This window comes from Deltaproteobacteria bacterium, from assembly GCA_026129095.1.
Lineage (GTDB): Bacteria > JAGRBM01 > JAGRBM01 > JAGRBM01 > JAHCIT01 > JAHCIT01.
Window position 1 is genome coordinate 461374 of record JAHCIT010000001.1, and the last position, 57671, is coordinate 519044.

At 58.6% G+C, this 57671-nt stretch carries 51 protein-coding genes and 1 pseudogene (2 of these 52 only partly in view); 22 read left to right on the plus strand and 30 right to left on the minus strand.

Features of this window, described 5'->3' with window-relative positions:
- On the minus strand, nucleotides 1–487 hold the 5' portion of the coding sequence (locus KIT79_02030) for a hypothetical protein (GenBank protein ID MCW5828071.1). It extends 335 nt beyond the left edge of the window; only the first 487 of its 822 coding nucleotides appear in the window; the start codon lies at nucleotides 485–487; the stop codon falls past the left edge of the window.
- 426 nt (nucleotides 488–913) lie between these two features.
- Between KIT79_02030 and KIT79_02035 the strand changes: the two genes are divergently transcribed.
- The 6 genes from KIT79_02035 (at nucleotide 914) to KIT79_02060 (ending at nucleotide 3945) form a co-directional block, all read left to right on the plus strand.
- Nucleotides 914–1339, plus strand: a complete 426-nt coding sequence (locus tag KIT79_02035; protein ID MCW5828072.1) for a CBS domain-containing protein — start codon at nucleotides 914–916, stop codon at nucleotides 1337–1339.
- A 127-nt stretch (nucleotides 1340–1466) separates the two neighbouring features.
- Nucleotides 1467–1991, plus strand: coding sequence for a DUF4149 domain-containing protein (locus KIT79_02040; GenBank protein MCW5828073.1), 525 nt, complete (start codon nucleotides 1467–1469; stop codon nucleotides 1989–1991).
- A 142-nt stretch (nucleotides 1992–2133) separates the two neighbouring features.
- Nucleotides 2134–2328 carry a 30S ribosomal protein S21 gene (rpsU, locus tag KIT79_02045; protein MCW5828074.1) on the plus strand — a complete coding sequence of 65 codons (195 nt, stop codon included), beginning with the start codon at nucleotides 2134–2136 and terminating at the stop codon, nucleotides 2326–2328.
- 85 nt (nucleotides 2329–2413) lie between these two features.
- Complete coding sequence (locus tag KIT79_02050) at nucleotides 2414–2950, plus strand: methylated-DNA--[protein]-cysteine S-methyltransferase (GenBank protein ID MCW5828075.1); 537 nt, start codon at nucleotides 2414–2416, stop codon at nucleotides 2948–2950.
- A 58-nt stretch (nucleotides 2951–3008) separates the two neighbouring features.
- Nucleotides 3009–3458: a GatB/YqeY domain-containing protein gene (locus KIT79_02055; protein ID MCW5828076.1), complete on the plus strand. Its 450-nt coding sequence runs from the start codon at nucleotides 3009–3011 to the stop codon at nucleotides 3456–3458.
- A 1-nt stretch (nucleotide 3459) separates the two neighbouring features.
- A complete protein-coding gene (locus KIT79_02060; GenBank protein ID MCW5828077.1) occupies nucleotides 3460–3945 on the plus strand; it encodes a PaaI family thioesterase in 486 nt (161 codons plus the stop codon).
- 2 nt (nucleotides 3946–3947) lie between these two features.
- Here KIT79_02060 and KIT79_02065 read toward each other — a convergent pair whose 3' ends face one another.
- The gene (locus tag KIT79_02065) at nucleotides 3948–4583 is read right to left on the minus strand and encodes a hypothetical protein (GenBank protein ID MCW5828078.1); all 636 of its coding nucleotides are present in this window, start codon (nucleotides 4581–4583) and stop codon (nucleotides 3948–3950) included.
- 18 nt (nucleotides 4584–4601) lie between these two features.
- Nucleotides 4602–5003 carry a helix-turn-helix transcriptional regulator gene (locus KIT79_02070; protein ID MCW5828079.1) on the minus strand — a complete coding sequence of 134 codons (402 nt, stop codon included), beginning with the start codon at nucleotides 5001–5003 and terminating at the stop codon, nucleotides 4602–4604.
- A 177-nt stretch (nucleotides 5004–5180) separates the two neighbouring features.
- Between KIT79_02070 and KIT79_02075 the strand changes: the two genes are divergently transcribed.
- Nucleotides 5181–11954 carry a tetratricopeptide repeat protein gene (locus KIT79_02075; GenBank protein ID MCW5828080.1) on the plus strand — a complete coding sequence of 2258 codons (6774 nt, stop codon included), beginning with the start codon at nucleotides 5181–5183 and terminating at the stop codon, nucleotides 11952–11954.
- Nucleotides 11955–11958: 4 nt separating this feature from the next.
- Here the strand turns inward: KIT79_02075 and KIT79_02080 are convergent, their stop codons facing one another.
- Nucleotides 11959–12963 carry a magnesium transporter gene (locus tag KIT79_02080; GenBank protein MCW5828081.1) on the minus strand — a complete coding sequence of 335 codons (1005 nt, stop codon included), beginning with the start codon at nucleotides 12961–12963 and terminating at the stop codon, nucleotides 11959–11961.
- Between the two features lie 152 nt (nucleotides 12964–13115).
- Between KIT79_02080 and KIT79_02085 the strand changes: the two genes are divergently transcribed.
- Entirely contained in the window at nucleotides 13116–15968 is a 2853-nt protein-coding gene (locus tag KIT79_02085) for an insulinase family protein (protein ID MCW5828082.1), read from the plus strand.
- 5 nt (nucleotides 15969–15973) lie between these two features.
- On the opposite strand, the gene KIT79_02090 is transcribed toward KIT79_02085, so the two are convergent.
- Nucleotides 15974–17434 carry a HAMP domain-containing histidine kinase gene (locus KIT79_02090; protein ID MCW5828083.1) on the minus strand — a complete coding sequence of 487 codons (1461 nt, stop codon included), beginning with the start codon at nucleotides 17432–17434 and terminating at the stop codon, nucleotides 15974–15976.
- Entirely contained in the window at nucleotides 17431–18102 is a 672-nt protein-coding gene (locus KIT79_02095) for a response regulator transcription factor (protein MCW5828084.1), read from the minus strand. The genes KIT79_02090 and KIT79_02095 overlap by 4 nt, the downstream gene beginning before the upstream one ends.
- A 215-nt stretch (nucleotides 18103–18317) precedes the next feature.
- Between KIT79_02095 and KIT79_02100 the strand changes: the two genes are divergently transcribed.
- The 4 genes from KIT79_02100 (at nucleotide 18318) to KIT79_02115 (ending at nucleotide 23405) form a co-directional block, all read left to right on the plus strand.
- A complete protein-coding gene (locus tag KIT79_02100) occupies nucleotides 18318–19229 on the plus strand; it encodes a triacylglycerol lipase (protein MCW5828085.1) in 912 nt (303 codons plus the stop codon).
- A 151-nt stretch (nucleotides 19230–19380) separates the two neighbouring features.
- Nucleotides 19381–20991, plus strand: a complete 1611-nt coding sequence (locus tag KIT79_02105; GenBank protein MCW5828086.1) for an MmgE/PrpD family protein — start codon at nucleotides 19381–19383, stop codon at nucleotides 20989–20991.
- A 72-nt stretch (nucleotides 20992–21063) separates the two neighbouring features.
- Nucleotides 21064–22107 carry a PstS family phosphate ABC transporter substrate-binding protein gene (locus KIT79_02110; GenBank protein MCW5828087.1) on the plus strand — a complete coding sequence of 348 codons (1044 nt, stop codon included), beginning with the start codon at nucleotides 21064–21066 and terminating at the stop codon, nucleotides 22105–22107.
- A gap of 128 nt (nucleotides 22108–22235) precedes the next feature.
- A complete protein-coding gene (locus tag KIT79_02115; protein ID MCW5828088.1) occupies nucleotides 22236–23405 on the plus strand; it encodes an MFS transporter in 1170 nt (389 codons plus the stop codon).
- Here KIT79_02115 and KIT79_02120 read toward each other — a convergent pair.
- Nucleotides 23388–24566, minus strand: a complete 1179-nt coding sequence (locus KIT79_02120) for an acyl-CoA dehydrogenase family protein (protein ID MCW5828089.1) — start codon at nucleotides 24564–24566, stop codon at nucleotides 23388–23390. The two genes, KIT79_02115 and KIT79_02120, sit on opposite strands and share 18 nt — an antisense overlap.
- 161 nt (nucleotides 24567–24727) lie before the next feature.
- Nucleotides 24728–25336 carry an ABC transporter substrate-binding protein gene (locus tag KIT79_02125; GenBank protein MCW5828090.1) on the minus strand — a complete coding sequence of 203 codons (609 nt, stop codon included), beginning with the start codon at nucleotides 25334–25336 and terminating at the stop codon, nucleotides 24728–24730.
- A 303-nt stretch (nucleotides 25337–25639) separates the two neighbouring features.
- Between KIT79_02125 and KIT79_02130 the strand changes: the two genes are divergently transcribed.
- Nucleotides 25640–26257, plus strand: coding sequence for a hypothetical protein (locus KIT79_02130; GenBank protein MCW5828091.1), 618 nt, complete (start codon nucleotides 25640–25642; stop codon nucleotides 26255–26257).
- Nucleotides 26258–26260: 3 nt separating this feature from the next.
- Here KIT79_02130 and KIT79_02135 read toward each other — a convergent pair whose 3' ends face one another.
- The 19 genes and pseudogenes from KIT79_02135 to KIT79_02225 all read right to left on the minus strand — a co-directional run bounded on the left by KIT79_02135 (nucleotide 26261) and on the right by KIT79_02225 (nucleotide 41344).
- A complete protein-coding gene (locus KIT79_02135) occupies nucleotides 26261–26656 on the minus strand; it encodes a DUF192 domain-containing protein (protein ID MCW5828092.1) in 396 nt (131 codons plus the stop codon).
- 85 nt (nucleotides 26657–26741) lie between these two features.
- Nucleotides 26742–27731: a dipeptide ABC transporter ATP-binding protein gene (locus tag KIT79_02140; protein ID MCW5828093.1), complete on the minus strand. Its 990-nt coding sequence runs from the start codon at nucleotides 27729–27731 to the stop codon at nucleotides 26742–26744.
- A gap of 74 nt (nucleotides 27732–27805) precedes the next feature.
- On the minus strand, nucleotides 27806–28879 hold the full coding sequence (locus KIT79_02145) for a transcriptional regulator (GenBank protein MCW5828094.1): 1074 nt from the start codon (nucleotides 28877–28879) through the stop codon (nucleotides 27806–27808).
- 5 nt (nucleotides 28880–28884) lie between these two features.
- The gene (gene ispF, locus KIT79_02150; GenBank protein ID MCW5828095.1) at nucleotides 28885–29394 is read right to left on the minus strand and encodes a 2-C-methyl-D-erythritol 2,4-cyclodiphosphate synthase; all 510 of its coding nucleotides are present in this window, start codon (nucleotides 29392–29394) and stop codon (nucleotides 28885–28887) included.
- An 8-nt stretch (nucleotides 29395–29402) separates the two neighbouring features.
- Entirely contained in the window at nucleotides 29403–30122 is a 720-nt protein-coding gene (gene ispD, locus KIT79_02155) for a 2-C-methyl-D-erythritol 4-phosphate cytidylyltransferase (protein MCW5828096.1), read from the minus strand.
- A 126-nt stretch (nucleotides 30123–30248) separates the two neighbouring features.
- Nucleotides 30249–30842 carry a CarD family transcriptional regulator gene (locus KIT79_02160; protein ID MCW5828097.1) on the minus strand — a complete coding sequence of 198 codons (594 nt, stop codon included), beginning with the start codon at nucleotides 30840–30842 and terminating at the stop codon, nucleotides 30249–30251.
- Between the two features lie 523 nt (nucleotides 30843–31365).
- Entirely contained in the window at nucleotides 31366–31974 is a 609-nt protein-coding gene (locus tag KIT79_02165) for a hypothetical protein (GenBank protein ID MCW5828098.1), read from the minus strand.
- A gap of 30 nt (nucleotides 31975–32004) precedes the next feature.
- A pseudogene (locus tag KIT79_02170) lies at nucleotides 32005–32768 on the minus strand (DNA adenine methylase).
- Between the two features lie 261 nt (nucleotides 32769–33029).
- Nucleotides 33030–33230: a hypothetical protein gene (locus KIT79_02175; protein ID MCW5828099.1), complete on the minus strand. Its 201-nt coding sequence runs from the start codon at nucleotides 33228–33230 to the stop codon at nucleotides 33030–33032.
- Nucleotides 33227–34531, minus strand: coding sequence for a hypothetical protein (locus tag KIT79_02180; protein MCW5828100.1), 1305 nt, complete (start codon nucleotides 34529–34531; stop codon nucleotides 33227–33229). Before KIT79_02180 ends, KIT79_02175 begins: the two co-directional genes overlap by 4 nt.
- A 36-nt stretch (nucleotides 34532–34567) precedes the next feature.
- Entirely contained in the window at nucleotides 34568–34981 is a 414-nt protein-coding gene (locus KIT79_02185) for a hypothetical protein (GenBank protein MCW5828101.1), read from the minus strand.
- Nucleotides 34978–35259, minus strand: a complete 282-nt coding sequence (locus tag KIT79_02190) for a hypothetical protein (protein MCW5828102.1) — start codon at nucleotides 35257–35259, stop codon at nucleotides 34978–34980. Before KIT79_02190 ends, KIT79_02185 begins: the two co-directional genes overlap by 4 nt.
- Before the next feature lie 13 nt (nucleotides 35260–35272).
- Nucleotides 35273–36454: a hypothetical protein gene (locus KIT79_02195; GenBank protein MCW5828103.1), complete on the minus strand. Its 1182-nt coding sequence runs from the start codon at nucleotides 36452–36454 to the stop codon at nucleotides 35273–35275.
- Between the two features lie 2 nt (nucleotides 36455–36456).
- Entirely contained in the window at nucleotides 36457–37056 is a 600-nt protein-coding gene (locus KIT79_02200; GenBank protein ID MCW5828104.1) for a DUF2313 domain-containing protein, read from the minus strand.
- Entirely contained in the window at nucleotides 37047–38114 is a 1068-nt protein-coding gene (locus KIT79_02205) for a baseplate J/gp47 family protein (GenBank protein ID MCW5828105.1), read from the minus strand. Before KIT79_02205 ends, KIT79_02200 begins: the two co-directional genes overlap by 10 nt.
- Nucleotides 38104–38559, minus strand: coding sequence for a phage GP46 family protein (locus KIT79_02210; GenBank protein ID MCW5828106.1), 456 nt, complete (start codon nucleotides 38557–38559; stop codon nucleotides 38104–38106). The genes KIT79_02205 and KIT79_02210 overlap by 11 nt, the downstream gene beginning before the upstream one ends.
- 1 nt (nucleotide 38560) lies before the next feature.
- Entirely contained in the window at nucleotides 38561–39121 is a 561-nt protein-coding gene (locus tag KIT79_02215) for a phage baseplate assembly protein V (protein MCW5828107.1), read from the minus strand.
- The gene (locus KIT79_02220; protein MCW5828108.1) at nucleotides 39118–40173 is read right to left on the minus strand and encodes a hypothetical protein; all 1056 of its coding nucleotides are present in this window, start codon (nucleotides 40171–40173) and stop codon (nucleotides 39118–39120) included. The genes KIT79_02215 and KIT79_02220 overlap by 4 nt, the downstream gene beginning before the upstream one ends.
- Nucleotides 40166–41344: a DNA circularization N-terminal domain-containing protein gene (locus tag KIT79_02225; GenBank protein MCW5828109.1), complete on the minus strand. Its 1179-nt coding sequence runs from the start codon at nucleotides 41342–41344 to the stop codon at nucleotides 40166–40168. Before KIT79_02225 ends, KIT79_02220 begins: the two co-directional genes overlap by 8 nt.
- On the opposite strand from KIT79_02225, the gene KIT79_02230 reads away from it, so the two are divergent.
- Both KIT79_02230 and KIT79_02235 read left to right on the plus strand, forming a co-directional pair.
- Nucleotides 41324–42676, plus strand: a complete 1353-nt coding sequence (locus KIT79_02230; protein MCW5828110.1) for a DUF935 domain-containing protein — start codon at nucleotides 41324–41326, stop codon at nucleotides 42674–42676. The two genes, KIT79_02225 and KIT79_02230, sit on opposite strands and share 21 nt — an antisense overlap.
- 27 nt (nucleotides 42677–42703) lie before the next feature.
- Nucleotides 42704–44005 carry a head morphogenesis protein gene (locus KIT79_02235; GenBank protein MCW5828111.1) on the plus strand — a complete coding sequence of 434 codons (1302 nt, stop codon included), beginning with the start codon at nucleotides 42704–42706 and terminating at the stop codon, nucleotides 44003–44005.
- A gap of 518 nt (nucleotides 44006–44523) precedes the next feature.
- Here KIT79_02235 and KIT79_02240 read toward each other — a convergent pair.
- Entirely contained in the window at nucleotides 44524–45375 is an 852-nt protein-coding gene (locus tag KIT79_02240; protein MCW5828112.1) for an SDR family oxidoreductase, read from the minus strand.
- 169 nt (nucleotides 45376–45544) lie between these two features.
- Between KIT79_02240 and KIT79_02245 the strand changes: the two genes are divergently transcribed.
- Nucleotides 45545–46975: an amidase gene (locus tag KIT79_02245; protein MCW5828113.1), complete on the plus strand. Its 1431-nt coding sequence runs from the start codon at nucleotides 45545–45547 to the stop codon at nucleotides 46973–46975.
- Nucleotides 46976–46981: 6 nt separating this feature from the next.
- On the opposite strand, the gene mobB is transcribed toward KIT79_02245, so the two are convergent.
- Together mobB and KIT79_02255 are read right to left on the minus strand one after the other, a co-directional pair.
- Nucleotides 46982–47620 (minus strand): molybdopterin-guanine dinucleotide biosynthesis protein B, encoded by a 639-nt coding sequence (gene mobB, locus KIT79_02250; GenBank protein MCW5828114.1) that lies wholly within the window; start codon nucleotides 47618–47620, stop codon nucleotides 46982–46984.
- A gap of 41 nt (nucleotides 47621–47661) precedes the next feature.
- Nucleotides 47662–50106, minus strand: a complete 2445-nt coding sequence (locus tag KIT79_02255) for a LysM peptidoglycan-binding domain-containing protein (GenBank protein ID MCW5828115.1) — start codon at nucleotides 50104–50106, stop codon at nucleotides 47662–47664.
- Between the two features lie 291 nt (nucleotides 50107–50397).
- Here KIT79_02255 and KIT79_02260 point away from each other — a divergent pair, with 291 nt between their 5' ends.
- The 6 genes from KIT79_02260 to KIT79_02285 all read left to right on the plus strand — a co-directional run.
- Entirely contained in the window at nucleotides 50398–52797 is a 2400-nt protein-coding gene (locus KIT79_02260; protein MCW5828116.1) for an endonuclease MutS2, read from the plus strand.
- 203 nt (nucleotides 52798–53000) lie between these two features.
- On the plus strand, nucleotides 53001–54188 hold the full coding sequence (locus KIT79_02265; GenBank protein ID MCW5828117.1) for a site-specific DNA-methyltransferase: 1188 nt from the start codon (nucleotides 53001–53003) through the stop codon (nucleotides 54186–54188).
- Complete coding sequence (gene dcd, locus KIT79_02270) at nucleotides 54185–54760, plus strand: dCTP deaminase (protein ID MCW5828118.1); 576 nt, start codon at nucleotides 54185–54187, stop codon at nucleotides 54758–54760. Before KIT79_02265 ends, dcd begins: the two co-directional genes overlap by 4 nt.
- A 130-nt stretch (nucleotides 54761–54890) precedes the next feature.
- On the plus strand, nucleotides 54891–55814 hold the full coding sequence (locus KIT79_02275) for an NAD-dependent epimerase/dehydratase family protein (protein ID MCW5828119.1): 924 nt from the start codon (nucleotides 54891–54893) through the stop codon (nucleotides 55812–55814).
- A gap of 405 nt (nucleotides 55815–56219) precedes the next feature.
- The gene (locus KIT79_02280) at nucleotides 56220–57152 is read left to right on the plus strand and encodes an alpha/beta hydrolase (GenBank protein MCW5828120.1); all 933 of its coding nucleotides are present in this window, start codon (nucleotides 56220–56222) and stop codon (nucleotides 57150–57152) included.
- A 5-nt stretch (nucleotides 57153–57157) separates the two neighbouring features.
- Nucleotides 57158–57671: the start of an alpha/beta fold hydrolase gene (locus KIT79_02285; protein MCW5828121.1), read on the plus strand. 602 nt of this gene lie beyond the right edge of the window; only the first 514 of its 1116 coding nucleotides appear in the window; it begins with the start codon at nucleotides 57158–57160; its stop codon lies beyond the right edge, outside the window.

A 57671-nucleotide genomic window follows, 5' to 3' on the forward strand; every position in this document is an offset into this window, starting at 1 on the left:
CGGCACGGCCGCCTATAATTTCTCCAAGCCTTGTGCGATCAGATTCCCGCGTAAGTCCATACACGCGAACAAATCCACCCAGACGTTCGATCTTTACGCCTTTCATTCGTGAAACAGCTTTTTTCAGATCGGAATGCACCTGATCGAGCAAAACCGAACCATGTGTCAGTTCGATATGCATGGGAAGCCCGACCGGCGGAGCGTACTCCAGCCCGAGACTCCCGCAGAGATGCACATTCACCCCGGCAAACAGCTTTGCCAGTTCGGTAAGCGGGCGCTCGCTGACAATCCCGGCATAGGTCTGCTTGAGCGCAACCAGATCGGCAAAGTTCTGCCGCGTGGATGACTTCAGCTTTGCCGCTGGTCCATCAAATTTTGCGGGGACCAGTGTTCCATCCAGGTCAACCAGAAGAAAAAACTTCTGTGCCCAGCGAGCACGGTTAAAGATTACTTTCTTGGCTAGGCGGAGCTGCTCCATCTGGTTCATTTGCTGGCGAACCGTGACCAAGTGCCTGCCAGCTTCGACGTCCCCCGCTTCGTCCGGATTCACCCTGAGGAAAAAGGTATGCCGGGTTCCGGAAAATTTAAGACCTGCAAAACCGTTTGTTAAAAATACCGCTTTCTCCGACCCCGGTCAACTATTTGAAATTACAGGTATTTAGCCGCGCATGAAAGCTTCTTTGAGGGCTCTAGCTGCTTTGGAAGCTCCTTAGTTACCACTTTTCGGTGCCATATTCGTATTTTTTTGCGGACTTCTGACCTCTGTCAGTGGATTTGGTCCACTTTCGACTGATGCTCACGTCACGAAAGGGGGCCGCCGCCAAATCGAAAAGAAAAGCCCGGCAACGCAAAGCCCACGCGGAGCGGTAACGGTCTTAACCAAAACAAGGACGCGGTCCCAGGGAGAAGACAAATGAAACTGGAAAAGCTCGCATTCGGTCTGGTGGTCAAGGCGGAACCGCATCACTCAATCCGCAAGGTGGCAGGGCTTATGTCAGCCCGGAACGTGGGATCGGTCGTCATCACCGCCCGCAACAAGGTGCTGGGTATCGTTACCGACCGTGATATCGCTGGCTGGGTTGCAGGCGGCGGCAAGAGCGCCGACAGCACTCATATCGGGGAGATCATGACGAAGTTCCCGCTGGTCGCCTCTGTCGATGATGAACTGGAGCCGACTCTCGACAAGATGGCCAAGAAGGGCGTTCACCGTATCCCGATCATCACCCGCAAGGGCGATGTGGCAGGTGTGCTTTCCACCGATGATGCCCTCGTGCTGGTATCGAGGTATCTCGCCGACATAGCCGCGATCGTTGAGAAGCCTCGCGGCAAGAAGAAATAGAGAAAAGCCCTTTTCCTTCCGGTACGCCCGGAGAAGGTGCCTTCTTCCGCTAACGGAGAAGGTGCCTTCCTTTGGTGTGTCTGTCTCCAATCCATGATAGAAATGCCCGGAGCCATGGAGGTGAATAATGCCCGCATGGTGGCACATGCTTGTTATCCTGTCGGTCGCACTATGGATTGGCCCGCTCGTCTTTTTCAGTTTTCTGGTTGCTCCGACCGTGTTCCAGTCCCTGGATATGGAACAGGCTGCCAAATTCATGCGTATGATGTTTCCGCGCTACTATGCTTTCCAAGTAGTGGTTGCAGTAGCCCTGACGGGTTTTGTGGCGGTGGCCGCGGGAACGGGTAAAGCCGAGACTGTTTTTCACACGGGCCGGGGAGCCGTCGTTCCTGTCTTTATCGGTTTCCTTTGTGCCATGCTGGGAAAGCGCTGGCTAACCCCACGGGTGAACGAAGCCCGGGACCTCCGGGCAGCAGCAAAGCCGGATACTCCCGAGTTCGCTGAGGCTAAAAAGCAATTCAGTAGATATCACCGTATCTCAGTGCAAGTTAACCTGCTCGCCATATTATCGGCGATCACGTTTACCGTCTTCTATGCACTGGCCAGTGCGCCCCGGATGTTCGGACCGGCAGGACTGGGGCCATCTCCCTGACCCTGCCCCTTTTGACTTCCCAGTCCGGAGAAGCCAAGAACGGCCCGCCGCAAGGCTCTGTAGGAGCCAGATGGCCCAATCCAGCGCCGCCATGGGGCGGCGGAGCCTCTCGCAAGGGCTTTTAACGGAAGGCGGGTGATTTATCTTGATCGAAGTACGCGACGACGAGCCATTCGAAACCGCACTCCGCCGCTTCAAAAAGCAGTTTGAAAAGGCAGGACTGTTCGCCGAAATCAAGAAACGTGAGTACTACGAGAAGCCTTCCGTAAAGCACAAGAAGAAGGCCGCTTCCGCCAGAAAACGTGCGTTAAAGAAAGCCGCCAAGGCAAACCGCTAGTATTCCATATTGCCATAAAGGCGCGGCACCTTTTCCAGGGCCGCGCCTTTGTTTTTCTATCCCAAGGACAGTCAGACTCCCTGTCATGGAACTGATTTACATTACCACCATTACCCATGATCTCCGCGAACTTTCAGCGGCAACCCGTTGGGGGAGAGTGACGGTCCATTACAGCGATGACGCCATCCACGCCTGCAGCTTCGATTCAAAGGCCGACACCTGGCGTCCACCTGCCAATGGCAGTCTTACTGGCACACCGCTCCATGTGCGGCGTTTTCTTGACGAATGGGACCGGTTCGACAAACTTCGCACGTTCAGCGGGCGGTTCGTAGCTGCTGGGACACGTTTCCAGCACAAGGTCTGGAAAACCTTGAGGGAAATCCCCTTCGGTGAAACGAACACTTACGGTGGGGTGGCGCGCCGAATCGGCCGACCGGATGCGGCCCGTGCGGTGGGCATGGGCTGCAATCGTAATCCCCTGCCCCTTCTCATTCCATGTCACCGTGTCATCGGAAGCAACGGATCCCTCACTGGCTTTGCTGGTGGACTCGATGTGAAAGAACGGTTACTCGCGATGGAGAGTTCCCTTCTGCCGTTGGCCACGAATGTTGTAAATGGATAAAACTTCTTTATTCTCCAATAGGGAAAATCAAAACTGAGACAGAGAAAGGGCAACTCGCATGCCGACACTTCTGGAACGGCTGAACGAGGATATGAAAACGGCTATGAAGGCCGGCGAGAAGGACCGGCTGGAAACGATCCGGCTGATCCTTTCGGATACCAAATACAGGAAAGTGGAAAAGGGCGCGGACCTGGACGACGCCGATGTGATTGCCATCTGCCAATCGATGGTTAAAAAGCGGCGCGAAAGCATCGACCAGTTCACCAAAGGCGGTCGTGCCGATCTGGCGGCCCGGGAAGAAGCTCAAACCAAAGTGATCCAGTCCTATCTGCCCGAGCAGATGGGCGTCGATGAACTCCAGAAGATTATCGACGGTGAAAAAACGTCCACTGGCGCTGCGTCCATGAAAGACATGGGCAAACTGATGAAGGCTGTGCAGGCCAAGACATCTGGCCGCGCCGACGGCAAGCTGCTTGCCGACCTGGTGAAAAAGGCATTGGGCGGCTGAGATGCCTACCCACAGAAAGCGCACTTTCAGTCCTGATGCCAAGACCACGCTAAAACCTCTCCCGGCCACCGTCGTCAGGCAGGTTGCACGTGCCGTGGAAACGCTACCGCTGCACCGGTTTTTGGGTGTCAAACTGATCAGATCAAAGCCCGGCTCCGGCGAAATTCGGCTCAAGGCGGGAAAGAGTGCCGTGAACATTGCCGGTGTTCTGCATGGTGGAGTGCTTTATGCACTTCTCGACGCCGCTGCTTACTCCAGTGTAGTGCCACTCCTGAATGAGGGAGAAAATGCCGTTACCCATGACATCCATGTTTCAGTCCTAAGGCCTGTAATGCTGGGCGAGACGATCGTGTTGAAAGGCCGCGTGCTAAAGCGAGGCAGAACCACCATCTTTGCCGAAAGTGAGGCCGTGGTAGGCGGGAAACTGGTTGCCACGTCCTGTGTAACCAAGTCTGTTATCCGTCAGGAACTGAAGCCGGCCCGGTAGCCCTATACTTCGCCGGCGCTCGAAATCCCTTTCTCGTAATAAAGCTCAACTGTAAGGCCGGTCGCGACAGAAGCCTTGCATGCCTCCCGGATCCCGGAGAGAAAGTCGGCTGCCTCCAACCACGGCGATGAGGGTTCCTCATTTGCCAATATTCCGGCCAGCTTTTCGGTTTCGAGCAGCAGGCCCGGTGCGGATCCTACCGAGAGACCCGGCTCTTCCATCCAGAATGCACGTGGGAACATGAGCGGTACATAGATTCCGGAACTTTCGGCGTGTCGTATCAGATGCGACAGTTTTCCCGGCCCAGCTTCCCGGAAAGCATCACGAAGGAGTGGATCTCCGGTAGGGTCGATCACACCAGGCGGAGGAACAGGAAGCCTGCCAAAGTCTTCCAGATGCAGGGCCGCACGTCTGAGTTCGTGCATCAATTCAGGATCGCCAAGCTTCCAGTTTCGGGTATCCGACCTGCCCTGCGCTAATTCCGGCCGCCGGCGTGTTTGCCGCTCAACCTCTGCCAGCATGGCGATCACCAATCCGTCGGCTGCATCGCGAATTTTCTTGTATATCTGACGATCAGGATAAATCCCTGCTTCAACGCCCTGATATCCCAGTTGAACCAGCCGCGCATATACCGACATCGCACCAGTCTCCGGCAGTCACCTGCGGCGCCTGGGTTCCAGCCGTCCGGAACGGTGTTGCGTCTCGGCACCCCGCAGGAACCATTCCATCCGCTCCAACAGGGCGCGTTCAGACTCCGGACCAAGATTCACTGCACGCTGTTTCATTGCTTCCCATTCTGTGTCCAGTTCATCACGGCTGCTGTGCATTCCTACGGCCCGGGCTTCGAGGGCTGTCCGTACAAGCCTATTGGCGTCCAGCTCAAGCTGCTTGGCCAGCTTCCGGACAATCGCTGGCGTTGGCACAATGGCACCGGATACAGCCTTCTGAAGTGTGTCGTAAGGGACTCCGGCTGCCCGTGCGGCTTCGGCAATCGACTGGAAACCGGCATCGGCAAGAGCTCGCGTCAAGGTCTGCTGAAACCGGTTTCGGAGTGCCATACCTTCTTGAATCCCCATACACCAGGCCGACCCATTGGGAAAGACGGGCAACCCGGCAGGCTTACTTATGTATAACCTGCTCCTGTTGCCCGCCGGAAACTGGTTGCGTATAGTGGTTTGAGCCTCAATTCCCACAAGGCAGATCGCCGTTTCCACTGCGGCAGGTGCGGGTTTTCCATGTCAGACGAGGACAACAAGCGGCAAAGTGGAACCAGTGGCGGGGATTCGTTTTCTGCACCCCCTTCTGAGGATTCCTGGGACCTGGACGAGTTTGCCTCCGACCGGTCAGCACCACCCAATCCCGGCGATATCACCCTGAGTCCGGTGACGCTCGAGCCCACATACAACATCGGGGCAACATCCAAGATACCGGACAACGACCCCGACGTTTGGGATCGAAACCTGGTTACACGGCATCCATTGATGCAGGCCACCGGGAAAAGCGTGCCCCCGCCAAAAGCGGCGGAGACTAAGACTATGGGTGGAGACGATTCTGGCGGCTGGGATCTGGATGAATTCAGCTCCAGCAAGCCGGTCGCTTCACAACCGGTGGCAACAGACGACGAGCCGATAGCAATGACCGCCGAGAATCCGCCGGAAGAAACCGGCTGGGATCTGAATGAGTTCAGTTCCAGGCCAGCAGATCCCGCTCAATCATCTCCGATATCCCTATCCGGGCCATTGCCAACGCATAATGACGACGAACCTATTGCACTTGAGGCTGAGCCCCCACCCGATACAGTCACTGATGATAGCTGGAGTCTGGACGAATTCAGTTCGCCGGCTCCTGTTGCACCGTTCCGTGAAATCTCCACCGTTTCGACTGGGCCAAGCGATGAACCCGTAGCGATGGCTGCCAGTATTCTCCCTGGGCTTTCGGTGGAATCGCAGCCTGTGAGCATGCCAGCAGATAACAAAGGCGAGACTGACTGGGGCATGGAAGAATTCGAGGCGCCGGAAAATTCATCTAGTGAAGTTCAATCTGTTTCGTCCGGTGACACTCTGGACCGAATTCTTGAGGTGGAAGAAAAAGACGCCTGGCTGGACACCAGCGCTGCAGCCGAAAGCTGGAGCGTCCAGCCAATGCGGAACGTGGGGCAAAGCCTTTCCACGGGACAAGACCCCGAAATTGTCACTTCCACTTCCGCGCAATTGCATCCCACAACCGGCAATGACCATATCGATGTGGTGCTGGAACATCTGGCCAGCGAGCCGCCTTCAGCAAACCGCGATCTCAGGATCGCTTCCGTATATATTGCCGCCTGCGGCCGTTCCGATAACTTCGATTCCCGCTGGCTTACTGAAGCACGGCGGCTTATAGGTGACCGAAACGATCCGGCGGCGGCGGCACTTCGTGCGCGAATCGCCGTGATCGAAGAGTCCTCATCAGATGAGCTGGAGCGGCTTGGATCTGGTGTAGGCGGCGGACCAGCAAGCCGGGCACCATGGATCGCCGAATCCCTGAGACGCGCCATTGCCGAAAATGCCGATGAGCGTGCCATCCGGCTTGCCTGGGCACTGGCTGAAATCGACCCGGGGCACCCCCTCGCACGGTGGGTTCAGGCCCGGCACCTGCCGAAGGACCGGCTAGCGGAAACCCGAGACGAAGCTCTTCAGACTGTTGGATCTCCTGCAGCTGCAATCGAACGTGCCCGTCTCCTTGCGGTCGATCTTGCTGCTGGGAACAGGGCCGGAAATGACCGGATTTCACAGATACTGTCGGCCCTCGGGACAATCCCGACAGATCATCCATTGGCCTCCGTAGCCAGAGAACTCGGCACACGAATCAACGAGCTCCAGCTCGACTGGAACGCGTGGACTGCTTCCATGAGCGAATATGCCGCCACGCTGCAAGGAGCAGAACAAGCGGCTGTTTTGTACCGCTTGGCCCGTATTCTTCACGAAGAGCTGGGCGATCTGGATGGTGCTCGTCAGATATACGAAAAATTGCTGGCAGCCGATACTGAAAATCTCGTGCTTCTCAAGCTTCTGGAGGACGTTGAGCGCAGGAGTGGGCGACCGGATATCCTGCTGACCGTCTTCGATGCGCAGTACCGGGTATTCAAGGATGAACAGCTCCGCGCCATCACAGCCGTGAAAGCCGGTCAAGTCGCCGAAGATCAACTCAGAAATCCACAGGCAGCCATCGACTGGTACAGCCGCGCTCTGGAAGCTGATCCCCGGAATCCTTTTGCACTAAGTTCTATCGGGCGTCTGTTCGCCAAGGCGGGCGAGTGGGAAAAACTCGCTCAGGTATATGAGTTTGAAGCCGAAGGCGCCACCGACAAACAGCAGAAAGTCGATTTCATGCTGAAGCATGCTGAACTGCTGGCGGAACGTCTGAACCAGCGCGAAATGGCGATAAATGTACTGCGCTCGGCGCTTCTGATAGATGACAGCAATCTCAATATATACCGGGAACTGGGTCGGCAGCTTAGCGCCAGTCAGCAGTGGGAAGACCTGATCCGTCTTTATCAGGCTGAAGTAACTTTGACCCGGGACAAGAGCCGGCTGGTGGCTATTTACATGTCGCTTGGTGAACTGTGGCAGAAGGATTTTCAGCCCAGCGAACCGGTAGACAAGTTCGCCCAGGCTGTCGAATCATACTATCACGCACTTGAAGTAGAACCCGACTATACACCAGCCCTCCGGACGCTGGGACGCCTTTTTTATGCCACTGAAAACTGGGATCTGCTGATCCGGGTGTATGAAAGGGAAATGGAGTTGCTCGAATCCCCGCGGGCAAAGGCAGCCATCCGGGTCAAGATTGCCGAAATTGCCGAAGACCGAAAAAAGGATCTCTCGCTGGCCATCGACAATTTGAGACAGGCTCTGGAGCTCGATCCAGCAAACCAGATGGTGATCAATCACCTGTCACGGCTTTCGCCCACACAGAAGAACTGGGATGACCTTGTAGAAGTCTACATTCGCGAGGCGCAGATGACCCGTGACCGCCGCTACGCTGCCGCCCTGCACCAGCTCATTGGTGAAATCTGGCGCGACCGGTTCCAGTTCATCAAAAAATCAGCTGACAACTTCGAAAAGGCTATCGAACTCGATCCTTCACTCGAATCAGCCCGCCAGAATCTCGAACGTACCCGGTTCGAGCAACGCACTCCCGCCGAACAGATTGAAGACATTCAGGCATATCTCGCATCGGGTACCCCGCAATCACCTTCCGAAGTAGAGCGGTTTGTTTCACTGCTAGCGACCAGTCCTGAACTCATCACCGATTCCCGGTTGGCGCTGGTTCCGGACCGCTTCTGCGGCCGGGCACTGATTGCACTGGAGCCAGTCCTTAATGCCGTCAAGCTAAGACTGCTGGCCGAGCGGGCGGCTTCAGCCGATGTGGAAGAATCCGCTTATGCCCGACGGCTTCTCATTGAACTGCCAGGTACCGATGAAATCGCTGAGACTGCCTATATAGAAACGTTATTGCGAGGCGGTGGGCTTTCTATGGCGGACATGGAGCGTATTTATGCCCGCCTAAGCTCCCGGAAGCCTTCGCTCGGTCATTGGGAACTGAAAGTCGCGCTTCACGAGCGGCTCGGCCGTGGCATGGATGGACTGGATGACCTGATCTGGGAAGGAATTGGATTGGGCGGCACCAGTTCCCGGCTCCTCCCACTCCTCGCGGCCCGCGTAAAATCCGGAGATTCCGGAACAGGCATTTTGGAGTCTCTTCACCATGTGGCCCTGGAAGCCGGTAATACCGAACTCGGACTTCTTGCCATCGAGAAGCTGCTGGCAAGCGGAGTGGCCGGCCCAAAGCGTGAAAAACTCCTCACAGACCGGGCCCAACTCCTTGCTTCTCTGCCAGACCGCAAGGAAGCGGCCCTCGATGCCGCACGGGAAGTGTTCAAGCTCAATCCTGACAGCGAAATCGTAGTATCGCTTATCGGGAGACTCTCGGCAGAGCTTGGGCGCAGCGATGATGCCCGCCTGTTTGCCGAGCGCAGGCTCGCAAAAGCGACGTCACCTGTCGAAAAGGCCCTTGCTACGGTGGACCTCGCCCGAATCAGCATTGATCTGGAAAAAAATCAGGAAGCCGGAAAACGCATTCTGGATGAAGCTCTCTCACTCGACCCTGCCTGTATTAGTGCACACCAGATGAAGGTGTCACTGCTTGAGCAGCAGGGGAATTCCGCCGAACTGGCGTCAGCCCTCGAAGCGATGGAGCCACAACTTCAACGAAGCGAGCAAATCGCCGTACGTGAACGCTTGGCAACGATTTACGGCGAGGAACTGCGTGAACCCGAACGCCAGCTACTTCACCTGGAAGCACTGGTTGGTCTGGAACCACAAATTTCGGCTCGACACGCGGCACTGGCCAGGTTCCATCGGACACGGAACGACTGGCCAGAGCTGTTTCGCTCCCTCATGTTACAAGCACGGTGTCCTGACACTGAAGCCTCAGCTGCCGAACGGCTTGTATCCGACGCGGCACGGATCGCCATTGATCGCCAGCTTACCGAAGCCGATCTTGGGGAAGTGTTTTCCTGGGCTTCCTCACAACTCGATTCGGCCACCGATAAGGCCGCTATGCTTACTGCCACCATTGATACCGCCCGTGCTCTCGACAGGCCGGAAACACTGGCACCACTTCTCGAAAAACGTGCAGCGATGATCGCTGACGAGAAAAAGCAGGTGGCTGACCTTATTGAGGCCGCCAAACTGTACGAAACCGTGCTCGGCCACGCGGACAAGGCCCAACAACTTTACGCCACTGCAGCCGAACTGGACGACACTCACCCCGCCGCTCTCATGGCTCAGGCAGAGAAACTGTTCCGGGAAGAAGACTATGGCAAGGCTCTTCCAATCATTCGCAAGGCCTTTGGCGCTGGCATCCAGAAGTCAGAGCCGCGAATTCGCGCCGATGCCAATTACATGATGGGGGTCTGCCTGCAGGCAATGGGTGATGCCGAGCAGGCCCGCGGAGCATTTCTGCGTGTCATCGAAGACCAGCCGACTCACCGGGATGCGCTGATGTCACTGGCCGAGTATGACGGCCAGAAGGGCGATTGGGCCGCCTTCACACAGCGACTGGAGCAGGTTCTCAAGAATGCCACCGAAGAAACTCCCCAGTTCCGTAGCGGAATCCTGAAACGGATCGCCCATGCCCATGAAAACAGCGGCAAATCCGACGAAGCACTCCGGTCCTGGGAAGCTGTGGTCCGCGAAGATCCCACTGCCAGCGACGCACTTGAGGCCGTCGTGCGACTGGCCATGGCGCGAGGACTGGTCGACCGGGCCAATACCGCACTGGAGATTCTGGCCCATCAGTCCGAATCCCTGATGGACAATACCAAGGCCGCCAGATACCGCCTGGAGATCGCCCGAAACCTGGGTACTCATGCAGGGGACTCCGCCAAGGCACTAGTCGAATACCGGAAAGTTCTGGATCTGGATAGCAATACACCTGAGGCATTATTCAAAGTTGCAGAAGCGGATTTCTCAGCTGGTAAAACAGAAGAAGCTGAGGAACTACTCAAACGATTCATTAAGGTAGGCCGAGCCGACACCAAATTAATGCCACAAGCCAATGCGCTACTCGGCAAGATCGCTATTGCCAAGGGTGATTCCACTGCCGCCCAAACCTATCTGGAGCAGGCCCAGCAGCAGGGAACAGAAGCGTCCGCAACGGCCGAAGCGATGGTTACCCTGCATGAAAAGAACGGTGAATGGGAAAAGGCCGAGCAGACACTCGAAAAGCTCGCCGACTCGATGCGCAAGGATAACCCTCGTGAAGCGGTTCCGTTTCTGATCCGGCGGGCCCGGATACTCAAGGCATACCTTAATCGCCGGGATGACGCCATTATGGAAATCCGGCGGGCAATCAGGCTGGATCCGCAAAATCTGGAGCTGCATGAGATGCTCGCCGGTATTTTCCGGGAAAATGTGGCCACCATCGGTGAGGCGATCAAGGCCTATCAGGCAATCCTTCACATTGATCCATTCCATCTCCATACCTACGACACACTGGCTACAATTTATTCGACCGACTTCGACAAGCGCTTCTGTGCTGGCCAGGCACTTATTGCACTCACCGGTCCCACGACAGACATCGCTGACTGGGTGGCCGCCCAAAAAAGAAACCAGCCGAATGCCCCCAAAGGGAAGTTCAATCCTGCACAAGCCGGCAGACAGTTCTGGCACCCTGCCTGCCAGCATTTCCTTCACGAGTTTCTGCCCCAGCTGGCCATGCCTATCTGCAAGTCGTTTCCCACCGATTTTGTCAAACTCGGTGTACGGCCTGAGCCACTCGCCGCTGGAACGATACCCGAAGCAATCCAGCGGGTAATGGAACAGATTGGTCCGGTTGAAAATCTCATCTTCGTCCGCGATACGCGGCGTCCCCTTCAAATGGGTATAGAGCGTGGTCCCAAGGGCCCGGTAGTGCTGATTGGCGACCAGCTTTTTGAAACCGTAAAAGGCCCAGAAGCCTCCTTTGTTGCCGCACGATCACTGTTTGCCCTGGTAGATGGGTCTTGGGCCCTGAGCCGTCTCGATGCTGATACCGTTCACCGGCTGCTGGCATTATACGGACGGGCTATCGATGAAAATTTCAAGATTGGCGGCGATCCGGCGGCGATCAAAAGAGACGTCAAACTCGTCGAAAAGGAAATATCGCGCGGATTACGAAAAGAGCTTCAGGCGAAGCTTCCCAAGTACAGGGAAGCCCACACCCGTGTCGTTGTCCAGTCCTGGCTGGACGGGATCCAGTGTTCCCGCGATCGGTTTGGTCTCGTCATGTGCGGCCATCTTGAACCAGCCCTGATCCGGACGGCTGTAAGGCTTGGTGTCATTCAACAGGAACCACTACCAGATCCGAAAACCTGGCCCGACCTGTTCAGGGAACAGCCCCAGTTCGGCGAACTACTTCGCTATAGCGTCAGTGAGGACTACTTTCTGCAGCGCCGGAACCTTGGTATGGCTCTGGACAGCATCTGAACAGTTACCCAAGCATCCACCCCGCCAGATTAAAATAAAACAGAAGTGTAACCATATCGGCGCTAGCCAGCACGATAGGGCCCGAGGCGATCTTTGGATCTCGGTTCAACGCACGAACAGCCGTTGGCAGAAGAATACCCAGAAGACATGCCGTTATCATGGATAAGCAAATGCTTACGGCTACCGCCAGCCCCGCCTGCGGTGCGCCCCGCCAGAGCCAAACGACACCTCCCACGACAGCACCACTTGCTGCACCTAGCAGAAAAGCGGTCTTGAACTCCCGGGAGAGCGAATTCAGGAGTTCACGCCATTTGGGTGCATGCCCATGAAATCCCTGAATGGTCATGCTCATGGACTGGATGCTTACACTTTCCGCCAAAGCCAGCACGACAGGAATAAAAAGTGCTAATACCACCGCACTGGCAAGAAGCTGCTCATAAAGCCCCGCAATCAATGCAGCAGCGATCCCGCCGCTGATGTTGCATAGCAGCCAGGGAAAACGGTCGCGAAAACCCGCCCACGCGTTTGCGCCCTGGACTTTCGACAAATGAACACCAATAAGCTGGAACACATCCCGACTCGCCTGACGCTCCGCAAGCTCAAACATCTCATCAGTAAAAAGCGTCACATCGACAGATCCGAGCAGCACTCCCTCAGAATCGACAACCGGAAATGCCAGATACCGGTGCAACAGGAACTGCTCACAGGCAACCATTACCGTGGCCGTGTCCGGTAGTGTTACAATTTGAGTAACCATGAGGCTGGAAACCGGAGTGTCCGGCTCTGAAACCAGCAGCCGCCGGGTCGGCACAACCCCCTTCAGCTTCCCATGCTCGTCAACAACATAAAGATATACGACGCCTTCTTCAGGCTTTTGAGACCGAAGCGCAGAAAGAGCCTCGGCGACTGTCTGGCTGGTAAGCAATGTCACCACACCCCTGCGAACATATTTAACGACCGGGTCGTCGAGATTGTCTTCACCCAATGCCGGTGGCATCAGTTCCTCCAAGGGCTTTAATTATTCTGACAGCCTTACCGCTAAAAGACCGCAGCCAGAGCAGTTTGATTTATCCGGTAATCCCGGTTGGCGGCAAATATTCTGCTCACCTTCATACTTCTTTAACGTTTTTCAGTCATAGTTCCCCGCAGGCATTGCCCTGAATGGGTGGCCGGATAAGCTGTTCCAGCCGCGACAACTGCCTTTCTTGCGGCCCCGGAGAGACCATGTCGTCCAGATTGATTACCACCTGCCTTGCTGGTGGTTTATTGCTCACAATGACCTTTGCCGCCTGCGGTTCAAAATCCGATTCCGGTGCCCCGCCAGAAACCGCACCCAAACTATTCCGTCCGATCCGCCCTGTAACAGGAACCGAGAAAACTTTTCCCGACGGTGCAAGAATGTGGGTGCTGCCAAGTGGCCAGACGCTGATCGTCCGTCCAGTACCAGGAAATTCCAATGTAACAATTAACACTTGGGTCCGGGTGGGTTCAGCCGACGAGACAGAAGCCAATAATGGCGTTTCACATTTTCTTGAACACCTCCTTTTCAAGGGAACCGATAAATTCGGACCCCGTGACCTAGATGTGGCTTTTGAGGGCGCGGGTGGCGATATTAACGCTTCCACTTCCAGCGACTTTACCAACTATTTCGTTACAGCACAGGCGTCCGAATTCGAGCGGATGCTGGAAATCCATGCCGACATGATCCAGCACGCCACCATCCCTGCAGATGAACTGGAACAGGAACGCAAGGTGGTGATAGAGGAGATCAATCGGGCCAACGACAGCCCGATGCGCCGTCTGTTCATGAATTTGAACAGCCTTGCCTACCGTCAACATCCTTACCGGCTGGATACCCTCGGTCCTGCATCAAACATCGCCTCGATTTCGAGAGAGAGCATTCTCAGCTATTACGAGCAGCACTATTCCCTGAGTAACCTGATCACGGTTGTCGCCGGAGGAGTAGACCCAGAAACAGTCAAGAATCTGGTCGAAAAGCACTTTCGCACCGGACGTACTGGTGGGGCATCTCCAGTGGAAGCACCGCCTGAACCCTGGCCTACGGAAGAACGGCGTGCTGATTCCCGTATGGGCGTGAAGAAGGCCTATGTGGCCGTTGCCTGGCGGACGGTCCCGGCAGGGATCCTCCAAGAGTCAGTCGCCCTGGATGTGGCGGCTGAGGTGCTGGGACAGGGTGAATCTTCACGTCTTCACCAGCGACTTGTGCGACGCGAGCAGATCGCCAACAGCGTAAGTGCCTATTCAATGAACAGCCGTGATGGCGGCGTGTTCGCGGTACTGGCAGTATGCGAGCCAGAAAAGGCCGCCCGCGTCGAAGCCGCTATCCTCGAGGAAATCGAACTGCTCCGGACCGAAGGTCCCCAACCCAACGAGCTTCGTAAGGTAATTGAACAGACCCGCCGCCAGTTCATTTATGATACCGAGTCCTCCAAAGGGATCACCTTCTCGCTTGGCTGGTATGCAACTGTCGCCTCCCCAGAACTTTATTATGAATATCTGCCCATCCTGGAACATACCGATGCCCGGGCCGTTCAAACAGCTGTGAAGCAATATCTCCGTGCCAAGCGGACACTCGTAAGCCGAGTGTTGCCAGAGGCATTTGATCTGGCAAAGTTGGAGCCTGCCGTCACGATTACACCGGCCAAACGCGCCCCACTGCCAACGACCAAAGAGGCCGAAACCTCCGTTTCGCAGCCGTCAACGGATATTCCATCAGCACAGAAACTGGAGACAAAAGAGTACCGGCTCAAACTGGGCGGAACACTGATTGTCCGGGCGAACCCCTCCAATGATGTGCTTGCCATACGTATACTGTTCAAGGGCGGAAACCGTCTTCAGCCTGTTCCGGGAATGACAGATCTGCTGGCGCGCATGCTGACCAAGGGAGCTGGTTCACGAAATGCTGCCGAGTTCGCCGCTTACGCAGAAGAGAATGGCATCGATATCTCGGCCCGGGCCGAAAACGACTATCTGGAAATTACCGCACAGGGTATCCGCGGCGATCAGGACCGGATGCTGGAGCTGTTGAGTGACGTGATCTACAGGCCGTTGCTGACAGCCGAGGACATGGAAATAGAGCGGTCACTCATATTGAAAGGCATTGTGAGCAGCCGGGATCGTCCGGAGCGGCTGGCCAATGAAAAACTTTTGCTCAATCTCTATCCGGGTCATGGCTACGGAGATGTTGGTGAACGAATCGAGACAGCCCTCCCAAAGCTCACACGCAAGCAACTCATCGATTATTACCAGGCACAGGTAAACCCTGCTACGATGGTGGTAGCCGTTGTCGGAAATGTTGTACCCGATTCAATCCGGGACCACTTCGATTCCGCCTTTTCAATGGAACGTGAGGGTACTGCCGAGAGCTTTCAGAAACTGCTGAAAAGTGCCCGCAAGGCGGCGACTGCACCTGCTTCTCCCATAACGGTCAAAACACCCCGCCCCACCGAGCAGACGCATGTATTTCGTTCATATCTGACCGTTCCGGTCATGCACCCGGACTATCCCGCACTCAAGGTACTTTCGGCACTGCTCGGGCAGGGGCTTTCGTCACGGCTTTTTGTCGAACTGCGCGATAAGCAGGGACTTGCTTACACTACTTATGCGAATTTTCCTCACGGTTTCGACCCGACGGGCTTTACGCTCTATATCGCCACCGACCCAAAGAATACGCAGGCGGTTCTTTCCGGATTCGACGAACAGGTGCTGCGCCTACGGAAAGAAAAAATCAGTCCGGCGGAAGTCGAATTTGCCCGAAACAAGTTTCTTGGCCGGTTTCACCTGGCGCACGAAAAGAATATGGATCAGGCCTTTTATCTCGCTTTCTATGAACTGGCCGGTTTCGGCTGGACCTATGACAGCGAATTTCCCCGGAGGATACAGAGCGTGAAAGCTGGCGATCTCACCAGAGTAGCAAACCGCTACCTGTCAAAACCCTCCGTTACGAGCATTCTGGGCCCTCCCGCTGCCATTGGAGCCCAGCCAAAGCAGTAAACAGGCTATTTCCCCAATCTGAACATCACCTCAAGCCCGCCTTCAGAACGATTCCGGATTTCGAGTATGCCACCTTCGGCATCGGCGACAGCACGGGCAACTGCGAGTCCCATACCGGTACCGCCCGATTTAGTGGTAAAAAACGGGTCCGTTGCACGGGTAAGCACTTCTCCCGTCATACCGGGACCATCGTCCATGACGGTTATTTCCGTTTCCCTGCCTTTTGTGGTGACTTCAATTGTCACCGTATGACGGGCGGCTGAGAGCGCGTTGTCAATCACGTTAAAAAGCCCTTGGGAAAACTGCTCTGGATCACGGAGAGTGCTGGTGTCTTGGCCGTCTCCGCTGACCTTGAGTTCCAGCCGTATCCCCAATTCAGCTGCCCGTGGAGCCAGCCGCTCAGTCTCGACAGCGGCCAGTTCCATGACGGTGCGATAAGGCACTGCCCCCGCGCCTCCTTCTGTCATATCGTCATCGGTACGGAGCACGTTCGTCAGCATGCGGCTGAGCCGTGTTCTCATAACTTCAAGCCGGAATAACTCTTCATGCAGGAGACTGCGCGAGGGTTCGGGAAGTTTTTTGGCATGACGCTCAATCTGATGCAGACTCATGCCAAACAGACCAAGTTCATGCCGGGACTGATGGGCAATTCGGGCGCTTACTTCACCAACAGCTGCGAGTTTCTGCTTCAGTTCCAGCTCCCGAACCAGATTTACAATCTGTTCACGTCTCTGTATCAGGATCTGGACGGCAAAACTGAGATAAAATCCCCAGCTCATCCAGAACATTGTCGCGTTGGGGTAGCGGGGATCATATGCCTTTACCGCCGCGTAATTCAGGGGTGCCACCAGAACAGCAATGGTGATAAAAACGGCGATGTCACTGTACAAAACACCAAGAGGTGGCACCTGAAGCAGTTCCCGCGGACGTTGCCGGTGCCGGAGCCAGACTCCAAATTCACTCATTACCAGGTAGACATTACAGAGAACCAAAAGAAGAAAGGCATATTTCAGATCAAGCACCACTTCACCGATAGGCACGGGGTACTGGCCGTCGCCGGTTTTCAGGTGGAACCAGTGTGTGGCCAGCATTGCGGCAATTGCTGACAACAGTGCCCATCCAACCGAAAAGGGCTGATTTGCGATACGCTGGAACGACCATTCCCGCCAACGGCGTGGCCAAATCGTGTGGTAAATCAGGTTTCTCACCACCGTCGCCGCAAGCAGCACCCATATGGCCCTTGGTCCCATAATGAAAAATGCAGCTACGCCTGCGACGCCCGTCGAATAATGAATGTAACGCTTGGGTGGAATATCCAGCGGAAACATTCCGCCTACGACCATGATGATAAACGTGCCGATGATAAAGATCGGGGATTCGGGCCAGTGACGAAGTGGCCAGTTTTCCAGCCAATCCAGAAGAAACCACTCCTGAAGACGGCGCAGCAGGCCGAACCATTCGTTCACCGGCCAGCTCCATAGCGGGTAACCAATACTGCCAGCCTGGTACGATCTGGAAGCTGAAGCGCCTGCAGGATGTGGGTAACGTGGTTTTTCACCGTGCCTTCACTGAGAAAGAGCCGTTCGGCAATCTCACGGTTGCTTTGCCCTTCGCCCACAAGCGCCATGACTTCACGCTGCCGCGGCGTAAACGTACCAACGATACGGCGAAATTCCCGAGAGTCGGGGTCCGAACGCAAGGCATCAGCAAGCCGAATTGCAAGATCCGCGCTCATCACGGTTTTCCCAGCTGCGGCATCACGTACGGCCTTCAGCAACTCCCTGGGCGCGGCATCTTTCCGGACAAAACCACATGCCCCAGCCTCCACCGCCGCCTTTACACGGCGTGGATCGTCATGAGCCGAAAGCATGAGCACGCGCCGCCCATCCAGAAGCGTTGGGAGCGCCTCAATTCCGCTTTCACCTGGTAGCTCCACATCAAGTAATAACAAATCCACCGAAGCTGACTGAAGACGTTCCCTCAACTCCGCTACCGTACCCGCTTCCAGACATACGTCGATATCGGGTTCAGCAGCCAGAACAGCCGCAAGTCCAGAGCGAAAGACCGGGTGATCGTCACAGATGGCGACTCGAATAGGGGTCATTTCAACCTTTGGACCAAAGATACCGCCCAAAGAATGGGTTCTCCAGCGGCAAATTGCCGACGGCAATGCCATGAATTTAATTCATGACGCGTCGCATCTAAAAAACGTGACTCCAGTCATGGCTCAACATGACTCCCGCTATCTGATGGGTGCGCAAACAAAACTGTATTCTTGCCCGCATAACAAGACCGCAACCGGCACCCACTACATGAAGTCTGCCGGTTTCTACCTGAGGAGAAAGCATCATGCAGTTCTGTAACCGCACCAACCTGTTCATCCTGCTTGCCATCACAATGATGACACTACCCACTGCCGCCTACGCTGGCGGAAGTACGCCCCCAAAAGTGGGCACCAAATACCCTATCGTTCTCGCGCACGGTTTCAGTGGCTTCGATTCCCTTCTTGGCATCGACTACTTCTACCAGATCGCCGGTACGCTCAGGAATGAAGGGCATAAGGTCTATACCACCGAAGTGTCCGCCTTTAATTCAGTCCAGACGCGCGGGAACCAGCTCGCCGACCAGATTGAACAGATACTGGCCATCAGCGGCGCGCAGAAAGTAATCATTGTTGGACACTCCATGGGTGGACTCGATGCACGCTACGCCACCCGCTACCGGTTGGGATCAAGCAAGGTAGCTGCAGTTGTCACTGTCGCCACTCCGCACAGGGGAGCGGTCATGTCAGATCTTATCTACCCGCTCGTCAATACCGTGGTGAAGCTGACTGGACCGGTGGGAGACGCCATCGCCGCTTTCGTTTCATCCGTTGGCGGTGCCATCGTAAGCGGGAAACTAACGCTTCCACAGGATGTGGTAGCCGGTCTGCGCGATCTCACCAGTGGCTTTACTTCCCAGTGGAACCAAGTGACCACAAATGTCCCCGGCGTCCTCTACTGGAGCTATGGCGGAACAAGTATCGTTAATATTTCGCTCGACCCCACAGACGCACTGATGTTTCTGACCGGTATCGTTGATCCAGTCCCGAATGACGGTCTTGTCAACCGGGAGTCGGCCAAATGGGGAACTGTCAAGAACGTCAATCTGAATGCAAATCACCTGGATGAAGTAAACCAGCTACTTGGCTCCACCGGCTGGTTCGACGCCAAGGGGTTCTTCAAAGGGATGGCCGCGGAGCTGAAGAATCTGGGTTACTAGAAAACTTCAGGCGAATCCCGAACCAAGGTACACAGGACCGGATATCGTATGGTATCCGGTCCTGTTATTTTTTCTGAACTCTCCCCATCTTTATGCTTCCGGCAAAGGGTGCACCCGGCATAAAATCTGGTCCAGCAAGGGAGAAACCATCATGTCTGAGCCTTACCTTGTCCAAATGGGTCGCTGGGTGGCCGATCTGGACTATGAAAATATTCCACCCGACTCGGTCCGTGCGGCCCGATACCAGGTTCTGAACATGGTAGCTGCACTGCACGGAGCGGCACGATCTCATGAAACTGCCTCCATCGCGGCGGGCATTGGTGGATTTTCATTGGGTCAGGGACGTTCAACGGCGCTGGCCACTGGAACCCGCCATGCTCCCCATGAGGCTGTTCTTTCAAATGCCTGTTACTCCATGGCCCAAGACTTCGATGATATCGTCTGGATGGGGCATACCTGCCATTCCGCCGTATTCGCATCGCTTGCCATAGCAGAGCATGAAGGGACCGATACCCAAACATTCCTGTCAGCCGTCGTCGCTGCAAATGAAATAGGCGGCCGGCTTGGAGCCTCCAGCATCCTCGGACCACTGAATGGCCAGATGTGGACCTTTATACATCTCATCGGAGCTTCCGCTGCCGCGGCCCGAATTCTGCGGCTGACAGCAGAGCAGGCGACTCATGCCATGGCGATTGCACTATCACAGCCAAATTTTGCACTACAGCCTGGGTTTATGGTGCCAACATCCAAGCTGCTGTCAGCTGCGCTTCCAGCAGCTACGGGAATCCAGGCAGCCTATTTCGCCCGTGCTGGAATGACAGGTGCGCCAGACATTATCGAAGACCGCCGGGGGTTCTGGAAGCGTTTCAGCTACGTACCGCTTCCTTCAATGATGGGAGGGCTGGGCGACTTCTGGGTAATGCAGACCCTTGCCGTCAAGACCGTCCCCGGCTGCCATTATTTCCAGACAGCCTGTTCAGCCATTGATGAAATCGAGCGGCGCCGGGGCCGTATCGACCCGAAAAGGATACGTCGAGTAAAGGCCGGAACCACCAAGCTTGGGCTAGAGGCGACGAAGTTCGCTTCCGAGTATTCCAGGTCGACAGGCACGGTCATGCCAGTCAATGTCAACTTCGATCTCGCTGTTACGATCGCCATCCGGTTATTGGTTGGCAGGCTCACCAGCGAGCAGATGTACCCGGAATGGCTTGCCGAGCGTACATCCGATATTCGCCATCTCGCTTCCCAGACCATCGTCACTCATGAGCCTGCTCTCACCCTGAAAACCATCGGGAGCCTGCGGGCTGCGGGAGCGGGTCGTGGTGCCCTGTCGGCAATCACGCCATCCGACATTCCTCGGCTAGTACGGCGCTATTCGGAGGAGTACAGTTCGACGCTCATTACGCCCAGGGAAGCGACAGGATGGATAAAGGCCATTGCCAGCATGACCCGCCGGCGAAGTACCAGCGCAATACCAAAAAGACCGTCTCGCAGTTCCATTCCGCTCTATTTTCCCAACCGGGTGACGGTAGAGTTTAACGATGGGGCAACCGAAACAGCCCAGGTGGATCTGCCAGCTGGCTCATTCTGCTCGCCAGACATGGAAACAGAACTGAAGGAAAAATTCCTGCGCGAGACGGTGCCGGTACTGGGCCCCCAAAACGCCATAAAAGCCTTTGAAACCGGATTAGAACTGGAATCGGCAAGATTGCCTGATTTCATCAGGCTGGTGTCGAAACAACAAAACAGCGCCGTCACATAATTGTCATAAATCTTCGATAGGGTTCCACGCAGAAGAGGGACGAGCGTCCCCAAGCACAGGAGAACCAGAGCAATGCACAAGGAACTGAACAGAATCGTGAGCCGTCGCCGCCCTATTGTGACGGCAGCGGCCGTTGTCGCCCTATTTGCCAGCGCAGTGATTTCCCATGGTGCCGGCGCACCCGGCACCGTCCAGATTGATCCAAACCTCCCCGATTACAAATCAGTGCAAGGCATCTCAGGCAGCCTGAACTCGGTTGGCTCAGACTCGATGAATAACCTGATGACCCTGTGGGGTGAAGGTTTCGCTAAATACTATCCGAATGTGAAGATACAAGTGGAGGGCAAGGGATCATCCACAGCCCCGGCAGCGCTCATCGCCGGCACCGCGCAGCTCGGCCCCATGAGCCGTCCAATGAAGGAAGAAGAAATCGACAAGTTTGAAAAGAAGTTTGGCTACAAGCCGGCCGAATACCGCACCTCTATTGATGCACTGGCCGTCTATGTGAACAAGGACAACCCGATCAAGGAAATGACCATGGAACAGGTGGATGCCGTTTTTTCGTCCACGCGGCTGGGCGGCAACTCGGATATTACCCGCTGGGGCCAGCTAGGTCTTACCGGCGAGTGGGCGAACCGGCCAGTCAGTCTTTATGGCCGTAACTCGGCGTCTGGTACCTATGGTTTCTTCAAGGAAGTTGCGCTGTTCAAGGGTGACTACAAGTCGTCAGTGAAGGAGCAGCCCGGGTCGGCTGCTGTTGTTCAAGGCGTCACCGAGGATATCGGCGGTATCGGCTATAGCGGTATCGGCTACCGGACTTCCGGTGTTAAGATGGTCGCACTGTCGAAAAAGCAGCCTCAGAGTGCACTCAAGCGAGCCACGCAGAAACTGGTATTCTATGAGCCGAGTTACGAAAATGCCCTGAAAGGGAACTACCCGCTCTCGCGCTTCATGTATGTCTACATCAACCAGAAGCCCAATGAACCGCTGGATCCTCTGGTCCGTGAGTTCATGCGATTCATTTTCACCAAGGAAGGCCAGGAAGTGGTTGTGAAGGACGGCTACGACCCGCTCACCGCCAAGATGGCCGAGGAAGAACTAGCCAAACTGAAGTAAGCTACAGGGCCTATAATACTACTGAGGCTCCGGCTCATGCCGGGGCCTCAGTGTTTTGGCAGACGCTTTCGTTTCCAATGAAAGCCGGGTAGTTCGGCTGTCGAGGGAAAGGAAACCTCGCTGAGATCATGAAGCGTCACATGCTGGCAGCGGGGCTGTGTCTGGGAGTAGCGGCCTATGCCATGGGACTCACCATATTTGGTCCCGCAGTGACCGCGATGGCTGCCGGATTTGGCACCGATGAAGCCGCAGTCGGAACACTGTTTATGTGGATGGCGGCTGGCTTTCTCCTATCCACGGCGGCCGGATGGGCGCTCTCCGGACGGATCGGGTTGAAGTGGTTCGCTGCTCCGGGCATCTCGGTCTTGGCGATTGGCCTGATAATGGTCGGTGCCGGAGGGACATACCCAACAGCCGCCGCCGGAATGGCCCTCTATGGAGTAGGCGGCGCATTCCTTCAAATTGCCACCAACGCCGGCATGGCTGATCTCTACCCGCGCCGCCAAGCATTCGCCCTGAATGTTCTCCATTCTTCATTTGGCATCTCGGCACTGCTGGGGCCCAGGTTTTCCGGATACTGGATTGCCTCAGGGCATGAATGGGAAGAGGTGTACATAATGGCCGGAGTGGCGGCATTTCTTCCACTCCCCTTTTATCTCCTGCTCCGGTTTCCCGATCATTCACGGGGAACTGGACGCCAGAACGTGGGTCAGGTGTCCGATCGGCTGCATTCGCCGTGGACTGATCCAGTAGTCGCACTGACAGCCCTCGCCATATTCTTTTATGTCGGCGCAGAAGTAGCCACAAATAATTGGAGCGTCCGTTTCCTGGAAGCATCCAGAAGTCTCGACTCAATAGCGGCAGCAGCAGCCCTCTCCAATTTCTGGCTGGCACTAACAATTGGCCGGCTAGCCGTGATAGGACTTGCAACCCGCATTTCACCAGAACGGCTTCTCCTGCTGCTTGCTACCAGCTCGGTGCTTTCGGGAATGCTTCTGCTGCTGGGACCCGACTCGCTGGCCGGAACAGCCATGGTTGCTCTCGGGGCTTCTTATTCGGGCATTTTTGCTACGCTTTTTGCTGTAGCAACAACTCGCATACCAGGAGCAGCGGCTCCCGTGTCCGCGATGCTTACTTTTGCTGCAGGGGCTGGAATACTCGTCCTGACTCCAGCTGTTGGCTACGTGGCCCGATGGGTAGGCCACCCTGCTGGATTTGGCCTGACCGTGGTCTATCTTGGCGCCCTGCTCGGCTGCACGATCGTCATTACCCGGAAAATATCACGTGAACGCCGGTAGACCTGTCACCGCTTCACCAATGATCAGTGTGTGCATGTCATGAGTGCCTTCATAGGTTTTTACCGTTTCCAGATTACACATGTGTCGCATAACGCAATATTCATCAGTAATGCCATTAGCACCCAGCATGTCACGGGCCATCCGGGCAATATTGAGTGCTATCTCGACATTGTTTCGTTTAGCGAGTGAGATCATCTGCGGAGTCTGTCGTTTCGCCTCGAACAAACGCCCTACACGCCAGGCCAGGAGCTGCGCCTTGGTAATTTCCGTCACCATATAGGCGAGTTTCTCTTGCACAAGCTGGTAACCGGCAATGGGCCGGGAAAACTGGACCCGGTTTTTCGTGTAGTTCAACGCCTCCAGATAGCAGGCCGTGGCCGCCCCCAGCGCTCCCCAGGCAATTCCATATCGTGCATGATTTAGGCAGCCCAGTGGGGACCCCAGCCCCTTCGAGCCCGGCAGGATATGATCCTTCGGAATTCGCACGTCCTCCAGGACCAGTTCGCTTGTAATCGAAGCCCGCATGGAGAGCTTTCCATGCATGTCCATTGCCTTGAACCCTTTGGTATCTGCTGGAACGATGAAGCCCCGGATGTCAGATGATTGGTAACCGTCCAGCTTGGCCCATACAACGGCGTAGTTGGCTATTGATCCGTTGGTAATCCACATCTTGGCGCCATTCAGGACATAACTGTCCCCATCTGTACGCGCATTGGTAACCATTCCACCCGGATTTGAGCCATAATCCGGTTCAGTAAGACCAAAACAGAACAGCAGTTTTGCGGCCCGCATCTCTGGCAGAAACTTCTTCTTTTGTTCCTCGGATCCGTACTTGTTGATGGCTGTCATGGTGAGCCCGCTCTGCACCGAGGCAAATGATCTCAGGCCCGAATCCCCCCGTTCCAGTTCCTGCATGATCAGCCCGTAGGCAACTTCGCTCATGCCGGGGCAACCATACCCCCGTATGGACGCGCCAAAAATGCCAAGTTCACCCAGTTCCGGAACCAGTTGCTTGGGGAACGTCCCTGTTTGCCAGCTCTCACGGACCGTAGGCATGTAACGGTCCTTGATCCACGATCGGACCGAGTCGCGCGCCATGCGCTCCTCTGGCGTTAGCAGCTCTTCCAGATCATAAAAATCGAGTCCGTTCGTATCGGGCATGATAGTTCTTTCCCCTCAAAAGGTCCGGCGGCCGGGACGGGTAGCACGATAATTCGATGTATGAAAGCGATGCCAGTCTGGAATCAAAGCGACTGATATATGGCCTGAAAAGGCGGGAAAATACCGGTTCGGGAGACTATGGATAGCGACCGATCGAGCAATTACATTGCCGCGGCAAGCTGCTGACGGGTTTTCTGGAGCCGGGCATTCATTTTGCCCATGAGTGACTCGAACGATTCAGCCCGGATGATCTTGCTGAACTGCTGACGATAACTGGTAAGCAGGGATACATCGTCAATCACCATATCGTAGACAACCCAGCCACGGTCACGTGAATTGGTAAGCTGGAATTCGACTCGCACCGGCTCAGTGGTGCTACCAGTGGAAACTGCCGAAGCAATGGTTGCCTGAGTTCCTTTTATCAGTTCACTTACAACCTCAGCCGAAAAATCGACAACCGGCTTCACTTTGGCAAGAACGGAGTGCTCAATCAGTTCCTTGAGCACCAACGTGAATTCACTGCGCTGCTTCGCGTCAAGCTGTTCCCAGTTTGTTCCAAGCGAACGGCGCGCGAGCTCCTGGTAGTCGAAGCTGCCGCGCATTTCCACAATAAGTTTCTCGCGGCGGGCCTTGTCGTTGAGATTGCGATCCTGAAGGATTGCGGCAATCGCCCGTTCCTTTTCTGCAAACACATCCTTGGGCGTTTCATTCGCCAGAGCCGATACGGCCATAAAGAGACATCCAACAATTGCCAGCTTGGTCGCACGCATATTCAAGAATGTTCCCACTACCACGTTCTGTCCTTAAAGAAACCGAAATTTGCTGCCTGATAGGCAACCCATTCGGCTTTATCCCAAACGGCCCAACCAGTCTGCGTAGACAGGTTCGCAGTTATACCAGCAAACGGAGTGCCAATCCAGCCCCGCTAGGGCTGACATTTTTTCATTTAATATCAACAAGTTACGTCTTATCTGGCACTGGACTATTAGTTATTTAGGCTTGGTCTGTCACTCACGGTTGACAGAGTATGGCGCCTTGCCAGCACAAGCCATGTGAGGCATCAAAAGGAACGAATGAGCACCCCCTATATACGTGTAGTGACCCGTCTGCCCGGTGGCCGCCAGGATGAGGAGGATTTCCTGGAACTGGAAGAGTTCCTGGATCTGGTGCGCAGTTGCAGCCCTTCAATCGAGGCACTCCGGCAGGCACTTATCAATGGAACAGCCAATGTACACGAGATGATTTATCGGTGGAATCCCGCCGATGTACCTATCGGTCATATCGGCCGGTATTTGGCCAGTCTGCCGGGTCCGGATACCCGTTATCACCCGGACCGTTGTCAGGCGATCACCTATTACCCGCAGAAAGACCCTCTCACGACTTCGGCAAACGAATTCGGCATCACGTTCCGGCGAACTGATTTGATCACCCCTGTTACCACGCGTCGCAAGCTTGAGCCTCTCTTATGGGACCGGTTGCTAGGCTACAGCACCCGGTTTCCGGTGAAGCATGTGGAGTTTGACCTTGCTTCCATCACCGACCGCTTTCAAGTGACAATCCCGGTTGTCGAGATCGTGCAGCTCCTGGAACTGCTCCATGCGAGCAGCTACCGCAGTTCGGGTGAGCTCTATGACGCACTCACAATCATCAAGCCAGAAACAATGGACTGGTTTTATTTGTGCGGAAGGTGAGAATCAGCCCCGGTCCACCTTGAACTTCTGGCCCTGAACGATGCCCAGTTCGGCAGCGGCACCGGAAGGAAGCAGGAGCAGTTCAGTAACAGGCACCGGGCTCAAGGACGTAGAGGCCCGCTGAACCCCGATCGGGGCGCGTAACCCTGAGGCCACTCCAACCACGGTAAGTCGGTCCAGCCAGACCACATCTACATCCATCTTCATTCCCTCGGTCGAAAACCGACCCGGTTGTGGATTGCCAAAAGCCAGCAGGAGCCCACATGCCGCAGACAGGGATATCTGGTCTACAGGAGCCTTCGCCCGGCTCTCTTCGGTTTCGGCAATTTCGACTTCTATGGTAACCCCCGGCCGGATATGCATCCGGGTCCGGTCAAGGGTATACGTGGGTCCGGACATCCGCCGCTTCTTTCCACCGCTACAGGCACTAATCCCCAACGGAAGAAAAATACAGAGTGACAGGCAGAGAAGACGCCGGTGGCTCTCACGCATTCCCATAAATCTCCTCGGAAAAATGGCACGCAGCCAGCCGTCCCGGCTCTATCTCTCGCAGCGGCGGCGCTTCAGTGCGACAGTTTTCCTTGGCATGCGGGCACCGGGGGTGAAATGCACAGCCTGGGGGCGGATCAATTGGCGAAGGAACATCGCCTTTCAGGACGATCCGATTGCGAGCAACACCGGGCCCGGCTGCCGGTACTGCGGACATCAGTGCGGACGTATAGGGATGAAACTGTTTACGCACCAGCATGTCAGCAGGGGAAAGTTCGACTATCCGGCCAAGATACATAACTGCGATCCGGCCGGAGATGAACTCAACGATCCGGAGATCGTGGGCAATGAACAGGTACGAGAGCCCCATCCGCTCCTGAAGATCCAGGAGAAGATTTACCACCTGTGCCTGAATGCTCACATCCAGTGCGGAAACCGGTTCATCACAAACAATGAATTCCGGCGATACGGCGACCGCACGAGCTATGCCAACCCGCTGACGCTGGCCACCAGAGAATTCGTGTGGATACCGGCTCATGGAGTCGGCTCGAAGACCCACCAGTTCGAGCAGTTCGCGCACCTTGTCGCGCCGCTCGTTTCTGGATGAAACCAGCCCGTGAACTTCCAGCGGTTCGCCGACGATTTCCTCAACGGTCATCCGGGGATTGAGGCTGGCATACGGATCCTGAAAGATCATTTGAACATGGCGGCGGAGTGGCCTCAGCTCACTTTCATCCAGTCCAGCGAGATTTTTCCCCCGAAACCATATTTCGCCCGACCGCGGCTTCACCAGCCGGACGATGGATCGGCCAAGCGTGGATTTGCCACAGCCCGATTCACCTACAAGACCTAGCGTTTCCCCCCGTGCCACCGACAGATCCACGCCATCCACCGCCTTGACCCAGCCCTTTACCGTGGACAGCACCCCGCCCCGCACCGGAAAGTGCGTTCGAAGATCGCGTATTTCAATAACCGGCTCAGTCATAGATGATGGATCACAGGATTTACTTTTGCGGTGACTACCCTAGCGCGGCTGCGAGTAATGGTTCAAACCGAGGGTCACTTCATTTTTCTGTACTTTTCCGCGGCAGCGTGATGACGCGCAGCTATTTCCACTGCCAGTGAGCGAGGCTCCAGCACTTCGGCGTCGTCACCAAAGCCAAGCAACCAGCCAGTAAGATCAGGAGTAAGACCGGTCACCATTGCCAGCACAACCGAGCCGTCTGGTTCTTTCCGGATCTTCTGACCCACAACATAGCGCCGCTCCGAAATAAAAGAGGCGACCCGCGGCGAGAACCGGATGCGAACAGTGACCGGCTCGCCCCGGATGATCCCAAAACTTCCTGAACAGTAGACCGATGGATCATAATCATCCGGATAATCGAACTTGCTGCCCCGGTTAACAGCGAATTTGCGTACCCGGTCAACGGCAAACGTGCGGATTGCTCCCGCTGTCTCGGAAAATCCGATCAGGTACAATCCCTCCTTGTAGGTAAGCATCGTGTATGGTCGCAGGCGATGTGGATGGATTTCTCCATTTGGCACCCGGTAGCTCAAAGTCACTACGTACTGCCGGATCAGGGCATCAATAATATCATCCAGCAGATCCATCTGTTTCGCATAGGACTTGGGGGCATCGGGGAGCGGAAAGAATTTCCGGTGAAATGTCCGAAGCTGAGCCAGATCACCCGGTGACATCGTCCGCTCAAACCGCTCGAAAAGAGCATCAATATCGGCGCGGAAGTTCGTCCCCGCAAGAAAATGGCTCTGCGCACGAATTACATATAGTGAGATCACTTCCGCAAGTCCCAGCGTCAGTTGCGGTGCCCGGCTGAAACCGGACTGAAGACGAATCAGAAGCCGGCCATCAGGCTGGGTTTCCTTGACAAGCGGATATCCTTGCCTGTCCAGAAGGTCCAGATCCCGGTAGACGGTCCGGCGGCTCATGCGGTAGAGCGAGGCGATCTCATCCACTGTGATCCCGTGCCGGCTCGAAATGGTCCTGACGAGATCACCCAACCGGGCCGATAGCCTGATCGCTGGTGTGTCTCGACTGCGGACCGCCTTGGGTGGCTTCGCCTTCGGAGGGCGACCGGGCCCCCGGCGAAAGCGCCGCTTTGGCCTCCCCAGCATGTTGCTCAGTTCCTCCGGCTGGATCCGGTTCCACCGGAACCGGTCAGAAGCGCCACTGCGAATGCAGCAATGCCTTCATTACGGCCAATGGCACCCAGTCCCTCATTGGTAGTCGCCTTGATGCCGATCTGTGACGGCACAAGGCCCATTTCAGCAGCCATGACCCGTGCCATTTCCGGTGCGTGTTTCATCACCCTGGGTTTTTCCCCGACGAGTGTCGAGTCCACGTTGACGATCTCCCAGCCTTCGGCGCGAACCCGGCGGCAGACTTCCTGTAGCATGACAAGGCTCGATACATCCTTCCATTTCGCATCGGTATTGGGGAACAGTTGGCCAATGTCCCCTAGGCTCGCCGCGCCAAGAAGCGCATCCATGATCGCATGGATGAGCACGTCGGCATCGGAATGACCATCAGGACCAACATCGGACGGAATTTCCACGCCACCCAGTACACAGCGACGTCCAGCCGTAAGCCGGTGAATGTCATAGCCATGTCCGATCCGGAGTTTCGTCATTCTCCCGGTCAGGCCGGAACCTCCGCAAGCTTCACCAGGTCCCCGCGTACCAAAGCTTCAGCAACGGCAAGGTCTTCTGGTGTCGTGATCTTGATGTTTTCCACATTACCTGCGACCAGTTTCACGGTCCTGCCCATCCATTCAAGGAGCTGGCAGTCGTCGGTACCGGGAGTTTCGCGAGTGGCGGCCCGTTCATGGGCCTTCTTTATCCATTCGGCGCGAAATACCTGCGGTGTCTGGACAGTCCATAAAGGCGCTCGATCAACTGTCTCCATGATGATGTCCGGTGATGCCGGTCCGACCTTTTTCACCGTCTCGCGCATCTTGATCCCAACTGTTGATGCGCCACTCTCGCCGGCACTTTTCACTGCCGCCTGTACCGCCGCCGGTGAAACGAGAGGCCTTACCGCATCGTGAACCAGGATCAGATCGCTATCCTCTGCTTCAGGAAGAGCCTGGATTCCCTTGTAAACCGAATGCTGACGTTCGGTTCCGCCCGGAACTACTTTGGTGTTGCCCCGCCATTGCGCCGGAATAAGGGCACTCACCAGTTCAAGATCGGCCGCCGGAGCTACAACCACAGTATTCACCGGGTGTACACTCTCACGGATGCGGCCTATTGAGCGGAGCAGAATGGGCCGTCCTCCGAGTTCCAGGTACTGTTTTCGGACCGGTCCCCCGAACCTCACTCCGGAACCCCCGGCCACAATAACGGCGAATAAACGCATGGCGACAAGGAGAGTAGCAGCGGTTTCGCCCGGACCAAAACGGACACATCACCCCCGCAAAAACCACGGCCCCGTTACCGGGGCCGCAGATATTTCAGATTGCATGGCGCCCGGGCGCCGACGTGTTTACGCCTGCGCGGCGTGAACGGTGCGACGGGCACGGGTCTGCTGGATCGGAATCTTCGCCTTGGCCGGACGCTTCACACCCTCGGTAGAAGCGCGCTGGGCGGTCTTTTCGAGTATCTTGTCCACTTCGCCCAGGATATCGGCCTCTGCCTTCTTCTTCGCAATGGCGAGTTCATGCACCAGCAGCGAGCGCGCCTCATCAAGCATCTTGCGCTCGCCGAAGGAAAGGTCTTTTTCGATTTTCATGATGCACAGGTCCCGCAGAACTTCGGCGATCTGGAAAACCGAACCGGTCTTGATCTTGTCACTGTATTCACGATACCGCCGATTCCAGGTCTGCGTATCGACCGAGATCTCCCGCTCCTTGAGGATCTTGAACACGCGGTTCACCTGGGCCGAATCGATCACTTTGCGCAGTCCCACCGTTACCACGTTGTCCACCGGAATCATCACGGTCATCTCGCTCTTCAGAATCCGGAGAATGAAAAAACGCATGCGGTTACCGGCAATTTCACGCTCTTCAAGCCGCTCGATCTGGCCTACGCCATGACCGGGGTACACTGCCAGATCCTTTACCTTGAAAGCTTCGCCCATAGCACTTCTCTTTCCTTCAGGTCCTCACCACCCGTATTTTCATCCGCTGTGGCCTTCGCCACCGGCTAAAAAAGCCCCTCAGGTCATACTGAACCAGTAGTCCCGCCGGGAGTTATTTAAGCCAGTCTCATGCCGCCCGCAGAGAAAATACGCCAGAGGAAGATTTACACGGCCTAGGTCGGCTTTCAGAGCCTAGTCGACCAGATTCCGCGTAGCTGGGCGCATTTTTACCATTTGGGTGCTGAAAAGTCAATCAAAGGATGATCGCGGGCCCGCCAGCGGCACTATGCCGCAGCCATTTTGGAAATGGAATAACCCATTGATATTACTTCATTTTTATTTGCATCCCTAGTCACTGTTACATGCAGGAAACTCGCTGCCGCATGGTGTCAATGAGCCATCGGGTTGAGTTGTCAAATCGGTGTAAAGCGCCACCTAACTTGGCAGCGCCCTTTCACCTAATTTGGCAGCGCCCCCGAATCACCTAATTTGGCAGCGCCCCTCCTGAGTTTGATGGTCCACATCACTTTGCCTTGGCGGCGCCATCTTCTTCATCTTCTTCCCACCACTTCCGTCCGGTGGCCCGGTCCGCCGTGGCGGGATCCGAGTCCGGGCACCGTGAGAAGCCCATGCTTTTGTGGAAATCCGTGCCGCCTGGGTAGACCTGAACCGCCACGCCGGTCGAGACGCCCCAGTCGGCCAGTTTCATGCAAATTACGGTCGCCAATCCATCCTTGCGGCCGGGGCCCCATAATGCCCATACATCCCATCTCAGCTCCACAAGGAGCTGCGACAGGTTCTCGATCCAGCGGTAGTTCACGACATCCTCGTCCGCCGCGATCTCCTTCAGTGCCTTGGCGAGGAGATCTTTCCGGCCCTTAAACGGGGCTGGCTCGTAAGGACCCCGCACGGGTTTTTCACCCTCCGGTGCCACCGCTTGGGGTGGCTCGGACACCGGTTCTGGCGGCGGTTTCACTGGGGCTTTAACGGCCGTTTGAACGGCGGGCGGCCTGCCAGCAGACGGGGTGGACGGGTCGGTACAGTTCATCACGACCTGTAGAGAGATCGCCGCAGCCCCGATTCCGAGCAGCACCCGCGGCACCATTGGCGATTTTGGCGGATCCGGTTCCATGCACCTCACCTTATCACCCACGCTCCATTCCTACCAGTTCAGGAACACCAGCTCGGTGGCCTTCTTGTTGTGGCCGGACGACGCCCCGGTGGTATAGGTGATCTTTACCCGCCTGCGGCGGAAGGCCCCGAACACCTCGCGCATCTCGGGAATGTCGCTCACGCTCAGGACCGCCTTGCCCTTGATACCGGCCAGCAGGCTCGCCATCTCCCTGAACTGTTCCAGAGCGAAGGGGGCACCGTATTCCGCATATCCCAGGTAGGGCGGGTCCAGGTAGAACAGCGTGTGAGGCTTGTCGTAACGCTTCAGGCACTCGGCCCAGTCGAGCGACTCGATGGTCACCCGGTTCAGCCGGAGGTGCGCGGCCGACAGTTCCTCCTCGATCCGGAGCAGATTCAGGCGCGGTGGACGGTAGGTCCCCGGCGCGAACGTCCGCGACGTCGGTATCCCGCTGAACACATGCTTCTGTATGTAGTAGAACCGCGCCGCCCGCTGGATGTCGGTCAGCGTCCCCGGCGGTGTCTCCAGCGACCACTCGAACAGCTTCCGGCTGGTCAGCGCCCACCGGAACTGTCTCACGAACTCCTCCAGGTGGTGCTTCACCACCCGGTAGAGGTTGACGAGCTCGCCGTTCAGGTCGTTCAGGACTTCCACCTTCGACGGCTCCTTCAGGAAAAAAGCCCGGCCGCGCCGGCGAAAGGCTCCACGTAGCAGCTATGCTCCGGGAACAGGGGGAGGATCTGTGGCGCGAGACGGCGCTTGCCGCCGAACCACGGTACGACCGGTTTGCTCATGAGCGTTCCTTTTGGCTAGAGCAGTCCCGCCGCGTACGTGGCGGGACGCCTTCGCCCGAAGCTCACGGTCTCGTTTACCGTGGGTCAGGGGGCCGGGCGGTGCGCTGCATACGCACCTCCCCGGCCGCGTCCTCTTTCATCAGCACGCCCCGCCGTCCCCGCCGTCATCCCACTTGTGCAGCACGAACCCGGTGGCGAAGAGCGCCGCCAGCGCCAGCAGGCACAGGAGAAACCACGGGTCGTGGAACGGCGGCACCTGCATCAGCTTTTCTTACCGCCGCTCTCCGGATCCCGGCCCGCCACTTTCGCGGACCTCCTGCTCTCGCGGGCCGAGCGCGTGGCCGCCTCTAGCGCCTTGCGGATACGGCCCGGCTCGATGACCGGCCGGGCAGCTGCCCTCGCGGGCCGCTTCCGGGGCTTCAGGCCCAGTTCGGCGAACTGCTTCAAATCAATCGGTTTCATGGTTCCTCCGGTGGGGGAGCCACATACGGCCCCTTCTTCACGATCATCAGGTTGCGCCGCCTGACGATCCACGCCTCGTCGTCGGTCTTCTCGCACATGACGGCCAGCACGTCGCCGGCGGCGACCATAACGCCGGCGGCGGTGAACACGTTGGTGGCCGGCTCGCCGTCAACAGCCAGCCCGGAGACCGTCTTGTGTTCGGTCGCTGTCATCAGATCATCGATGGTGGCCACGGTGTAGGTCAGTCCACCCGCCGCCGCCTCCGGTGCCGTCTCGTGCGCCGAGAACAGCACCTCGTATTCGCCCGCCTCCTCCTCGCTCGCGCCGAGGCCGAACAGGTAGGCCACCGGGGCGGCAGCCTCATGACTCAGCATCGCCGCGCCGGAGTCCTCGTAGGAATACGCCTGCGTCCCGCCGCCGAACGGCACCACGACCGGAAACCCTTCGCTGTCGGTGCCGCTGATCCGGCCGACCGGCTCGGTCTGCCCCGGCCGGAAGGCGTAGCCGTGCATGCCACTGCCGTCGAGATCGGAAGGGAATCCGCCCGCCGAGGCGAACACCGTGGCGAGCCACGGCTGGTTCGCAATGACCAGCATCGGGTCGCCTTCGGCGTCCGTCACCAGCGACTCGAACACGTTCTGGAGCGGGGTCAGCATGTCGATGGCAATCTTCCTGAGCGTGCCGCCGATGGGCCACGCCGAAAGTTTCTTGCCCGTTCCAGTCGTTGGGTCACCTGGCACTGAAGCACCGCCAAGGTTGCCCAGCGCCATCGCCGATTCGTCTCCGACGCCGAGGACCACCAGCCAGTCTGCATCCGTGTCGTCGTCGGAATTGAAGACGACCAGCATCTGCTCGAGGTCAGCAAGGCTCGCCCCCTCGCCCGGCGTGATCGTGTAGTTACCCTCGCTCTCGGCGATGTCCCAGACGCCAGGCAGTTCCACCGGGGTGGTTTCGAGGCTCAAAGGCTCCTGCGGGGAGCGGCTGGCGAACAGCCGTGGGTCCGCGCCGCCTTCGCCGTCGGCCCCGTCTTCTCCATCTTCGCCATCCGCACCAACCTCGCCTGGCGCGCCGTCCACCGACAGCAGCAGCCAGTGTTCGGTATACTCGGCTGGCGCGACCGGCAGCGGATTGCCCACGTTCCCGTTCGTCCGGCTCAGGAACAGCGCGCCACGGCCGTCCCATGTGCCACGGACGCCGTCGGCCCGGTAGTAGGTCTCGTTCTCGTCGTAGGTCTCGAGCGGGTTCAGGTTGATGGCCAGCGGCAGCAGGGCGCGGGCCTCTTCACTCAGTTTCCAGGTCATGTTCAAACGTCCTTTCACCGCCGTTTCAGGCGGCCTTTACCGGCGCGGGTAGCTCCACACCGTGCCGTGAATCTTGTGGCCCGCTTCCAGCGTGTCCGGCCGTACCTCGAGGAGGAGGAACGGCGGCAGGTCGTCCTCGGCGATGTCCACCGACACCCGGCCCCCATCCGTGGTGCCATCGAACACCACCTCGCCCGACGGCAGTTCGCACGGCTCCCAGGGCCAGTCTGCCGACGCGAGCGCCCCCTCGGGGTCCGGGGAAACCGCAAAGCCGCTCGACACCTGACGCGGGTCCACGGCGGAGGCCAGCAGGGACACCTCGCCGGAGTTCCATTCGTCCTTCGTCTCGCCCTCGCCCCACAGCCTCACCACCACGCGGCGGAGGTTGCGGCAGTCGATCAGGTGCCTGCCGCCTGGACCGAGCTCGACGGCTTTCGGGTCGTAGTTCATGGATTTTCTCCTTTGTCGGGTGGTTCAGGGGTCTCGCAGCTATCAAAAAGCTCGCAGCAGCGGGCCCAGAAAGCCGGCGGAGGAGGCCACGAGCCGCGCAAGTGGAAAACGCAATAGGCCATGTTCTCGTTGAAGTCCCCGCACATGAAGACATGCCCGAGCAGGCACAGATCGGCGGCGACGGCCCGGCAGTCGAGGGTGTCGCAGTTGTACACGGCCGGGAGCTCCGGCAGGGAACACGCAGCGGCGAATATTATGCCCATGACTGTTCGTCTCATCTCATCTCGATCCTCATGCGAATGGTGGTGCAGGGGGTTTCCAAATCGTGTATTCGAAGCGGTAGCAGCGTATCTGGGCGTTGCTGCCGTCGATCACGGCGACGTCGGTGCCATTAAGGGCCGTCAGCACGGCATAGCCGCTGGTGATGGAGTAGGCTGTCCCGGCACCAACCTGCGCCCACGTGGATCCGTTGAAACGATAGGTCCGGAGCTCGTCATTCCCGGTATCGAGGAATGCGACGTCGGTCCCATTGAGCGCCGCTATCCCGAAGCTCGTGCCGAGCCCTGTGATGCCGAGCCCGCTCCCAACCTGCGCCCACGTGGATCCGTTGAAACGATAGGTCCGGAGTTCGCCGTTGCCCTCATCGATCATGCTGACGTCGGTGGGGTTCAATGCCGCGAGACGGGTCGATGAGGTAACGCCGCTGATGCCGAGTGCACTGCCGAGCAGAGTCGCCTCTCCGGTCGTCAGATTGATCTGGTAGCAGCGGAGTTCCGCTGTGCCGCTGTCGAGAAGGGCAACATGGGTTCCGTCGAGAGCGGATATTGACGGGGACGAAACACCAGGGATTGACGTCCCGCTGCCAACCAGTGACCAGGTGCTCCCGTTCCACCGGTATACCCGGAGCGAAGCATTGTTCCCGTCGATCATGGCGACGTCGGTGCCATTGATCGCCGCCAGCGCGGTCCCCGAGGCAACCGCTGCGATGCTGAGCCCGCTCCCAACCTGCGCCCACGTGGATCCGTTGAATCGGTAGGTCCGGATCTCGTCATTCCCGGCGTCGAGGAATGCGACATCCCTTCCGTTAAGCGCCGTCATCGACGGCTGGGTAACACCAGATACGCCTAGACCGCTCCCCACGATGGCGGCCCGGCCCCACACCGGTTGCTCCAGGTGGCGCTTCGTCACCGGATGCACGGGCAGCGTGGGATCTCCGGCGAGCACTAGCGGCCCGGTCATGGTGCCGCCGGCCTTCAGCAGTGCGAGCCCGCCGATCATCGCCTCGACCGCAGCCGCGAGCTGGGTGTTGTCCGCTTTCGAGAGCGTGATGCCCATCTCCTCGATCAGATGACACAGCTCCTCCTGCAGGGCGTTCAGGAAATCGGCCGTGATCTCGGTCCCTTTCAGGGCCGGCGGGCTATTCCGGCTGTGCAGGTTCCCCTCGGTGCGCCTCGCGCCGTCGGTCCGGTGCATCGTTACTCCTCCTCGTCTTCTTCGGCCGGCGCGAACAGCAGCACGGTATGCGCCGGGGCCAGCCGGGCGAACAGGCACGGCAGGATCTCGTTATCGGCCCAGGTGAGCGGCTCCCCGGCGCAGGCCTCACCGGCGTTCGCCGTCCGGATGAGGTCGCCCACCCCGTGGACGCGCCAGACGTGTGCCCATTCGGCGTCCCACTCCGGATCGCCGATTTCGTCCGGATCCTCATACCCAGCCGGGAAGGTCTCGATGGTGATCTCGAAACCCAGACGTGCGGCCACCTCGATCAGGTACGCTTTCGACTGCCCGCCGTCCGCGAGGTCCGCCGCCCAGGCCGCCTCGCGCCGCTGCGCGAACGTCTGCTCCTGGGTGATGCAGGGGCCCGGCAACCCAAACACCCGCTCGAAGTCCAGGAGCAGCTCGTCGCTCGTCTCCGGGAACATCTCGCGCAGCAGGTCCGGCACGCGCCCGTCCACCCGCGCGAGCTCGGCAGCGATTCCCTCCAGCGTCCGGTGCATCACGCTCCCAGGCTCGCACTCCCAGATGATCCCCGGCGGCAGCAACTGCCGGAGCAACCCCGTGTAGTGCCTCACGTCCATGTGACCGTCCCCATCACCGGGATGTGCCCGAGCGCCGCCTCGTAGTCTTCGGACGGCCCGGAGAGCGTGTGCGTGATCTCGCCCTGGGCGAGCCCGATGGCCGTGTGGATTTCGGTGAGATAGATCCGCGATTCCCGCGCCGCCCGCTTGCGCCGGATCAGGTCCTCCAGCTGCTGCGTGACCGCCGCCTTCACCGCGTCGGTGTCCGGCGTGAGCGCGATCTCGAAATCGATGATGTCGGGCGTGGGGGCGAACACGGTCACCTCGGCCGTCACGGGGGCGAGCGGGGCGATGTGCGCCTGCACCGCTTCCACCATCTCCGAATCCGGCACGAGATCCCCGTCGCCTTCCTCGCCGGCGAGCAAGGTGAACGTGACGCCAACGGTGCCGGGGCCGTCCATCGCCGGTATCACCCAGACGTTCCCTACGCCGGCCACCTGGCGGGCCCATATCTCGTAGTCCGGGATGGCGCCCCCCTGCGGCGGCCGCCGCAGGCGGGCGAGCAGCCGGTCCAGGAGCTGGCTGGCGGTTTCGGCGTCGATCCCGCCGGTGATCCCGCCATCCGCCGCCTGGGCCTCCTCCTGGATGCCCTCGACCGGGGAGACGAGCCGGAGCTTCGTCCCGGCGGAGGCGTTGCCGGCCGCGCCGCCCTCCTCGGCCCGGACCGCAATCCCGGCCTCGCCATCGGTGATGGTCCCGCCCGTCACCGTGAGGTAACGGATCCCGTCCTCCCGCTCCCAGACGGCATCGGTGCCGATCTCCGAACCGTCCTCGCCGGTCACGGTGGCCTGGCCCTCGGCGCTGACCGCCTCGCGGCGGTAGACCCCGCGCCGCTGCGCATGGAGGATCAGGTTCTCCTCGTCGGCCGTATCGGGCGTCACCTGGCGGCCCGCCCACTCCAGGTGGCCATGCATCGAGTGGGCCGCGCCCGCCATCACCCGGGCCAGCACCTGGAGCACGCTCCGCCGGAGCAGAGCGCCGCCGCCAGTGAGCCGCGAGGCGAGATCCGCCTGGATGCGGGCGTCGAGCTGCTGCAGTGTCGGCCTGTCAAACGGCACGGAGATGCACCTCCCAGGTCCGGGTCCAGCGGGCCGGAACGGCCCCGGGCCGGTCGATCACCGTGACTAGGCTGAGCGCGCCGCTGCGGGCCGGGAGCGCCTCGGCCGTCACCTCCACCGCCGACGCCACGCCGTCCTCGATGAGCCATTCGAGCGCCTCTCGGGCATACTGGATCGCCCGCTGGATCGTCCGAGCCGACAGTGTCTCGCGGCGGAGCAGCCACAGGCGGCTGCCAATGCGGTCACCTGGCGAGACTCTCAGGCCATCGCCCCACCAGCCTCGCCGGTCCTCGCCCTCCGGGAGATCGCCCGGCAGCGCCTGGCGGTCGGTGAACAGGCTCACGAGCACGGCCGTTTCCAGGCCGCCGTCCACGGCGAGATCGCCGCTCTCGAGGGCGAAGTCGGCCCGCTGCCGTTCGTCGTCCCAGCGCAGCGCGATGTCCATGTCACATCGCCCCCGACGGCGTTCCGGTCGTGCCGGGGGCGGACGTCACTTCGTGCGTGTGAGGATTGTAGGCAGCCCGCATCGCGGCCATCGAACCGGCGGTGTCCGAGACGTCGCCCGCCGCCGTGATGCTTCCGCCCACGGTCAGGTCGCCGGTGATCTCGGCCGAAGGAGATTCAACCGTCACCTTCGTCGACCCCCGGACACGGATGTTCCCGTCCCGCTGGATCCAGACGCGGCTGCCGTGGTCGTCATAAAGACAGACCTCGCCGGGAGCGAGATCCCTCGGCCGGTGCCGCCGGTCGCTCACGGCGATCACGACCGAGAACCCAGCCAGCTTCACCACGATGGCCTCCGCCCCGACCAGCGGCCGGAACGCAATCCCGTATGGCTGGAAATGCTCCACCGGTCCGCGCGGCTCGCCCTGGCGGCCCCGGAACTGGATACGCTGAAGCCCTTGCGCCTCGTCCACGAGCGTCACCACCGCCCGCGAGACAAGCGAGGTGATGCGCCGCTCGTGCGGTTCCAGCATCCTCCGCAGCGTTCGTTCGAGGCCGGTCATGTCCACCACCCCTTCTCCGCCTGCTTCTCCGGCCGCGCGACGAGATCGAGTGCGTCCGGCGGCTCCAGGGTGAGCGTCGTGCGCGTGCCGTCCCCGGCGTCCTTTTCCCAGACGACCTGGGTGACGAGCATCGGCCCCTCTATCTGGCAGACCGGATCGTCGACATGGACGATCCGGTTCACGTCCCAGATCCCGTCCGCATGCGTCCAGCCGGCCACGGCCGCCGTGTAGAGCGCGCCGCGCCCACGGCGGCGGCGGACCTCCCACGCTGCCATCCTCTCCATCGCCACGGCGTCGCCCGCCTCGCCAGAAAGAATCACGAGCGGACGGTGCCGGGGGACGCCGGCGTCCGTGGCCCGGCCCTTCGCCCTCGCGGCGGCTTCGCCCCAATCGTCGTCGTCGGCCGGTTTCTGGCCGAGGCAGGTGATCTCGCTGTAGCGGCCGCGCACCGACCGCTGGACGCTCCCCGACAGCAGGTTCTCGCCGAAGACGATGGGCGTCGGGATTTCTTCCGCGCCGGGGCGGGCGATCACGAGTTCGCCGGCCGGGTTAGAGAGCAGCAGAACCGCCCGCATGGCGGCGAGCCGCCGGACCGCCTCGAATGCCGTCTCGCCCTCCTCGAGTTCGAACTCGCCGAAAGCACGGTCGCTGAGCGGCGATGCCTGGTCGCGGACCGTGATACCGAACGGACGGCAGAGGTCGGCAGCGATGTGCGCGAGCTTCTGCCCACGCCACACCCCCGGCTTCTGCGGCGCACTGCAGTCGACGAGATCGGCCGTCCGGTCCCGCCCGGCGATCCGGAGCTCACGGGACTCCACACCGTGGCGGATCCCGTCCTCGTCGATGAACGCTTCCCCGAGCACCGGCTCGCCGCCGATCTCGATCCGGCAGGGAGCCCACGCCCGGAGAGAACTGAATGCCTCGGGCGCGATAATGGGCGACGCGGCCGTGAACTCGAACTCCCCGGACAGGTGTTCCAGCGACCGTTGGGCCCGCACCGACTTCCAGCCGGTAAACCGCTTCCCGTCCACGATCACGGCGGCATCAGTCACTGCGGACCTCCAGTGCCTCGCCGCCCGGCACGAACCCCGGGTGGCGGATCCGGTTCATCCGTACGATCTCGGCCTCGCGCAGCGGGTCGCCGTGGAGACGCCAGGCGATGGAGAGCGCCGGCTGGGTCGCGGGCGGGATGAACCGCACGAGGCGAGGCAGGTCGATCGCCGTGCGGTCCAGGTGGGCGGCCACCGCCGCCCTGAGATCGATGAGCGCGCCGTACTCGGCGGCCGACACAGACCCGGCCGCCAGCTCGTCGATCATTTCCAGCAGCGCGGTCTTGAGTTCCGCCGCCTCGTCGGCCGTCTCGTAGTGGAGTTCCGCCGCAATGCGGGCTGTCTCGCTCACGGCCGCGACGCGGACCATCTGCACGATGGCCCTCTGGCCCGATGCATGCTGCGCCGCCTGTGGCGTCGTTTCCGGCACCGCCACCGCGCCACCGCCGCCGAAACCGCCCAGCTCGGTGAGCGCCGAAAGCGCGGACCGGACCGAGACCACGCCACCCACCACCGAGGCCACGACATTCTGGACGGAACTGGCGAGCTGCGCCGGCGTCCGGATAAGCGCGGCCGCCGAACCGGCGAGCCCCGTTACCGCCTGGGCGGCCGCGTTGACGAATCCGGTCACGGCCGAAATCCGCCCCCGCACGCTGTCGAGCAGGGCGGCGGCCGAGCGGACCTGGTCCACGGCCGCCGTGACGTACCCAGCCAGCTGCGAGGCCGTGCTGAACACGGCGGCGAACGCGCCGCTGGAGGCCGCTCTCGCGCCAGCGGACGCCTTGACAAGCGCCGCCCGGGTATCCGTCTCCGCCGACGGCAGCCCGGCGACGCGCGGCACCGCCAGCGGAATCGTGAACTGGCAGTAGCCGCCACGCGAGGTCGATTCGGTCTGGCGGACCCGCCCGCTCACCACCACGGTGAGCTCGCCCATCCACGGGTGCACGAGCTTGCCGGGGCCTGGCTCTAGGAGCGCCGCCCGCAACCGGTCACGGGCGTCCATGTAACCAGGCCCAACGACGAACGCCTCGACCGTGAACTTCTGGGCCGTGGCCCCCGTGTCCTCGAAATCGCTCCCGCCGCCCGTCTCGCGTCGATTCTCCGGGACGTCCGCCTGAACGAGCCGCACGACTACTTCGCCCTGGCCGAGGAGGTGGAAGAGGCCGAGTGGCACTACCGCTCGGTGATCTCCACCCGGAAGAGCGCCGTGGCCGGGCTCGACTGGCAGGTGGCCGCAGCCTCCGACGGGGCAAGGGACCAGGAGATCGCCGGGTTCGTCCGCGAGGCGCTCGCCGCGCAGCCCATGCTCGGGCTGGTCGAGGACCTGATGGACGCACTCGGCAAGGGGTTCGCGGCGGCCGAGATCATCTGGGACTTTTCCGAGCGCCAGTGGATGCCGGCCCGTTACGAGTGGCGCGACCCGCGCTGGTTCCGGTTCGACCGCGAAAGCGGCCGCGAACTCCGCCTGCGCGACAGGGCCGATCCGGCCAACGGCATTCCACTCCACCCGTTCAAGTGGATCGTCCATGTGCCGAAGCTGAAGAGCGGACTCCCGGTGCGCGGCGGACTCGCCATGCTCGGGGTGAGGAGCTATCTCTTCAAGTCCTACACCCTGAAGGACTGGCTCGCCTTCATGGAAGTGTTCGGCATGCCGCTCCGGGTCGGAAAATACGGGCCCGGAGCGACAAGGGAAGACCGCCGGACGCTCATCAACGCCGTGGCCAACCTCGGCACCGACGCTGCCGCCGTGATCCCGGACAGCATGAAGATCGAGTTCGTGAGCGCCTTCAGCGGCACGGGCGTTGAAGGGTTCCAGCGTCTGGCGGAGTTCTTCGACGCACAAACGTCGAAGGCCGTCCTCGGGCAGACGATGACCGCCGACGACGGGTCCAGCCGCGCACAGGCACAGGTCCACGACGGCGTGCGGGTCGTCCTCGTCCGTTCGGACGCCAAATACCTGTCGGCGGCCATCAACCGCGATCTGGTGCGTCCGCTCGTCGACCTGAACTTCGGTCCCCAGGCTGCCTACCCGCAGGCGATCCTGCAGGTGCCGGAAGCCCACGACCTCACGGCCGAGGCGCAGAACCTCAAGACCATCGCCGACCTTGGCGTCCATGTGGCCGAGTCGGTGGTGCGCGACCGGTTCGGCTGGCCGGATCCGGCCGATGGCGAGACCGTTATCGGCGGACGCCCGGAGCCGTCTTCGCCGTTCGGCCTGAACCGCCAGCTCGCCATGAACACCGGGAGCCCGGAGGAGGCGGCCCCGGCCGCCGACCTGCGCGACGCTCTGGCGGCCGAGGAATCATCCGACTGGGAGCCGCAGTTGTCGCCGGTCATCGACCCGCTCCTCAAACTGGCTGGCGAGGCGTCCTCGCTAGAGGATTTCATGGGCCGGCTGGCGGACCTGTATCCGCGCATGAAACCGGACGAGCTGGTGCGTCGGCTGGCCGCCGCCGGGTTCATGGCGCGTGGCACGGGCGACGCCACCGATGACCTCGATGTGTGACTTGCTCCAGAAGGCAAACTGACATTCATGCCTGACAGTATTCCCGCAGGTTTCAGCTTCCCAGGCACGCCGCCAAAGGAGGCGCTCGACTATTTCCGCCACAAGGGCCTGAAGCCGGGGTTCGACTACCGGGACGTCTGGCGCGAGGAACACGCCTACGCATTCACCGTGGCGAAGGCGATGCAAATCGATGTGCTGACTGGTATCCGTGCGGCGGTGGACAAGGCACTGGCCGAGGGCCAGACGCTCTCACAGTTCCGCAAGGATCTGGAACCGCTGCTCGTAAGGCAGGGCTGGTGGGGCCGCCAGACTATGACCGATCCAAAGACCGGCATGGAGAAGGCGGTCCAGCTCGGCACCCCGCGACGGCTGGAAACGATCTACCGGACCAACCTCCGGACGGCCCGTGCTGCCGGGCAGTGGCAGCGGATGGAGCGGACGAAGTCCGCGCGCCTCTACCTCCTCTATCTGCTCGGTCCATCGAAAGAGCACCGCGAGGAGCATGTGACATGGCATGGCACCCTGCTCCCGGCCGACGACCCCTGGTGGGAGACGCACATGCCGCCGAACGGGTGGGGATGCAAGTGCCACGTCCGGCAGGTGTCTAAACGGGAAGCGGACGAGCTGGAGCGTGAAGGTGTCGCGGATCCAACGGCACCGCCAGTCCGGGATTCAGCCGGTCGCCTCACCGGACACCGCTCGACCCGCTCCGTGCCGGTGAAAACATCGGCACCGCCGGTCCAGCTTGCCGAGTGGCGGAACAAACGGACCGGCGATGTGGAGCTGCTCCCGAAAGGGATAACGCCGGGTTTCGACACCAACCCTGGCAAGCTGCGCCTCCAGTCGGCCGCCCGGCTGCTGACCGACAAGCTCGAGGGAGCCCCGCCCGGGATCGCCCAGGTGGCGATCCGGGACGTGATGGCGTCCAGGGAGTTCACCCAGTGGTTCGAGGATCCGAAGTCCGACTGGCCGCTGCTGCGGCTGTCGGACAAGGCCGCTGACGCCATCGGCGCACGGCACCGCGTGGCGGTGATGAACCGAGGCATCCTGCACAAGCAAAAGAGGCACCATCCCGACCTGAAAATCGAGGATTATCGGAAGCTCCCTGAACTCGGCGAGTTTCCGACGGTGATCATCAGGCAGCCGGAACATCCGAAAGGTGAGCGGGTGGCCGTCATCCGGGACCAGGGCGATATCTACATGGCGGTTGTGCGCGCCGAAGACCGGGGCCAAGCCACATACGTAGTCTCGTTCCGTCGGGCCAGTGGCCGGGACGTCCGACGCCTGCTGAAAGGCTCCACTGTATTGTTCGGGAAGTGGGAGGAGTGAAAATCACCGGGCGTGCGGTGGGGACTCCCGTGGCCCCACATTGCGCATCGCCACTTCCATGGCTAGCTACGGCAGGGAGCATTCACCGTGTCGCGCACGCCCGGCTAAAATGGATTTTACGGCTCCCTGAACGGCCTGTAAAGGCCGATCTTCCGGACTTATGGAGGTCAATGTTCCACGCTGAGAACTGCCACTCATCGACTGCATATGTCTGGATTCACGCCACTTTCCGGCTTATGTAGGTAAGTACGGCCTGAGGCCGTACTTAGGTCATTGTTCCACGGAGGCCGTACTTCGGAGAAACTCCTTGCGCGACGCGAGCTTAGGCCGCTTCAATGCCACCGGTGCGCTGCCAAGTTAGGTGATTCGTCACAGTGAAGTGCTGCCAAATTAGGTGAGCGGACCAGGCCGTACTTCGGAATCCGCGCCGCTGCCATAACTGCCCGATTCATTTGGCGATCCCGCCAAATCCCGCTTCTTCCCGTCAAGTCCCGCCTGCTGCAATGTTAGGTGCTAGTTCACACGGCAGCATTAGTTTTCACCCCGGCCGGAGTTTTCGGCATCCAAGCGATCCGCTGGGGTTCGCCATCCGGAACGCACTTGTACTGGTCAAAATCGGTCTGGCCCGCTGACCGTAGGAAATCTTCGTCGAGAAGTGCGTGACCGGTAAAGTCCCGGGGCTCTTTTCGAACTATCTCGAATGCCGCATCAGCGAGGATCGTTCCCTTGCGCCACTGTCTCGGTCCGCCGAGACCGAAATTGATAGTCGCCTGGGATTCGATGATCGTGACCGGCCACAGGGCGTTGGCCGCTATGTTATGCTCACGGACTTCCCCAGCAAGCCCATGGGCGATCAATGTCATACCGAACTTGGAAATAAAGTAGGCAATCCGCCCAGGCACATGAGAAAGATCAATGGGTGGGCTCATCATGATGATATGGCCCCATTTCTGGGCGATCATCCCCGGCAGGAATGCACGCGTTACGAGATAAGTCCCCCGAGAGTTCACCTCGTGCACAAGATTGTATTTTTTCACATCAGTCTCGATCATCGGCTTCCACCACAGGGCGCCAGCATTGTTCACGACAATATCCGCATGGCCAAAACGGTCCAGCACTGCCTTTGCCATCGAATCGATCGACTCCGGATCACGCACGTTGCAGACTACCGGGAACGCTTTGACGCCCAGCTTTTCACACTCCTCGGCAACACTGTAGATCGACCCAGGAAGCCGCTCGGTGGATTCGGTGGACTTGGCAGCAACGACAATGCTGCACCCCTCGGATGCAAACTTGAGCGCAATATCCCGCCCGATGCCTCGGGAACCTCCCGTAATTACTGCCACTTTCCCTTCAAGATGTTTCCCCATGATTCAAAAAACTCCCGGTCAGTTCCATCCAGCAAATGAAACGCCCGATGGCGCCAAACTTCATGCGTGAGGCACCGTGGATATTTGGTCATCAGGAACCGGAGGGCAAGGCCTGCTAAGGCCTTTCCGGTTTTCTACCGGCTCCGGGAACGCTAGGCTTGCATTGCAAATGGTTATCCGTTCACCAACTGACATCACACATCTTGGTGCGCTTGGACTTGCCCATGCGATCCGCGCCGGCGAACTGTCACCGCTCAATGCCGTGGACGCATTCATTGCCCGTATTGAAGCTGTCAATCCGAGACTGAATGCCGTCGTCGCGAACCGCTATGATGAAGCCCGGAGGGAAGCCCGGACTGCCGCCGAGCGGCTCGCCAAATCTGGCGACCCGCCGCCGCTGCTTGGCGTCCCGTTCACTGTGAAAGAGGCCATTGCCGTCACCGGATGTCCGCATACGGCAGGATCGGTCTACCGGAAACGGATAATTGCGCACACCGATGCCATCGCCGTCCAGCGGCTTCGCCGGTCGGGTGCGATTCCCATCGCCAGCACCAATATATCCGAGATGTGCATGTGGATGGAGAGTTACAATCTGGTCTATGGCCGAACGAACAACCCCTATGACCTTGGCCGAATCCCGGGCGGGTCGAGCGGTGGTGAGGGATCGATTCTCGGGGCTGGCGCATCACCTTTTGGAGTGGGCGGCGACGTAGGTGGATCCATTCGCATGCCAGCATTCTTCTGCGGCATCTTCGGCCACAAGCCAACTGGCGGCCTGGTACCCGTGGATGGGCACGCCCCTGAACCCATGGGCGATGTCCGGCGATATTGCACCATAGGGCCCATGACACGACATGCTGCGGATCTGGAGCCCCTGCTCAGCATTATGAGCGATACTCCTGTCCCGAACACCGATCCCGTTAGTTTCCGGGACCGCGTTGTCTATACCTGCGAAGGACTCGATTTTCCGCTCCCTCCCGCAACTGATGAGCTGAAGGATGCGCTCCGGCGGGCGGCCTCGGTATTCCGCGAACTGGGCGCTCAGGTCCGGCCATTTGATCCCAAAAAATTTGGTAACGCATTCTTCATCTGGAGCGCCATGCTGCATGAGGGCGGAAACCCTGAATTTGCCCGCATCATGACCGAGGGCAAAGACCCCGATCTTGTGGCGGAAACTGTCCGCTTCATCCTCGGCCGGGGACGGCACACCGTACCTGCGCTGGCACTCGCTATTCTTGAAAAACTGCTTGATGTGATACCGGGCGATGGGACCCGGCGGCTTGCGAAAAAAGGCCTGGAGGTACGGTCCGAATTCGAAAAAATCCTCGGTGACAATGCCATCCTGCTGATGCCTACTCACCCGCGACCAGCTCCCCGGCACAACGCACCGCTTCTCCGGCCAATGGATTTCGCTTACACGGGAATTTTTAACGTTCTGGAGGCACCTGTGACTTCTGTCCCCATGGGATACGGACAAGAAGGCGTACCACTCGGCATCCAGGTCGCCGCCCGCCACGGCCGCGACCGGCTGACGATTGCTGCCGCTCGAGTGCTGGAAGAGGCGCTTGGCGGTTGGGTGCCACCCAAAATCCTCGGCTAAAAGCCGCTACCGGTCATCATCCCGGACAACCATTTCGATCGTCCGCGCCTTTTCGCACCCCTTGAGCGAGCCGACTGCTCCCTCAACAACGCCAGCGACTATTTCCTGCAGATGTGCCTTTAGTGGTACACGTTTCCCGTCTACCCGCAAGGCCACCCGGTTGCCCGGCGGGGCAACAAGCTCGCTTCGGATAAAATCGACAAGGGAATCCGGACCAGGGAAATGACGGAGGCCCTCCACCGGCACATCCCCATAAATCCCCAGCAACTCACCGTGAGGTACCATCGGCTTCGATGAAATGGCTTTCCGCACTACCTCGATCTTGGGAAGCGGCGAGTCACGGAAGCCTTCCAGCAGCACAACGTCACAGCCGGCAAACCGTTCTTCAACCGCATGGACATGCTGGACAGGTCCATCTTCAAAAGTGGACGTCATACCCGGTGAAAGCAGAACACTCTTCAGCGCTCCTGCCCTGAGATGCCGGGTAGTATCCTTGCCCTCGACGGCAGCCTCGGCCTTGCCATGGCCATCAGCCTTGAGCGTACCAGTGCGGATACCCAAGTCGGTCAGCCGCCGGACGAGTATTTCGATCAGAGTTGTTTTTCCGCTGTTGGAAGCCCCGCAAATAACGAGTGTCCGCAGCATAATTACGAATCTGGCCTCTATCTAAATGACCGCGCCCGGCATCAGGACCGCTGGTTGCCTTCGCGAATCACCAGTGTCTGTCCGGCACGAATACGATCCAGATTAACGCCAGGATTCGAGCGGCGAAGGTCAGTAAGCGAAACACCATAACGGCGCGCAATGGCGCTAGCATTCTCGCCCGAGCGAACCTTGTGCAACCGCTCCACGCCGGCAGGAATATTGTTCCGGGCCGCGGTGGCTGTCGTGACGGACGTTGCTGATGGTAATGCCGGACGGAGTACAAGCCTGTCGCCTACATGCAGACGGTCCAGATTCTTGCCGGGATTGAGCCGAGTGATCTGGTTGATCGTGAGCCCGTAACGACGGGCGATCGTCGTGGCATTTTCACCGGAACGGACCATATGCAATCTGGGCAAACCTGTATCCGGAGCCGAACTGGAGGCTGATGCCGAAACCGATTTCGTTATGGGACGCGATGCGGGCGACGTTTCCAGAAGTGCAACCTGGATTCTCTGACCGGCATATATCCGGTTTAAATCCACACCCGGATTGAGCCGGCGCAGATCCGTCAGCGAAATGCCTGCATCACGGGCAATTGCAATAGCCGTATCACCAGCCCGAATCCGGTAGTTGCCGTCACCAGAGGTATACCCGCCACCAGCACTCGCCGGGGCGGAGAATTTCAGGGGGCGCTCTTCAACCATCCCCTTGATGGGATTAACCGGACTGTTTGACACGTCATCCGGCAGCGGACGGACCTCCACATAGGGCGAAGCCGTCGAGGCGAGAGCCACACTTCGTGCATCACCGGTCGACTTGTAGATCGTAAGCACGTCGCCCGCATTCACTCCTTCACGGCGACCTATACGGTTCCAGAGCTTAAGCGCATTTTTGGTCACACCGTACTGGCTGGCAATGCTGCGCAGGTTTTCCCGCGACACGACCACATGACCCACTTCACGGGCATTCATCGGCTCCACTGCATCGTGCCGCTTGAGCAGATTGCGGGCATGCTTCCAGTTTTTGGGGAGTTCCAGCGGCTCCATCGTGCGCGGTACCGGAAGAACCAGCATTTGTCCCGTACGAACTGCCTTTACGCCGCCGTTCATCTGGGAAATGGCGTCCGGGTCAGTGGCGAACTTGTAGGCAACCGACAACAGCGTGTCGCCTCCAGCCACCTCATAGCGCATAAAATCATCGAGTCCTTCGGACTGGGTAAGTTCATCGAAACGGGCAAGAAAACCGGGACCCTTGCCGCCCGGAACCCGAATCTCATAGCTGGCTACATTCGGGGGAACGAACCACCGGAGCAGGTGCGGGTTGAGTCGCTTGATGTCCTCAAAGTCACACTCGGCAGCCGTGGCAACCAGGTACAGGCTGGTCCCGCCGGGAACCGTCACCGTGTCGTAGTCGAATGCTTCGACTTCGGGGAGATGATGAAAGCCAAATTTCTCAGGCGCCTGGGCGATAATCGCGGCGGCCATGTATTTCGGCACGTACTCCCGGGTTTCGGGGAACAGACCTATCCGCTTACTGCGGATAGTACGCATCGCCCAGAAGTTGTCCGAACCGCTGCGTCGCTTGGTTGCACGAATTTTCCCTTCACCGGTATTATAGGCGGCAAAGGCCAGATACCAGCTTCCGAATTCGTTGTAGAGGTTTTCCAGATAACTGGCCGCCGCATGCGTCGCCCGTATGGGATCACGCCGTTCGTCCACCCACCAGTTTATCGCCATGTTGTATCTCACGCCCGTCGGCGCGATGAACTGCCATAGTCCCACTGCACGGGCCGTTGAATAGGCCCGCACATTGAATCCACTCTCGATCATGGCGAGGTAAATAATCTCTTCAGGCAGCCCCCGGTCTTGCAAAATCTGGCGAATCAGCGGCGAATAACGCTTCTCGCGGGCAAGCCAGCGCTCCATATAGGGGGCACCCTTGGGGCTGACAAAATAGGCAATCCATTTTTCGACGACTGAATTGTAAACAATCGGGACAAAGTGACGTGGTGTTTTCCCCTCGGACGGAAACCCTCTGAATACGGTCAATCCTCCCAGCCGCTCCGACAGCTCTGTGTCGTGCTGAGAGAAAAAACCATCCGACGGCAGGATGATCTCACGAGCGGTCTGTCCCTCGACTTCCGGCACGTCGGCTGGAATCTCTTCCATTTCTTCCAAGCCCTCGGACAGGAACGACTCAAAAGGGTCGGCACCCTCGCTATCGAGGGAAGCAACCGCGGCACTGTCTTCAGCGTCGGTGTCGTCAAGAGAATTATCGGCCGCATTCCCAGCGTCAGCCAGAGGCTCATTCTGGGAAATGGGGGAAACGGTGGCAGACGGAACGACGGGCTCCAGCGATGAGCCTATTCGGACCCAGTCACCTGCCTCCAGTTCCGCCACAGTTGGCGGAGGTGCCGCTTTCGTGGCACAGGATACGAGAAAAAAACCACCCATGGCGGTCAGGGTCTTCAGGGAAAACCACTTCATCCGGATTTCAGGCCTCCAAGTTGTATCGCCCCACCTGGCATTTTCCGAACGGTTGTGTGCAGCGCCTCTGGTCGACGCGCCGTCCGGTTTCCTTGAAAAACGGATGGAATTCCACCACTTAAGGAGTTCCACCCGCCCCAGCGGCGAATCGTTACGACGCTCCGCAAAAGGAAAAGTTCGCTCTTTGTCATTGTGTCCATCTTGATCCGAAGGGTCAACTGGTTTTCAAGCGGTTTTCGGATTAACGGACATTCCATAAGTAACATTAATTTCAGGGAGTTAGGCCCGGACTTGTCCACAATCACTCTGACACTGTCTGTTGCCCAGAACTGGTCGCTCGACCGGCTTGAATGGCCAGCCGTACGTGTCGCTCTTTCGGCATTTTGCCAGAGTCCCTTGGCGGCCGAGCGCATGCGCTCTCTTACGCCGAATCTTTCTCGTCAAGATGTGGAACGGATTTATACGCTGATCCGGGCTGCGACCGAAGTCGATCGTTTAGGTGCATGGCCCGGTCTCGCGAACCTTGTGGACATCACACCAGTTACGGCTCGTGCCGAACGCGGTGCTGTACTGGAAGGAACCGAACTGCGTGACGTGGCAAACCTAGCCAGCGCCGCACGGAGCTATCACCGGGTGCTGGGCCATTACAGTAACGGCCGGCCAGCACTTGCCGGCTGGCTCGCGCGAATACAGCCGGTAGATGAACTCCTTGACGTACTGGAAGATTCGCTCGACGCGGACGGTTCGCTCAAGGACAGCGCTTCGCCCGAACTGGCGCGCCTCCGTGAAGAAGTGCGTCACCGGTCACAGGGACTTCGAACGCGTCTGATGGAAGTATTGCGGTCATCCAGGTTCCAGCCGTTCCTGCAGGACGAATTTTTCACACTCCGTGAAAACCGGTTCGTTGTTCCGCTGAAAGCCGGCGCTCAGGCACAGATTGACGGCATTGTGCACGATACATCCAATACTGGCGCGACTGTGTTTATCGAGCCTGTCGAGGTGATCGACGCGAACAACCGGCTAAAAACGGCCATGGCAGACCTGGCCCGCGAGGAACTCCGCATCCGGCGCGAACTATCCACACAAGTGGCCGCCCGGTCTTTCCGGTTGTCCACAAACTTGGAATTGCTCACCGAGATCGACCTCATTCTGGCCCGGGTACGATATGCGGTTCGTGCTGAAGCGACAGTGCCGGACCTCGCCCCGCCAGACTCCCGGGGATTTCACTTGAAGGCACTGGCCCACCCCCTGCTCCGGCTCCAGCAAGTACCATGCGTAACGAATGATCTGAAAATCGACGCCAGGTGCCGCATGGTTATTGTGAGCGGACCCAATACTGGAGGGAAAACCGTCCTGCTCAAATCACTGGGACTCGCATCCCTGTGTGTACGTGCCGGTGTCCCGGTATCTGCTGCTGAAGGAACCCAGATACCTTTTGTACCGGCGGTTTATGCAGATATCGGCGATACCCAAGATCTTTCCGGCGCGTTATCCAGTTTTTCCGGACACCTTTTTCAGATTCGCCGGATTCTGGAAGAGGCCCAGCCGGGCTCAGTCGCTGTAATGGACGAACTGATAAGCGGAACCGATCCAGCGGAGGGTTCGGCACTGGGCCGGGCCCTACTGGACTCGCTTGATGCGCGTGGCGTCCTCGCCGTTATTTCGACACATTACGACGATCTGAAGCTGTTACCGTCTGAAAATGGGCGGCGGCTGGTGGCGGGGATGGAATTCGATCCAGTGACGCTGAAGCCGACTTACCGTATCCGGGTGGGTGTACCTGGCCATTCACGGGCAATAGAGGTGGCGGACAGGCTTGGTTTCCCGGCGGAAATTATCGAGAGGGCGCAGGGGTTCCTGTCTGAATCCGGTCGTGAGGTAACTCGTCTCATTGAGGAGCTGGAGGACCGGAACCAGACGCTTGAGCTGGAACGCAATGCCCTCATTGGCGAAAGAAAAGACCTTGAGAAAACCGAGCGGGAACTCAGGGCCGAAATTGCCAAGCTGAAAACGGCCGAAGGCAAAAAACTGGGCACTGACGTCGCGCAACTCCGCGAAGAAGTAAACGAACTCCGGAGCCTGGTAAAAATGATCCGTAAACAGGCAGAGACAAAAGCCGGAGCCCGCGATCTGGTAAAACGGGCCGATTCAGCCATTCAGCGGGCTATACATCTTTCAGGAAAAGCCCAGTCCGTAGAGATTGCCCGTGATGCCAGCCCCGCCCTGACCAAAGAGGCCGCCCGGCCGGGAACACCCGTGCGGCTTCGGGGATCAGATACCATCGGCCGGATCGATTCGGTTCCGGATGGAAAGGGACGCGTCTGGGTGGAGTTCAGCGGCCAACGTACGCAAACCACACTCGACCGCCTGATTCCAGTCAAAACAGCAAAAGCCAAGGAACGCCGCCAGTGGATTCCGCTCGGTGCGAAGATGGAATCCAGACTGGATGATATCGAGCTTGATCTTCATGGTATGCGTGAAGAAGAAGCCCTAAAGGAAGTAGAGAAATTTCTGGATACGGCGATGGCCCAGAACATGGACAAAGTGCGGATTATCCACGGCTTAGGTAGCGGAAGACTCCAGAAGGCCGTTCGTGAATACCTGAAATGTTCACCTTATGTCGCCCGGTTCGAAACGGCAGTGCCACAGGCTGGCGGCCACGGTGTTACCGAAGTTCTCTTGAAAGGATGACTCTGGTGGCCCTCAAGTCTTTGCCATCGGTCCGTCTTCACTGGCCTGCAAGAGGAGCAAAGGTACGATGGAACCCAGCCACGGGCCGGAACGAACCAGCCAACGCCAGTGATAAAAAAGCCTGTGGTTCCTGGCTGAAAGAACAGCGCTCCTTCGGCGACGGGAGTGAAAATCTCCTCATACACGGCGAAAATGCCGAGATAATGGAAGTGCTTACGGCAACTTATGCCGGACGGGTAAAGCTCATCTATTCCGACCCTCCTTTTAATACAGGCCGGACTGATTTTGCTGCCTATGACGATGCACTCGATACCAGTGTCTGGCTCTCAATGATGGAAGAACGGCTTCGACTGGCCTGTGACCTCCTGCGCCCAGACGGGACCATTGCCATCCATATCGGCACGGGGCAGGCCGGAAATCTCCGCGCGTTGATGGACGAGATTTTTGGTGCGGAGAATTTTCTTAACCAGATATGTGTCGCTGCAACTCCACCATCAGGTTTCAGGATCACAGGTGCAGCACTGCTCACAAGCGCCAATTACATCCTGCTTTATGCAAAAGACCGGACACAAAGACCACTCACACGGCTTTATCGGGAACGGAACTATGACTTCCAGTACCGTTACTTTCTGGAAAACCGCGAAGACTCATCCGAACATTGGCACTGGCGACCGGTCCAGGAGGTAGTTGCCGAAAAACTGGGTTTTCGCTCCCCCGCAGAGGCCCGGCGACGAGTGGGAGCGGACGCTTTCAAGCTTGAGCTGGCAAAACTCGCTACACGCGATGCGGACCGGGTATTCCGGTTGGCCGTAATCCGGGGTGGTGCCCGCCAGAAGCGGCTCACTACCATCACTAGATCGCTCAAATACCCCGGCCGGGTATTTATTCATCCTGGCGAGAACCTCCGCGATTTTTACATCCTGAACGGAAACCAGATGCTCTTTTACGACCGGCGGCTCGCCAAGGTGAATGGACAAACTGTTCCTGCCGAACCCCTGAGTGATATCTGGGCCGATATTCCCTGGACCGGCATCGCCAGCGAAGGTGGCGTCAGGCTTAAGGACGGCAAAAAGCCGGAAACCCTGTTGGCACGGGTGATCAACCTTGGCAGTTCACCGGGTGATCTGGTTCTCGACTTTTTCGGTGGCTCGGGCACAACCGCAGCCGTGGCACACAAACTGGACCGCCAATGGATTTCTATTGAAGCGAGTCCGGATAATCACCGGCTCTCAAGGAAGCGGCTGCAGCGAGTTATCAACGGCACCGACACTAGTGGTATAGCCAAAACCATCAGATGGACTGGAGGAGGCGGGTTCCGGGAACTGGTGATGAAGGCAGGAAAACAGGCAGGACATTCCCGCCCAGCCCATGTTATAAACATTACCCCATGATCCTTTCCGACCGGGATATCCGGCGAGCGCTGTCATCTGGGCGCATTCGCATAGACCCTTCGCCGCCTGATTCAGCATACCAGACATCGGCGGTTGATCTCGCCTTCGGCGGCGGTGTGCATGTCTGGAAGCCTGAAATTAAGGGGACACGCATTGCCATCGGACAGTTTGATTTCGCCCGGGTCGCCCGCAGTGGACTCAAGCGCCTGGCACCCGGACCAGACGGAGTATGGCGCCTCAAGCCCGGAATATTCTGTCTGGCCCTGACCCGTGAACGGATAGAAATCCCTTCCCGGTCACGTCTGGCGGCGAGGGTCGAGGGGCGAAGCTCGCTTGCCCGTCTGGGGCTTTCGGTGCACATGACTGCCCCCACTATCCACGCCGATACCCATGGCCAGATCACGCTAGAAATCCTGAACCACGGACCGTTTGAGCTGCTGCTCCGTGAAGGCGATCCAATCTGCCAGCTTGTTTTCGAGGAGCTTTCCGCTCCTCCGGAAACGGCCCAAAAGGAAACTTTCCGAGACCAGCGGAGTGTTAAAGGCCGGACCAGACGCAAACCCCGTTCTTGACTCTCTCCACGCCACCCCGCTAGACCGCGCCCGGCGGAAGCACCTCTCGTCAATCGGGAGCTTTCGTGGCGGTTTCGCCGTCTAGTTCGTCAGGTTCCCAATCTTCCCTGGAGGTCTCAAGTTTCAACCCATGGCCAAGTGTGCAGTCACCGGTGGCAGCGGATTTATCGGTTCCCATGTAGTGGATGCCCTGAAAGAGGCCGGACACGACGTCATTGTGATTGATCACCGTGTACGTCCCCACCGGACAGACGTGGGTTTCGAAGATGTGGACCTGCTTGATCTCTCCTCGATGATCTCGGCCACCAAAGGTTGCGAGCACATTTTCCATCTGGCAGCCGTGTCCAACGTGAATTATGCATTCAAGTATCCTGTCTACACGACCGCTCTGAATGTGCAGGGGACAGCCAATGTGCTGGAGGCAGCCAGGATCCACAATGCGAAGCGGGTTTACCTGGCCAGTACCGTGTGGGTTTACGCAGGTTCCCAGGCTCCCCAACCGATCGTCGAGGACTCTCCGTTCTATCTCGCCGAAGCAGGACATATATATACTTCGACCAAGATGGCGGCCGAAATGCTCTGCCACAACTACCGGCAACTGTATAACCTCCAGACAACAATTTTTCGTTATGGCATTCCCTATGGCCCTCGGATGCGCGAGGAGTTGCTGATTCCGATCTTCCTCAAGAAAGCATTTAGTGGCGAAGCCCTCACAGTCGCCGGCAAAGGCGAACAGTTCCGGAATTTCCTCTATGTGACCGATATGGCGAAGGCGCATGTGTTGGCCATGAAGGATGAGGGAGCTGGACAGGTGTACAATCTTGAGGGCCCCGAGAAGATCACCGTCAAACAGGTAGCCGAGGCCGTCATCAAGGCGGTGGGCAAGCCTATCGATATTGTCCACACCCCCGAACGCCCCGGTGACTATGGCGGCAAGGAAGTCTCTCCAGCCAAGGCCCAGAAGGAACTGGGCTGGAAAACAACAGTAAATTTCGAAGAGGGTGTGCGCCACACCGCTGAGTTTTTCCGGCAAAAGTGGGGCATTCAGAGCTGATTCCGGCCATCCCTGATATGGCCTTCCCTGTTACAAAGCTTTACGGGGAGACGGCCGCTGGATGCTGGTTTCCCCTCCGTAACGGCTTATAAAATCAGTGTTCATCCGCGTTGCCCGTCCCCGGACCGGCGGTTACGATCGCGCCTTTGGAACCCACTGGGTCATGCATGAGGGAGAGCGGACGGCCATCCGGTTTGACCGGAGAGGTACCGGGCAGGGTCATTTAAGATGAAGGCCAGTATGTCTGAATTCTGCCAACGGCCCCGCAGCCAACGAGGCTGGATCACTGTCCTGACAGTGGTGCTGTTGACGTGTGCCTTCAATACCGGTTGTTTCTGGATTCAGTCAGTTTCAACGGCCAACGAGCGGCATTCTACCGAAACCCGTGACGGCTGGAAGCTGGCTATGCACCGGTACAAGCCTGAACAGCTATCGGTCGAAAAAGAACCCGTGTTGCTGGTTCATGGTTTCGCTTCCAACCGGTTTACCTGGTCACTCTCCAGCGACCGGTCCTTTGCCACTTACCTTCTTGAAAAAGGCTACGACGTCTGGGTAGCGGAACTTCGCGGTTCTGGCGAAAGCGATGGTTCGGCAGTCTTTACCGACCGCAAGGCCGACTACAATTTTGACACATATATGAAGGTGGATCTGCCCGCCCTCATTACTTACATCCGTTATACCACCCAGCGCGATAACCTGACCTACATTGGGCACAGCCTGGGGGCGATGCTGGGCTATGCATACCTGAGTACCAATCCTGATGGCGGTGGCGTGAAGAATCTTGTCGCCCTCTCCGGGCCATCCAACTTCAAGGATCGCAACTCGGCGATTGATTTCATCATGAAGGTAAAAGGCCTGTTCATGGTGACTCCAAAGATATATGCCGAGCTGGCGGCCAAGGCTGCCGCCAACAATCTCGGCTGGACCGACACACGGTTCGATGCTCTCCTGTGGAACAACGAGGCGATCAACCCGCGCGCTATTTCCATGGTGGCCTACAACTCGGTATCCAATTTCCCGACAACCCTGCTTGAACAGGCTTCCGACTGGGTGAGCACCGGTGAATTCCGCTCAGCAGACAAGCTGCTCAATTATGAGGAACTCCTGCAGCAGATCGAGATTCCCTGTTTTGTGGGTACTGGAAAGGTGGACGCCATCGCCACACCACGGGCAGTGAAAACCGCCTTCGACAAAATCGGATCGAAGGACAAGGAATTGCGCGTTTTTGGCACTGCCAACGGCTTCGCAGTTGATTACGGGCATCTGGATCTTGTGATGGGCGACAAGGTTGCCCTTGAGGTCTTTCCAACTGTCTTCACCTGGCTGGAGAATCACTGATTATCATGATCTCCTTTCGCCATCTCTTTGCCGTCATAGCTGTGATGATTGCCTGCACAGGCTGCCAGGGACGAGCATTCAATCCGAATCTCCGGCTCGAACGTTTTCTGCCCAATGTTTCCCGGCGCCCGGACGTGCTGTTTACCCAGACCACCGATGGCAAGATACTCGCGCTTGAGCGTATCCAGCCGAACCAGATCAATCCTGACATGCCTCCTCTCATCTTCATTCACTCCGAGGGGTTTAACCGGAATTTCTGGACCGTGGCCGGAGAGCGATCGATCATTCACTTTTTCTCTCGCTATGGCTTTGATATCTGGCTGCTGGATCTGCGTGGCCATGGCGATTCGACGAAGCCGGAATGGTATAACGACGAAGACTGGGACTGGACGTTCGACGACTACGTGCATAAGGACATTCCCGCTGCCATCAGCTTCGTGCAGGGCCAGACCCGCTCCCGGCAAGTGACTCTCGTAGGGCATGGCGTGGGAGCGATGGCGATCTACGGATACCTCGAAC

Bases quoted from the DNA above. Each gene is read 5' to 3' on its own strand.
- KIT79_02275 (MCW5828119.1), top strand. From the start codon at position 54,891: ATGGCCAAGTGTGCAGTCACCGGTGGCAGCGGATTTATCGGTTCCCAT.
- KIT79_02110 (MCW5828087.1), top strand. From the start codon at position 21,064: ATGCACAAGGAACTGAACAGAATCGTGAGCCGTCGCCGCCCTATTGTG.
- ispD (MCW5828096.1), bottom strand. From the start codon at position 30,122: ATGCGTTTATTCGCCGTTATTGTGGCCGGGGGTTCCGGAGTGAGGTTC.
- KIT79_02060 (MCW5828077.1), top strand. From the start codon at position 3,460: ATGCCTACCCACAGAAAGCGCACTTTCAGTCCTGATGCCAAGACCACG.
- KIT79_02190 (MCW5828102.1), bottom strand. From the start codon at position 35,259: ATGAGACGAACAGTCATGGGCATAATATTCGCCGCTGCGTGTTCCCTG.
- KIT79_02140 (MCW5828093.1), bottom strand. From the start codon at position 27,731: ATGACTGAGCCGGTTATTGAAATACGCGATCTTCGAACGCACTTTCCG.
- KIT79_02195 (MCW5828103.1), bottom strand. From the start codon at position 36,454: ATGCACCGGACCGACGGCGCGAGGCGCACCGAGGGGAACCTGCACAGC.
- KIT79_02130 (MCW5828091.1), top strand. From the start codon at position 25,640: ATGAGCACCCCCTATATACGTGTAGTGACCCGTCTGCCCGGTGGCCGC.
- KIT79_02055 (MCW5828076.1), top strand. From the start codon at position 3,009: ATGCCGACACTTCTGGAACGGCTGAACGAGGATATGAAAACGGCTATG.
- KIT79_02165 (MCW5828098.1), bottom strand. From the start codon at position 31,974: ATGGAACCGGATCCGCCAAAATCGCCAATGGTGCCGCGGGTGCTGCTC.
- KIT79_02125 (MCW5828090.1), bottom strand. From the start codon at position 25,336: ATGCGTGCGACCAAGCTGGCAATTGTTGGATGTCTCTTTATGGCCGTA.
- KIT79_02105 (MCW5828086.1), top strand. From the start codon at position 19,381: ATGTCTGAGCCTTACCTTGTCCAAATGGGTCGCTGGGTGGCCGATCTG.
- KIT79_02075 (MCW5828080.1), top strand. From the start codon at position 5,181: ATGTCAGACGAGGACAACAAGCGGCAAAGTGGAACCAGTGGCGGGGAT.
- KIT79_02245 (MCW5828113.1), top strand. From the start codon at position 45,545: ATGGTTATCCGTTCACCAACTGACATCACACATCTTGGTGCGCTTGGA.
- KIT79_02120 (MCW5828089.1), bottom strand. From the start codon at position 24,566: ATGCCCGATACGAACGGACTCGATTTTTATGATCTGGAAGAGCTGCTA.
- KIT79_02040 (MCW5828073.1), top strand. From the start codon at position 1,467: ATGCCCGCATGGTGGCACATGCTTGTTATCCTGTCGGTCGCACTATGG.
- KIT79_02050 (MCW5828075.1), top strand. From the start codon at position 2,414: ATGGAACTGATTTACATTACCACCATTACCCATGATCTCCGCGAACTT.
- KIT79_02065 (MCW5828078.1), bottom strand. From the start codon at position 4,583: ATGTCGGTATATGCGCGGCTGGTTCAACTGGGATATCAGGGCGTTGAA.
- mobB (MCW5828114.1), bottom strand. From the start codon at position 47,620: ATGCTGCGGACACTCGTTATTTGCGGGGCTTCCAACAGCGGAAAAACA.
- KIT79_02265 (MCW5828117.1), top strand. From the start codon at position 53,001: ATGGAAGTGCTTACGGCAACTTATGCCGGACGGGTAAAGCTCATCTAT.
- KIT79_02085 (MCW5828082.1), top strand. From the start codon at position 13,116: ATGGGTGGCCGGATAAGCTGTTCCAGCCGCGACAACTGCCTTTCTTGC.
- KIT79_02200 (MCW5828104.1), bottom strand. From the start codon at position 37,056: ATGGACGTGAGGCACTACACGGGGTTGCTCCGGCAGTTGCTGCCGCCG.
- KIT79_02240 (MCW5828112.1), bottom strand. From the start codon at position 45,375: ATGGGGAAACATCTTGAAGGGAAAGTGGCAGTAATTACGGGAGGTTCC.
- KIT79_02115 (MCW5828088.1), top strand. From the start codon at position 22,236: ATGAAGCGTCACATGCTGGCAGCGGGGCTGTGTCTGGGAGTAGCGGCC.
- KIT79_02215 (MCW5828107.1), bottom strand. From the start codon at position 39,121: ATGACCGGCCTCGAACGAACGCTGCGGAGGATGCTGGAACCGCACGAG.
- ispF (MCW5828095.1), bottom strand. From the start codon at position 29,394: ATGACGAAACTCCGGATCGGACATGGCTATGACATTCACCGGCTTACG.
- KIT79_02180 (MCW5828100.1), bottom strand. From the start codon at position 34,531: ATGACCTGGAAACTGAGTGAAGAGGCCCGCGCCCTGCTGCCGCTGGCC.
- KIT79_02145 (MCW5828094.1), bottom strand. From the start codon at position 28,879: ATGCTGGGGAGGCCAAAGCGGCGCTTTCGCCGGGGGCCCGGTCGCCCT.
- KIT79_02280 (MCW5828120.1), top strand. From the start codon at position 56,220: ATGCACCGGTACAAGCCTGAACAGCTATCGGTCGAAAAAGAACCCGTG.
- KIT79_02100 (MCW5828085.1), top strand. From the start codon at position 18,318: ATGCAGTTCTGTAACCGCACCAACCTGTTCATCCTGCTTGCCATCACA.
- dcd (MCW5828118.1), top strand. From the start codon at position 54,185: ATGATCCTTTCCGACCGGGATATCCGGCGAGCGCTGTCATCTGGGCGC.
- KIT79_02235 (MCW5828111.1), top strand. From the start codon at position 42,704: ATGCCTGACAGTATTCCCGCAGGTTTCAGCTTCCCAGGCACGCCGCCA.
- KIT79_02070 (MCW5828079.1), bottom strand. From the start codon at position 5,003: ATGGCACTCCGAAACCGGTTTCAGCAGACCTTGACGCGAGCTCTTGCC.
- KIT79_02175 (MCW5828099.1), bottom strand. From the start codon at position 33,230: ATGAAACCGATTGATTTGAAGCAGTTCGCCGAACTGGGCCTGAAGCCC.
- KIT79_02160 (MCW5828097.1), bottom strand. From the start codon at position 30,842: ATGGGCGAAGCTTTCAAGGTAAAGGATCTGGCAGTGTACCCCGGTCAT.
- KIT79_02255 (MCW5828115.1), bottom strand. From the start codon at position 50,106: ATGAAGTGGTTTTCCCTGAAGACCCTGACCGCCATGGGTGGTTTTTTT.
- KIT79_02210 (MCW5828106.1), bottom strand. From the start codon at position 38,559: ATGGACATCGCGCTGCGCTGGGACGACGAACGGCAGCGGGCCGACTTC.
- KIT79_02035 (MCW5828072.1), top strand. From the start codon at position 914: ATGAAACTGGAAAAGCTCGCATTCGGTCTGGTGGTCAAGGCGGAACCG.
- KIT79_02135 (MCW5828092.1), bottom strand. From the start codon at position 26,656: ATGTCCGGACCCACGTATACCCTTGACCGGACCCGGATGCATATCCGG.
- KIT79_02185 (MCW5828101.1), bottom strand. From the start codon at position 34,981: ATGAACTACGACCCGAAAGCCGTCGAGCTCGGTCCAGGCGGCAGGCAC.